General features: G+C 58.6%; 48 protein-coding genes (1 of these 48 running past the window's edge). 28 read left to right on the top strand and 20 right to left on the bottom strand.

Annotated elements, in window-relative coordinates; translation table 11 throughout:
* From TU84_RS24125 to tssB, 14 genes are all read right to left on the bottom strand, one after another.
* On the bottom strand, positions 1-392 hold the 5' portion of the coding sequence (locus TU84_RS24125; RefSeq protein WP_338152555.1) for a DUF6708 domain-containing protein. It extends 196 nt beyond the left edge of the window; 392 of the gene's 588 nt are visible here — the first part of the coding sequence; it begins with the start codon at positions 390-392; the stop codon falls past the left edge of the window.
* Positions 393-777: 385 nt separating this feature from the next.
* Positions 778-1,332: a hypothetical protein gene (locus TU84_RS24120; protein WP_053225308.1), complete on the bottom strand. Its 555-nt coding sequence runs from the start codon at positions 1,330-1,332 to the stop codon at positions 778-780.
* 139 nt (positions 1,333-1,471) lie between these two features.
* Complete coding sequence (locus tag TU84_RS24115) at positions 1,472-2,578, bottom strand: type VI immunity family protein (protein WP_053225307.1); 1,107 nt, start codon at positions 2,576-2,578, stop codon at positions 1,472-1,474.
* The gene (locus tag TU84_RS26170) at positions 2,571-3,902 is read right to left on the bottom strand and encodes a VRR-NUC domain-containing protein (protein ID WP_157403819.1); all 1,332 of its coding nucleotides are present in this window, start codon (positions 3,900-3,902) and stop codon (positions 2,571-2,573) included. Before TU84_RS26170 ends, TU84_RS24115 begins: the two co-directional genes overlap by 8 nt.
* Positions 3,903-3,905: 3 nt before the next feature.
* Positions 3,906-6,236: a type VI secretion system Vgr family protein gene (locus tag TU84_RS24105; RefSeq protein WP_082148808.1), complete on the bottom strand. Its 2,331-nt coding sequence runs from the start codon at positions 6,234-6,236 to the stop codon at positions 3,906-3,908.
* Between the two features lie 103 nt (positions 6,237-6,339).
* Positions 6,340-6,852 (bottom strand): Hcp family type VI secretion system effector, encoded by a 513-nt coding sequence (locus TU84_RS24100; protein WP_048373680.1) that lies wholly within the window; start codon positions 6,850-6,852, stop codon positions 6,340-6,342.
* 129 nt (positions 6,853-6,981) lie between these two features.
* Entirely contained in the window at positions 6,982-7,788 is an 807-nt protein-coding gene (icmH, locus tag TU84_RS24095) for a type IVB secretion system protein IcmH/DotU (RefSeq protein ID WP_082148807.1), read from the bottom strand.
* The gene (gene tssK, locus TU84_RS24090; protein WP_048373678.1) at positions 7,781-9,127 is read right to left on the bottom strand and encodes a type VI secretion system baseplate subunit TssK; all 1,347 of its coding nucleotides are present in this window, start codon (positions 9,125-9,127) and stop codon (positions 7,781-7,783) included. Before tssK ends, icmH begins: the two co-directional genes overlap by 8 nt.
* A gap of 37 nt (positions 9,128-9,164) precedes the next feature.
* Positions 9,165-10,592 (bottom strand): type VI secretion system lipoprotein TssJ, encoded by a 1,428-nt coding sequence (gene tssJ, locus TU84_RS25320; protein ID WP_053225306.1) that lies wholly within the window; start codon positions 10,590-10,592, stop codon positions 9,165-9,167.
* Positions 10,589-11,611, bottom strand: a complete 1,023-nt coding sequence (gene tssG / locus TU84_RS24080) for a type VI secretion system baseplate subunit TssG (RefSeq protein WP_048373674.1) — start codon at positions 11,609-11,611, stop codon at positions 10,589-10,591. Before tssG ends, tssJ begins: the two co-directional genes overlap by 4 nt.
* A complete protein-coding gene (tssF, locus tag TU84_RS24075; protein ID WP_048373672.1) occupies positions 11,575-13,341 on the bottom strand; it encodes a type VI secretion system baseplate subunit TssF in 1,767 nt (588 codons plus the stop codon). The genes tssG and tssF overlap by 37 nt, the downstream gene beginning before the upstream one ends.
* A gap of 10 nt (positions 13,342-13,351) precedes the next feature.
* Entirely contained in the window at positions 13,352-13,768 is a 417-nt protein-coding gene (gene tssE, locus TU84_RS24070) for a type VI secretion system baseplate subunit TssE (RefSeq protein ID WP_048373670.1), read from the bottom strand.
* Positions 13,769-15,241 carry a type VI secretion system contractile sheath large subunit gene (gene tssC / locus TU84_RS24065; RefSeq protein ID WP_088500278.1) on the bottom strand — a complete coding sequence of 491 codons (1,473 nt, stop codon included), beginning with the start codon at positions 15,239-15,241 and terminating at the stop codon, positions 13,769-13,771.
* An 84-nt stretch (positions 15,242-15,325) separates the two neighbouring features.
* A complete protein-coding gene (tssB, locus tag TU84_RS24060; protein ID WP_048373666.1) occupies positions 15,326-15,841 on the bottom strand; it encodes a type VI secretion system contractile sheath small subunit in 516 nt (171 codons plus the stop codon).
* A 332-nt stretch (positions 15,842-16,173) separates the two neighbouring features.
* Between tssB and vasI the strand changes: the two genes are divergently transcribed.
* From vasI to TU84_RS24035, 4 genes are all read left to right on the top strand, one after another.
* On the top strand, positions 16,174-16,848 hold the full coding sequence (gene vasI, locus TU84_RS24055; protein WP_228392726.1) for a type VI secretion system-associated protein VasI: 675 nt from the start codon (positions 16,174-16,176) through the stop codon (positions 16,846-16,848).
* Entirely contained in the window at positions 16,836-18,269 is a 1,434-nt protein-coding gene (tssA, locus tag TU84_RS24050; protein ID WP_048373664.1) for a type VI secretion system protein TssA, read from the top strand. The genes vasI and tssA overlap by 13 nt, the downstream gene beginning before the upstream one ends.
* Before the next feature lie 9 nt (positions 18,270-18,278).
* Complete coding sequence (gene tssM, locus TU84_RS24045) at positions 18,279-21,956, top strand: type VI secretion system membrane subunit TssM (protein WP_048373662.1); 3,678 nt, start codon at positions 18,279-18,281, stop codon at positions 21,954-21,956.
* A gap of 61 nt (positions 21,957-22,017) precedes the next feature.
* A complete protein-coding gene (locus TU84_RS24035) occupies positions 22,018-28,128 on the top strand; it encodes a M3 family metallopeptidase (protein ID WP_082148805.1) in 6,111 nt (2,036 codons plus the stop codon).
* Here the strand turns inward: TU84_RS24035 and TU84_RS24030 are convergent.
* The gene (locus TU84_RS24030) at positions 28,122-29,024 is read right to left on the bottom strand and encodes a LysR family transcriptional regulator (protein ID WP_048373660.1); all 903 of its coding nucleotides are present in this window, start codon (positions 29,022-29,024) and stop codon (positions 28,122-28,124) included. The genes TU84_RS24035 and TU84_RS24030 overlap by 7 nt on opposite strands.
* 125 nt (positions 29,025-29,149) lie before the next feature.
* Between TU84_RS24030 and TU84_RS24025 the strand changes: the two genes are divergently transcribed.
* The 7 genes from TU84_RS24025 (at position 29,150) to TU84_RS23995 (ending at position 35,294) form a co-directional block, all read left to right on the top strand.
* A complete protein-coding gene (locus TU84_RS24025) occupies positions 29,150-29,890 on the top strand; it encodes an SDR family NAD(P)-dependent oxidoreductase (protein WP_048373658.1) in 741 nt (246 codons plus the stop codon).
* Positions 29,891-29,907: 17 nt separating this feature from the next.
* Complete coding sequence (locus TU84_RS24020; protein ID WP_048373656.1) at positions 29,908-30,132, top strand: tautomerase family protein; 225 nt, start codon at positions 29,908-29,910, stop codon at positions 30,130-30,132.
* 607 nt (positions 30,133-30,739) lie between these two features.
* A complete protein-coding gene (locus tag TU84_RS24015) occupies positions 30,740-31,681 on the top strand; it encodes a fatty acid desaturase (RefSeq protein ID WP_048373654.1) in 942 nt (313 codons plus the stop codon).
* Between the two features lie 18 nt (positions 31,682-31,699).
* Positions 31,700-32,491 carry a phosphate/phosphite/phosphonate ABC transporter substrate-binding protein gene (locus tag TU84_RS24010; RefSeq protein WP_048373652.1) on the top strand — a complete coding sequence of 264 codons (792 nt, stop codon included), beginning with the start codon at positions 31,700-31,702 and terminating at the stop codon, positions 32,489-32,491.
* 78 nt (positions 32,492-32,569) lie between these two features.
* Positions 32,570-33,592, top strand: coding sequence for an ABC transporter substrate-binding protein (locus TU84_RS24005; protein ID WP_048373651.1), 1,023 nt, complete (start codon positions 32,570-32,572; stop codon positions 33,590-33,592).
* 21 nt (positions 33,593-33,613) lie between these two features.
* A complete protein-coding gene (locus TU84_RS24000) occupies positions 33,614-34,468 on the top strand; it encodes an ABC transporter permease (protein WP_048373649.1) in 855 nt (284 codons plus the stop codon).
* Positions 34,461-35,294, top strand: a complete 834-nt coding sequence (locus tag TU84_RS23995) for a quaternary amine ABC transporter ATP-binding protein (RefSeq protein WP_048373700.1) — start codon at positions 34,461-34,463, stop codon at positions 35,292-35,294. The genes TU84_RS24000 and TU84_RS23995 overlap by 8 nt, the downstream gene beginning before the upstream one ends.
* A gap of 130 nt (positions 35,295-35,424) precedes the next feature.
* On the opposite strand, the gene TU84_RS23990 is transcribed toward TU84_RS23995, so the two are convergent.
* A complete protein-coding gene (locus TU84_RS23990; protein WP_048373647.1) occupies positions 35,425-36,045 on the bottom strand; it encodes a serine-tRNA(Ala) deacylase AlaX in 621 nt (206 codons plus the stop codon).
* Between the two features lie 88 nt (positions 36,046-36,133).
* On the opposite strand from TU84_RS23990, the gene TU84_RS23985 reads away from it, so the two are divergent.
* Complete coding sequence (locus TU84_RS23985; RefSeq protein WP_048373698.1) at positions 36,134-37,081, top strand: LysR family transcriptional regulator; 948 nt, start codon at positions 36,134-36,136, stop codon at positions 37,079-37,081.
* Positions 37,082-37,112: 31 nt separating this feature from the next.
* Here TU84_RS23985 and TU84_RS23980 read toward each other — a convergent pair whose 3' ends face one another.
* Together TU84_RS23980 and TU84_RS23975 are read right to left on the bottom strand one after the other, a co-directional pair.
* Positions 37,113-37,529 carry a PA2817 family protein gene (locus tag TU84_RS23980; RefSeq protein ID WP_048373645.1) on the bottom strand — a complete coding sequence of 139 codons (417 nt, stop codon included), beginning with the start codon at positions 37,527-37,529 and terminating at the stop codon, positions 37,113-37,115.
* 62 nt (positions 37,530-37,591) lie between these two features.
* Positions 37,592-40,039 (bottom strand): acyl-CoA dehydrogenase, encoded by a 2,448-nt coding sequence (locus TU84_RS23975; protein WP_048373643.1) that lies wholly within the window; start codon positions 40,037-40,039, stop codon positions 37,592-37,594.
* A 150-nt stretch (positions 40,040-40,189) separates the two neighbouring features.
* Between TU84_RS23975 and TU84_RS23970 the strand changes: the two genes are divergently transcribed.
* The 3 genes from TU84_RS23970 (at position 40,190) to TU84_RS23960 (ending at position 42,668) form a co-directional block, all read left to right on the top strand.
* Positions 40,190-40,813, top strand: coding sequence for a glutathione S-transferase (locus TU84_RS23970; RefSeq protein WP_048373641.1), 624 nt, complete (start codon positions 40,190-40,192; stop codon positions 40,811-40,813).
* Between the two features lie 146 nt (positions 40,814-40,959).
* Positions 40,960-41,892: an ABC transporter ATP-binding protein gene (locus tag TU84_RS23965; RefSeq protein WP_048373640.1), complete on the top strand. Its 933-nt coding sequence runs from the start codon at positions 40,960-40,962 to the stop codon at positions 41,890-41,892.
* Positions 41,889-42,668: an ABC transporter permease gene (locus tag TU84_RS23960; RefSeq protein ID WP_048373638.1), complete on the top strand. Its 780-nt coding sequence runs from the start codon at positions 41,889-41,891 to the stop codon at positions 42,666-42,668. Before TU84_RS23965 ends, TU84_RS23960 begins: the two co-directional genes overlap by 4 nt.
* Positions 42,669-42,766: 98 nt before the next feature.
* On the opposite strand, the gene TU84_RS23955 is transcribed toward TU84_RS23960, so the two are convergent.
* The gene (locus TU84_RS23955; RefSeq protein ID WP_048373636.1) at positions 42,767-43,288 is read right to left on the bottom strand and encodes a DUF2062 domain-containing protein; all 522 of its coding nucleotides are present in this window, start codon (positions 43,286-43,288) and stop codon (positions 42,767-42,769) included.
* 134 nt (positions 43,289-43,422) lie between these two features.
* On the opposite strand from TU84_RS23955, the gene TU84_RS23950 reads away from it, so the two are divergent.
* From TU84_RS23950 to TU84_RS23910, 9 genes are all read left to right on the top strand, one after another.
* Positions 43,423-45,639, top strand: coding sequence for a DNA internalization-related competence protein ComEC/Rec2 (locus TU84_RS23950; RefSeq protein WP_048373634.1), 2,217 nt, complete (start codon positions 43,423-43,425; stop codon positions 45,637-45,639).
* 48 nt (positions 45,640-45,687) lie between these two features.
* A complete protein-coding gene (locus tag TU84_RS23945; RefSeq protein ID WP_048373695.1) occupies positions 45,688-46,323 on the top strand; it encodes a MotA/TolQ/ExbB proton channel family protein in 636 nt (211 codons plus the stop codon).
* A complete protein-coding gene (locus TU84_RS23940; protein ID WP_048373632.1) occupies positions 46,320-46,748 on the top strand; it encodes an ExbD/TolR family protein in 429 nt (142 codons plus the stop codon). The genes TU84_RS23945 and TU84_RS23940 overlap by 4 nt, the downstream gene beginning before the upstream one ends.
* Complete coding sequence (lpxK, locus tag TU84_RS23935; protein ID WP_048373629.1) at positions 46,748-47,743, top strand: tetraacyldisaccharide 4'-kinase; 996 nt, start codon at positions 46,748-46,750, stop codon at positions 47,741-47,743. The genes TU84_RS23940 and lpxK overlap by 1 nt, the downstream gene beginning before the upstream one ends.
* A gap of 26 nt (positions 47,744-47,769) precedes the next feature.
* A complete protein-coding gene (locus tag TU84_RS23930; protein WP_003442540.1) occupies positions 47,770-47,955 on the top strand; it encodes a Trm112 family protein in 186 nt (61 codons plus the stop codon).
* Entirely contained in the window at positions 47,952-48,716 is a 765-nt protein-coding gene (gene kdsB, locus TU84_RS23925) for a 3-deoxy-manno-octulosonate cytidylyltransferase (RefSeq protein WP_048373625.1), read from the top strand. The genes TU84_RS23930 and kdsB overlap by 4 nt, the downstream gene beginning before the upstream one ends.
* Positions 48,716-49,180 (top strand): low molecular weight protein-tyrosine-phosphatase, encoded by a 465-nt coding sequence (locus tag TU84_RS23920; protein WP_048373623.1) that lies wholly within the window; start codon positions 48,716-48,718, stop codon positions 49,178-49,180. The genes kdsB and TU84_RS23920 overlap by 1 nt, the downstream gene beginning before the upstream one ends.
* Entirely contained in the window at positions 49,177-50,196 is a 1,020-nt protein-coding gene (gene murB, locus TU84_RS23915) for a UDP-N-acetylmuramate dehydrogenase (RefSeq protein WP_048373621.1), read from the top strand. Before TU84_RS23920 ends, murB begins: the two co-directional genes overlap by 4 nt.
* Before the next feature lie 79 nt (positions 50,197-50,275).
* Entirely contained in the window at positions 50,276-50,887 is a 612-nt protein-coding gene (locus TU84_RS23910) for a transglycosylase SLT domain-containing protein (RefSeq protein WP_048389051.1), read from the top strand.
* Positions 50,888-50,954: 67 nt separating this feature from the next.
* On the opposite strand, the gene rne is transcribed toward TU84_RS23910, so the two are convergent.
* A complete protein-coding gene (rne, locus tag TU84_RS23905; protein ID WP_048373619.1) occupies positions 50,955-54,185 on the bottom strand; it encodes a ribonuclease E in 3,231 nt (1,076 codons plus the stop codon).
* A 373-nt stretch (positions 54,186-54,558) separates the two neighbouring features.
* Here rne and TU84_RS26165 point away from each other — a divergent pair, with 373 nt between their 5' ends.
* The 4 genes from TU84_RS26165 to sppA are packed head-to-tail and all read left to right on the top strand — an operon-like array spanning position 54,559 to position 57,515.
* Complete coding sequence (locus tag TU84_RS26165) at positions 54,559-54,858, top strand: hypothetical protein (RefSeq protein WP_148070699.1); 300 nt, start codon at positions 54,559-54,561, stop codon at positions 54,856-54,858.
* A 38-nt stretch (positions 54,859-54,896) separates the two neighbouring features.
* The gene (gene rluC / locus TU84_RS23900; RefSeq protein WP_048373618.1) at positions 54,897-55,853 is read left to right on the top strand and encodes a 23S rRNA pseudouridine(955/2504/2580) synthase RluC; all 957 of its coding nucleotides are present in this window, start codon (positions 54,897-54,899) and stop codon (positions 55,851-55,853) included.
* On the top strand, positions 55,843-56,505 hold the full coding sequence (locus tag TU84_RS23895) for an HAD-IA family hydrolase (protein ID WP_048373616.1): 663 nt from the start codon (positions 55,843-55,845) through the stop codon (positions 56,503-56,505). Before rluC ends, TU84_RS23895 begins: the two co-directional genes overlap by 11 nt.
* Before the next feature lie 20 nt (positions 56,506-56,525).
* Positions 56,526-57,515, top strand: coding sequence for a signal peptide peptidase SppA (gene sppA, locus TU84_RS23890; protein ID WP_048373614.1), 990 nt, complete (start codon positions 56,526-56,528; stop codon positions 57,513-57,515).
* The last annotated feature ends 156 nt before the right edge of the window (positions 57,516-57,671 follow it).

The raw sequence follows: 57,671 nt of genomic DNA, 5'->3' as shown, positions 1-57,671 counted from the left end.
TGTTGCAGCTCATGGGCGAAATGAAAGCGATCAATCACCTTGTAGGTGCCAGGCTCCAGAACGGCCAGAGTGACCGTCTCAATCAGACCGCCGCTGCCCATGGCGCCATAAATGCTGCAGGCCTCGGCGTGCAGATTGTCCCAGTCATACACTTCAGCGCGTGCCCCCCAGGCGCTGCGGCTGAAGGGCTTGAGGCCGTTGTGACGGAAGCGGTAGACATAGACCTTGCGTCGGGCGCGGTTGAAGCGGATGGGTTCGTCGCGTGTGGCTGAAGTGTCCATTCGCCAGATGTACACACCTCCCCATATAGGAGCTATAAACGCAAAGAGACCGAAGAAATGAAATACAAAAGAAGGGATATCTCCAGTTGTTCTAAAAATAGCAATCCACATGAAGGGGGTGATGATTGATAGCAATAGAAAAAAAACTGCTAACCAAACACCAACGCCCCGAGTTCTTACGGTGGCGCGCGACAACTCAAGGTATACATTATCAACATGATTGGGAGGATTAGTGAGTACTGGCGGGTAAGGCTCTATGGATGGAGGCTCGTTTGGCCCCGGTAAATCACGCTTCCAGCCCGGAGCTGGTTTATCGAGCAAAGGTGTTTTAAATAACATGTGTTCTTTCCGGTTCAGGTAAGTGCCATTTACCTCTTCGATCTTTCGAGGAGGCTGCCAGCAGTAAATGGTCAAGTTCAGTGTTAATGGCTTTCAGCAAGGTTTGCCGTAGGACAGATACGAAATAAGCGGACTAACAGCAGACAGGCCATGTGGTTTACTGGTGATCCATAAAGGTGAGTTCCGCATAGGCATCGAGAATGTCGCGATTTGGCCAGTAGGTCAGGGACAAAGTGGCCGCTTCGATGTTGTGTCGACGGCTATCGGGCAGCAGCTCAATCGCGCCTTTGATATCTTTTATTTGCAGCGTGCGGGCATCGGCGGACGTGACTGTCCGAATATTTAGGGTGGGTGTGGTGCTGCTGGCCTGGTAATCCGGTTTTTTTGGCAGTTTGGGAACGGCCAGTGCTGTTTGACGCTTGCTGGTTGGCGTCGCCAGTTCGGGCGGGTTCAAATTGCCTTGCGCCACGACTTCACCGCCCAAGTACTGATCGGCCGCACCATCGCCGTGGCGATGGACCGTAAGTGACCAGCGATATGCCGAACGCTTGGCATCGAAGAGCGGCAGGACCAGGCGATATTCCAGTTGTCGCCTGAGGATTGCCGAGCTTTTGCCCATGTTGCCGGGTGAGTCGGTTTCAACGAGTCGCAAGCTGAAGTTGACGCCCGCCTCAACCCCCATGGTCGCGGCGTTGAGTTCGGCAATGGCCATGGCGGCATGTTCAGGTTTGTTCCAATGAATGGGCGGTGTTTCATTGTGAAAACCGAAGTAGCAGCGGCGCGTTTGTCTTGGCAGCCCTACAATCGAGGCTCTTTAGTTTTCTAATCTTTAATTGGCCTGGTCTCTGCAGTTAAAATTTGAATGTGTCGTCGTAGGGGTGGTTTAAAAAGTCATCAAGAATTTTTTTATCAGCAGTTAAACGCTGCTGCTCTTCTTTAGATATGCGCCTGTACAGGGGAGAGGGAGCGTGCTTCGGACTATTTTTGGGCAGATCAAAGCGGCGCATCCAATGGTTGCTGGTGCGCTCGTTGAGCCTGGTTTCGCCGGCAATTGAACCGTAATGGAGTGATCCGATATTACTGACCCGTAGGGGCTTGAGTACTTCATTAACCATCACATAAAGCTCTGGTTGTGGATCGATATCCAATTTCCCCAAAGCAGGCCAATCACCGGCACGAAAAATCGTGCCCCATTGGTACGGCAAGATTCCAATACGAACATCATCAAGTTGTTTGAGTAACTCTTCAGTTGTGCCAAGTTTACTTATCCAATGGTGGGCCATGTAGGTGTACCAGTTTAGATTCGTGTAGCCAGTACGCCAGCTATCGTTTGCAATTAAAAGGGTTAGATCTATGCCTCTATAGTCATTAAGTAACTGGTATTCGATATGCTGATAGTTTTGTAGTTCATAACTGTTTTGGATGCCCAGGCCTGCTGCTCCATGTAAGGGGCGCAATATGTTACACATGTCCACTATCAAATTTTCGAAACGGTGCGTGCCGGTTTTTTTTATTTCTTCTATTGGAAGGTAAAATCTTACAGTTGAGAGAGCGTTATGAATTCGTTCGAACCATTCAACGGGGAGTAATGCTTCAAATATGTAGTCTCCCGGATGTTCGAACCCTTGCTGAGATGACCACATAAATGAAGCTGAATCAGTGAGCCCGTCAGATTGTATGTAGGAAAGGCAACTATGCATTGTTTGAGGGCAGAAATTTTGCGTTTTGATTTTTTCACTTCCCATATACCCCCACGAAAGTTTGTCACCAAAATGCTTGCAGTACAGCTCGAAAGCCTCTGCAACATGTTTTCGTCGAACAGGTAGATATGCATCTGCGAGGTAAAAAGTCGCTACTAATCCCACCTGCAAAACCGGTTGCTCTTCATCTTCCTCATCGACGATGGTGAGGTCCCAGCGATGGGCGTCAAAGTTTTTAAAAAACTGTTCTTCACTCATTGCTTATCTCCGGCAGATCTTCCCAAAACACATAGTTATGTAGGGTGGTCTGTAGGTGTTCTTGACGTTTATTCCATTCAGCCCAACGGGCCATATTTTCTTGATCTTCGGCGGCTAGGGCTGAATGCGAAGGTGCGGTCTCGGATTGGGCGAAGGCGGGCATGGCTGCCCCAGCCCCCACAGTACTTCCTGCAAAAGCTTTCTTGGCTGCAGAGATAAATGGCTTAAAACGAATAGAATGCCCGCCAGCATTGGCGACCATCACAGTACCATTGGCGGTCACAGTTGCAGGCGCCGCTGTAATGGCGAGCATGGCAGCACCAATAGCGACAAATGGCGCCGCTAGGGCTATTTCAATACCTGCCACCGCCTTTCGATTTTGTGCCTGGATATCTCGAGTATCTGGCGTCGCTATCATCCCTGGATTACCAGTTGCTACGATTTGAGTCTCTAACTTCAAGCGAGCCGATGCATGCTCTGCATCAATATGCCCAATTAACAGTTTATGTCTGGCTGCGGAAGCCCGGGACGCTAAACTCATGACTTGACCGACCGGTTTGTACACGGGTTCGCTTTCAGATGCTCGGACCCAGTCGCGTCTTTTTTGTTTGTCGCTTGAATCGCAGTTTTTTGTTTCTAATAGCCGTAGTTTTGTCGAGTTTCCAGCAATACGTTGATACGCCAGCCGTTGAATTGGTGTAAGACTATCTCCCGGGAATTTCATCTCTATAACTGACACCAAATTATCTTGGCTGTACTGCGATTTACCAGGATTAGTGAACGTTCTTAAGCGCAAAACATCAGGTATGCGCAGCAATCCCCGAGGATTTTTTATTCCGTCAATCCAAAGTAAGCCGCTTTTAGTTGATGGTGTCGGTGAAAGTATTTGTTCAAGGTCTGTTTTACTCAATAGATCGACCTCAACGCGCATGCTGGCCAGCTGCTCAAAGTGGCGGTTACGTAATTGCTGATATTGAGATAGCGGAAAGTTGCTGGGGCGATGCGGTTCACGTTTACTCATGATGGGTTGCGGTGGGTTTTTGCTCATGTCAAAACCCACTTCGCCACAATAAGGAAAGTGATACTTAAAAGCTTCATTGTCACAACGGACTAATCGCGAGACTGTACGTTGATACATCGGTTGTCCATCTTTTGCTCGCAAATAGGGGGTTGCTTTGGCAAACGAGGCTTTTTCGCATAGATACCATAAGTCGAGTGGATCCTCGACAGGTAACACCACGCCGCTGGCGCTGGGTTTAGTGACACTGTGTAATTTGCCATCTGGTGATTTACTTGCAGTCTTTCGTTTTGGTAGCTCGTTCATGGTTTAGTTCTCATCTGCATTTGGTGTTCGGGAGAAGTCAATGTCCATAACACTAAAGTCATCCCAGTACCCGGCACTAAGCTTTACGAGAGCTTTCTCATTCGTCAGGGCTTGAATTTTCAAAGGCTCTGTATCGCTTGAATTCACGATTTGAGTCTTACCTTCGTTGTCTGTTCTAGCGCGCAAGGTGTGGCCACTACCGCGAACAATTTCGTAAGGATGGTTAGCCAGTGGCTTACCCGTATTAGAATCGCGCAGAATAAAAAATTCTTTTAGAGCGCCTGTTGGCGGGCTGCCTTCTCCCCACCAACTTTCATTGGTATTTGCCTTTCGATGCATATCGACAGGGCCCTTGATCTTTATGGCTATCCCATCGAGAGTAATACCCGTTTCATCGAGGGTGATAGTTCCTCCTGGAGCCTTGAAGACAATGCGCTGCCCGGCCTTAACCTCATAGCTTGCAGTCTTTTGCTCAATCGTTTGCCCGGTTGCAAGCCGGTAGTTACTTTGCACTACGTGGTCAAAATTCCCGCCGTTTTGAATGTGATGATTTGCTCCGGTTTTGTCGTTACGATGGTTGCCAACATGTTCAATACGGTCGTTTTCAATGATGACTTCGTGGTTGTGACCGATATGCTGGAATCGATCACGAGCGACGGTAAGACGTTGATCCTGACCAATGCTTACTGATTCATCGTTGCTGACGTGTTCGGTCCGGTCACGACCAATCTCAAGGGTTTCATCCCGCGCTACCTCTTCCTTCCTGTCATTCCCCACAAACGTCGTGCTGTCATGCTTGATGTAAACGTTCTTGTCCCGCTCGGCATGGATGTAAACCTCTTGCTGGCCCACCTCATCCTCAAAGCGCAGTTCGTTAAACCCCGTGCCTTTGTGGGTGCGGCTTTTGATGGTCATGCGGGTTTTGTGTTTGGGCAGTTCGTAGGGCGGCAGGTTGGCCTGGCGGTAGGCTCTGCCGGTGGCGATGGGTTGGTCGGGGTCGCCGTCGAGGTAGCTGATGATCAGTTCCTGGCCGATGCGCGGCACGGCCATGGCACCCCATAAGGTGCCCGCCCAGCCTTGGGTGACGCGGATCCAGCAGGAGCTGTGGTCGTTTTCCTGGCTGTCGCGGTCCCACGGGAAGCTGACTTTGACCCGGCCCCATTCGTCGCAGTAGATCTCTTCGCCCGGCGGGCCGACCACGGTGGCGGTGTGCGGGCCGTCGATGCAGGGTTTGGGCTGCAACGGGGCTTTCCATTCGGCGTCCCAGCGGATGGCGCTGGCCTTTAAATGGTAGGTGGTGCTGTAGTCGCTGCCGCCGGCTTCTTCTTGCAGGCTGCTGTGTTGTTTGCCGGTGTGCTCAAGGGCGATGCTGCGCCAGCGATCGTTGAAATCGGGGCGTGGGTGTTCGCTCAGGTCGAAGGCCAGACCGGGTTGCAGGCGGGCGTCGTCACCTTCGAGTTCGGCCATGCGCGCGTCGCTGCGCAAGGCGTGGAGGCGGGTCTTGGTAAACGGTTTACCCGCCGCATCGCGTTTGTAGCGGCCGGGGTAGTCGTAGCGCTCGTAATCCTTGTGCTGGTTTTTCAGGGCCAGGCCGCCATCAGCGGTGTGCTGCTGGTTGTAGCGCGGGTGGGTGAAGGTGTAATCGCGCTGCACCTGGCGAGAAGTGCGCACCTGCTCGGTATAACTAAAGCGATGCAAGGCAGGCTCTGCCGAATCGCCACCGCCCATGGGCTGATAAAGCACCGGGCAGTCTTTGTGGGTGCCGATGGTGCCCAGACCGCCGACGCGATCGGTGAGGATCAAGGTGTGGCCATCAGTGCGGTGTTCGAAGATGTAGAGCAGGCCTTCTTCGGCGGCGAGGCGGGTAATAAAGTCGAGGTCGGTTTCACCCGCCTGCACGCAGTATTCGCGGGTCTGGTGATCGAAACAGATCTGTTTTTCGAGGTCGGTGATACGTTGGCCCTTGAGCACCAGGGCGATGATCTCGGGCACGGTTTTGTACTGAAACATCCGCCAGTTGGAGCGCAGGCCCGCGCGGGCCAAAGTCGGCTCGATCACCGCGTGGTAGCGGGTACGGCGAAAACCGGTGTCGCCCTGACAGAACAGACTGACCAGACCATGGACATAGCGCACCGGCGTGTCGCCGCGCCACACCGTGAACAGCGCGCCCAGATCAAGGACACGATTAAAGTCCACCGCCGGGTCGTGGCTGACCAGGTCCAGGTTTAATTTGAAGGGTTGCGACAAGCCTTCTTCGAGCTTGAACTCGACCACCTCAAAGGCATCGCCTTGCAGGGGCTCGAAGGTAAAACGCAGATCGCTTTGACGGGGCATGGGCGCTCCTGAGGCACGCTACCGCACGCCCCGTCATGGCAACGGGGCGTGCGCTGGCGAACACATAAAACTGCCTGCCAGAGCGGGCAGAAACAGCGGTGGGTTAAACCGGCTTGCGCCAGTCGTCTGAGGCTTCGGTCCCTGCAACCACGTGGCTCCAACTGACCTTGCGGTAGGCCAGGCTGGTCTTGATCAGTTGGGTGTAGTTGGCGTTATCGCTGTCCTGGGCGTGGGGCAGCAGGGTGTGGATTTCGACGACGGTGGCGTCTTCCAGCTTGGTGGTGAAGAAGTGCTCCTGTTTGCCATCGGTGGAGGTGCGGAACCACTTGACCTCAACGGTGGGCAGCATTTCGCCGGTGGCCAGCGCCTGGTAGAGCATGGGCGAGGCCTTGCTCAAGGCACTGGTGAAGATCAGCGGTTTGTGTACCCGTTGCCCCGAAGGCTGGCCGCTTTGCGGGTCGGTGGGGGTGCTGATCAGGTGGTCGACTTCCTGGGCCAGAATTTCGTCCTCATGGCCTTCCACATACACGTTGCCCACCGAGTCGCCGGTAAACGCGCCTTTGGTGATGTGGCCCTGGGTCTGGCCGTGGATGCTGATGTAGGCAGGTGTTGGCATGACAAACTCCTTGTAACGATCAATAGAACAACCCGATGGGGTTGCTACCGTCGGTGTGACGGCATGGGTTTATGGCCCGATAAGGACCAAGGGTTTACAGACGCCCGACACGGGGGCGCTGAAAATCGGCTACAGCGTGAGAATCCGGTCGAGGGAAACCAGCACTTGCTGGGTGATGCCGTGCAAACGCACGGCGTACACCGTGTACGCCACGACCAGCACCGCGCCCGCCATGGCCCAGGGTGTCCACAGCGGCCACGCGCGTTTGATGCGGTAGTTACGCGGGGCGACGTGGGTCAGGGGTTCGGTCAGGCGTTTGGGCGTCTCGCCACGCAGCGGGCGCAAGAGGCCGTGCAGGTGATTGATGATCCGTTGCAGTTCGTCATCGCCTCGGGGCACGTTGCCGTGTTTACCCTTGAGGCCCGTGCACAGGCACAGGTACATGAACTCCAGCACGTGCTGGTATTTGGCGGCGTCGGTGGCCATGCGGGCGAGCAGGGTGAAGAACTTCTCGCCGCCCCAGGATTCATGATGAAAAACACTGAGCAGCGAGCGCGTGCTCCAGTTTGAACACCTGCCCCATGGTGTGCTCATCACCACTTCGTCCACCAGCAGGCACAGGCTGTAGGAATACGCCTTGAGCGCGCCAGGGTCATAGTCCAGCGAATTGAGCTCTTCCATGATCGTGCTGATCTGGTTATGCAGGTCGCGGTACAGCGCGTTGATATCGGCATGCCGGTCCAGGTGGCGCAGGCGGATCAGCAGGCCGATCAGGGGCATGGCCGGGTCGCACAACGGATTCCAGGCCAGGCCGCGCAACTCGAATTCAGGGTCGGCCAGGTACGTTTGCGTTTGCTCTGTGATGACCGGCGGGGCGGGGGTAACCGCGTCCTCAAGCGCTTTGATGGAGGACTCAGGCGTGGTGTCTTCACTCATTTTTTTCACTCCTGATCGCCCAGAACTGCAGCTCCAGTTCCGGGAAGTCGCCGGCGACATGGAAGCCGAACCCGCTGCCTGTGCTCAGGCTCTGCCAGCCTGGGTGATGCCGGTCGAGTTCGAAGTAGCTGAAGCCGGCATGGAACGGCAGATGGCGCGGCGCCACGGGCAGCGGGATCAGGGCAATGCCCGGCAACTGCAAGCTGACCAGTTCGCCCAAGGCTTCGGTGGCGCTGATTTTTATCTGTTTGGGCAACTGCTCGCGCAGGGTTTCCAGCGGCAGATTGGCGCGTACCGCGAGGATGAACTCGGCAGTGTCCAGCAGGCGTTTGTCGCCCAGTAGCGCAGTGAGCACGCCGAATTCCTGGGCGACGATGGGCAGCGACACGGCGCGCGGCTGCAAGACGGTCCCCAGCGCCCGGCGCAAGGTGTGCTCCAGGGGTTTGAAGCAGGCCCGCAAGTTGTCGTGTTGGTAGGCCGGGTACTCCTGGGGCAGGTGGCCCTCGTCGGTAAAGGTCACCAGTTCGCCGCAGGCCTGGGCGAAGGTGATGTACAGCCGCTCGGGGTGGACATTGCGTTGCCGGGCCAGGTGCTGGAACAGCGGGTACATCCGGTTGAGGGTTTGCAGCAGGTTGAAATCGGTGACATCGGCTACCCCCGATTGCCCCGACGAGCCGATGCGTTCAGCCAGGTTTTTGGCCCGCTCGCGGATCTGCCCGGCCACTTCCCCGAGGTAGCGTTGCAGCACCGGTACGGCCTGCAAGGACACGCAGGTGGGGTAAAAATGCTCGTCCATCACCAGGCTGCCGTCGGGGCGTTTATCGAGGATCTTGCCCACGGCGATACAGGTAAAGGCACTGCGGTCTTCGTCCTCAAGCATCAGCTTGAGGTTGGGCACGGCCACGTTCATCGTGGTCACATCGCCGACTTCGCTGTGGGTGTCACGCACATCCACCTGCTGGGCCAGGTAACGGCTGTTGGCATAGCCTTCGGGCCAGCGTATTTCCAGGGCCTGAGCCGACTTGAGCGGCAGCGTCAGGAACACGGTCTGGTTGGCCGCACTGCTGTGGGTAATTTCCAGCGGGGTGGGCGGCGCCTGATCAGTGGGGATATCAAAGGCGCTGCCGTCGGGCATGATCCCGCGTGCCCGGGTCAGGGCGATCTTGCCAAAGCTCAGGTACTCGCTGTTGAGCGCCAGTTCGCTGAAACCATAGAGCGCGTCGTTGAGGCTGTTGAGGCGTTGCTGCACGGCCGCTTCGGCGGCGCGGGCCTGTTGCTGGAAATGCTGGGGTTTGACGAACAACCCCTCGTACCAAATGACCGGGTGACGTGAACTCATCAGTGGGCTCTCTGCGTGAAAGGGGGTGAAAAGGCATTCATCGGGTTTCCCCTTTGAGCTCAACGCTGGCGGCGTCCAGTTGCACCAGCAGCGCGTATTGATGGCCCTCGGGGTCTACGCGCAGGGTCTGCTTCCACTGGGCGTTGTCGGCGTCGTAGTAGTGGGCGATCACCGCGATAAATCGCGTGTCTTCGTCCAGGCTCTGCGGGTCGATAAATTTGAATTGGCCCGGCTGCAGCAGGTAGTCGTCGGCGCGGATCCAGGTGCTGCCCAAGGTCTTTTTCAGGTCATCCGTCAGCGTCTGGAGACTGGCGTTGCGCAGCAGGCTGTCATCGCTCAGTTGCAGCACCTTGAACGCAATGGGGCTGGCGATGGAGCGCGGCGCTTCAGCGTCTTGCGGGGTAGACAAACTGACACCGGGGGCGTCGTAGTCGCCAAAGGGCGAGGCTTCAACCACAGACATTTGTGTGTCCGCGTCGGGCTCTGGCAGGCCCGCTGACTGCGGCGTGACGGTCTCGTGAACGTGATCCAGCAGCGCCTGCAATTGCTCGGTCAGCGCCTGCGGGCTGGCGGCCTCCACGCTCACGGTATAGGGCGAACGAATCGGCGTTTCGGCGGGGCCGGCTCCGGGGATGATCAGGCGCTGATTGACGCTGTGGCTGGCATACAGGCTCAACGAGTAGCGGCTGGGTTGATCATCAGGTCCGCCCACCGGGATCGACGGCGTCCAGATCACCTGGCCGATCTTGCCGAGCAGGGTGCAACCGACCAACGCCAGGCAGCCGAGCAGCAACAGGGCGAAGCGGATATGGCCGCCCACGTGCGTGCTGTCGAGGTGCACGGCGCGGTGGGGTTTTGCGCGCTCGACGCGGGGTTTGTCAGCGCTGGCGTGGGCTGCATAATCCAGCACGTCGTGCAATGGCGGCGCTGCGGTGATCGCCTCCAGGGCCAGCAGCGGGTCGCTCTCCCGGGCGGGGTCCAGAGGGCGACTCAACTGCTCGAATTCGTGGCAGATGTGCGTGTTCGTGTCTGCCGGGGGCAGAAAAGGCAACGTGTGGGCGTTCCAGTCTTCGAGGCCATCCCGGCGACCGGTGAGCAGTTCATTGAGCGAGCGCTGACTCAGGTGGCGACGGTCGTCTGTCAGCTCATGGGCATCCAGGTGCACGGCGATTAGGTAGTCGCCGATGTGTAAAAAGTCCCCCTCGTTCAACTGCACGGTGGTGCCACGGCCCAAGGGCAGGGCATGGCCGTTGGCATAGGTGTGGCCGCAGTGATCGGTGACGCAGGCGCGATTGCCCAGCCAGTGGATCTGGCAATGGTGGGGGCGAACGCTGTGGCTGCGGTCGTTGAGCAGCCAGTCGCAGTCCGCACTGCCGATGCTGCCGCCGTGCAAGGCAAAACGGTGGGTGGGCTGGCAACCGTGGAGCAATTGCGCGGGGTTGCTGATGACCAGCGTGAGGTTCATGCGCGCCCCCTGATCCGTACCACGGCGGGGTGACGTTGTGCCTGGCACTCGATGAAACTGGTCCAGCCCAAGTGAGTCCCGCCTTCGCGGCGCAGGTTGAACGGCGGCACGTCTTCTTCGCGCAGGCCCAGTTCCACGTAATAAGCCGGTACGTCCCGCGCCAGAAAATCAAGCAACTGGCGCAGCCGTGCACACTGGCCGCCGCTGGGCAGGAACTCCCGGAAGCGCTTTTGCGACAGGTTGGGGATCACCAGGGTGAATTGGCTGGCGCGTGTACGGGCACGGTCGCCGATGGTGAAATTCTCCCCGAGTACACCGTTAAGTGAGCCCAGGGCCACGCGATGGCGCTTGAGCAAGGGCACCGAGCGCGGTTCAAACTCACGGATGTAAACGCCGTGCAGATCAAAACAATGCTCCACAATCCCGCTCACCACTGACGGCGCACGGCTGCGGCTGGCAATCAACCCGGCAAAGCTCAACAGACGCCCCCAGGGCAGCGGTGTCGCGCCGCGCAGGTCGTTGTCATTGAGGCCAATCAGGGAAAACACATAGCGCGAGAAGCGGTCGCGAGCGTTTGCCTGGAAGCGGATGTAGTAGCGATATTTTCGCCAGCTGTGGTGCAGCAAGGTCAGCAGGCGGTGATTGAAAAAATCGAGGAACTCGGGGCGAATACCACGGCCCTGCGCTTGCTCATAGGCCAGGCGGTCCAGGTAATAACCAGGCAGCGGCGAGTCGGCGCCCTGCAAGCCCAGAAACGTGGTTTGCACGCGGTAGCGCTCGTTGCCGAGCGTTTCATCGACACGCTCGGCAACGGTCAGGTCAGAGGCCGGAAAGCCCTTGCCCGCGTGGCTTTGCAAACGAATCCGGCGACGGCTGGCGCGGCTTGCAGGCTGGGCTTCCAGGTCATCGTCGTGCAGCGCGTGCAGGTGTTCCAGCAGACGATGGAACGAGTAGTTCCGCGCATCGGCCAGGAGCGTGTCGGCTAGATCACGGGTTGTCTGCCGGTCAACAGTGGCCATTCATAGCACTCGTTGTTAGTGGTATTGATCACTTCCAGCTTGTGGAAGGAGTTGATGCTTGCGTAGAGCGCGAAGAAGTGCGAAAGCACGCTGGCGAACAGGTACAGCTCGCCCTCGCAGAGGAACGCCTGCTGGTCCAGCTTCAAGCGGGTGTGCAGGCCGCGCACGGGCAGGCCCTTCATCAGCCAGTCAATGGGCGTGGTGACGGCTTCGCCAATCCCGTCCAGGCGCTTGCGGGTGGCGCGGGTCTGTTGCAGGTCGTGCAAGGCGGCAAAGTCATAGGCGCGGATCACCGCCTTGAGCGGCTCTGCCGAGAGCAGTGACAGGTAGTTCAGTGACAGGTTGGAAATCAGCGTCCAGTGCAGGCTGGCGTCCAGCACCGGGCGATACGAGCGGGTGGGCGCGATCAGGTTGGTGTAGGTGGCAAAGGACGGCGTGGTCTCGGTCGACAGCGACACGTCATCAATGCCCAGCGCCTGGGGTAAATCACGGTTGCTGCAGGTCAGTTCGATGGACGCGGTTTCATGCTCGCCGATGTAGTCGCGTTCATCGCCGCGCACAAAGGCAATGCGCTGCTGCAACCCCTCGCGGCCATGGGACTCTTCGATGTGGGTGCGAAAGTACAGCGCCGTGCGGCCCTGGGCGTGTTCGATCTCATGCTGAAAAGACTCAAAAGGCGTAAAGGTGCGCAGCGGGTCGCCCTTGTGTTCTTTGTCGCTGGCGCTCCAGCCGGCCACGCGGTCGACACTGAAAATCTCATAGGCGTCAGGGCGCTGCCCGGTGGGGATGACCCGCTGTTCCAGGCTGCGCCCGTCCAGGGCAATGGGTTCGGCGTCGTGGCTGAACAGGTTGACCGCCGGGGCGCAGAACAGGTGCAGGTCGTGGGTCTGTAAACGAATGTCGCCGGGCATGGGCCGGGAGAACTGGAACTCGAAGCGGATCTCATCGGTGCTGATGGCGGGCCAGGCTTTGCCCAGACGGGTCAGGCTAAAGAAGTGAAAGCGCTGCGGGAACACGAAGTATTCCTGCAAGATCCGATAGCCGTCGAAGACATTGCGCGGGTAGGGCAGCAACGCCTCTTGCGGGGTAAACCCCGGAAAGCCGATGTCTTGGGGGTTCAGCCCGTAGGCGGTGCCATTGACGTACAGGGTCACGCTTTTCAGGTAATGGGCGATCCACAGGTACAGGGTTTGCGCCGTGGCGTTGCCACCGCCCAGGTGAAAATCCAGTTGATCGCAGCCCAGGCTGTTCAGCGGTTGCCGGGTCAATACGCTGAGGTCGATGCGCACCACTGAGGCTTCGCGGCTGTGGGCATCGCTCACGCATTTGACCGCCAGCGGGTACAGGCTGACCTCGGTGCAGGTGCGAAACTCGCAACTGATGCCGTCCACCGGTTTGGCAAACAGCGGTGTGCCTTTGGGCAGCACCTGGCGCTGGCTGATGGCGTCGGGTAGCGGTTTGAAACGCACGATGGTGCAACTGGGCAATGGCCGCAAATAGTTGGGCCAGAGCATTTGCAGCAGCGGATGCGTCAACTCCGGCAGGTCATCGTCTATCTTCATGCCGAGCTTGGCGGTGAGAAACGCAAAGCCTTCCAGCAGCCGTTCCACATCCGGGTCGTTGGCCTTGTCACCCAAAAACTGCGCCAGTTGCGGGTTGTCCTCGGCAAACTCACGGCCCAGCTCACGCAAGTAACGCATCTCTTCGGCAAAGCGTTCTTTCAAGCCCATGGTGTCCCCTTTATTTCACGCGGGTGTAGCCGTCGCGACCGTGCATGGCCACGTCGATCAGCACCCTTTCGTCCTTGTGGTTGAGCTGCACCTGGCAATCGAGGCGAAAGTTCAGCTCCAGCGGTAAATCCGGGTCGGGCTGATAGCGCACGCCAACGACCTTGATCCTCGGTTCGAATGCCTCGATCGAGCGGCGTATGTCGGCGCTGATGGCGATCACCAAGTCAGAGCTGCCCTGGGCTGCGCCATTGAAGTCGCGCAGGCCCAGTTCAGGGCTGCTTTGCGAGCAGCCCTGGCGGGCATTGAGCACGTGCTCCAGATGGCGCTTGATCGCGTCGATACGCTGGCGGGCCTGTTCGTCCGCGGTGCCCGGGCGGTAACGTGGTGCGTCAGGCTCCAGACGTTCGAACAAGCTGGCGCGGCCCAATTACTGAGTGTCCAGCCGACCGACCAGTGAGATCTCGAAGTTGGCGCCCATGTACTTGAAGTGCGGGCGGATCGACAGCGACACCTGATACCAGCCCGGGTTGCCGGCCACGTCCTGCACATCAATCTGGGCCGCGCGCAACGGGCGACGGCTGCGCACATCGGCTGAAGGGTTGTCCTGATCGGCGATGTACTGCTTGAGCCAGGTATTGAGCTCGCGCTCCATGTCCTGGCGTTCTTTCCAGCTGCCGATCTGCTCGCGTTGCAGGACTTTGATGTAGTGGGCCAGGCGGTTGACGATAAACAGGTAGGGCAATTGCGTGCCGAGCTTGTAGTTGGTCTGGGCCTCCTGACCTTCGCGGGTCTTGGGGAAGGCTTTGGGTTTTTGAATGGAGTTGGCCGAGAAAAACGCCGCGTTGTCGCTGTCCTTGCGCATGGTCAGCGGGATAAAACCGGCTTCTGCCAGCTCATATTCCTTGCGGTCAGAAATAAGCACTTCGGTGGGGATCTTGGCTTGCAACTGGCCCAGTGATTCATACAAATGCACCGGCAGATCCTCTACCGCACCACCCGATTGCGGGCCGATGATGTTCGGGCACCAGCGGTAACGGGCGAAGCTGTCGGTGAGTCGGGTGGCCATCAGAAAGGCCGTGTTGCCCCACAGGTAGTTGTCATGCTGGCCGTCGATGGCTTCGTCGTAGCTGAAGCTGCGCACCGGGTTTTCCAGGCCGTCATAGGGCGTGCGCAACAAAAAGCTGGGCAGGGTGGCGGCGATGTATTTGGAGTCTTCCATCTCGCGCAAGCTGCGCCATTTGGTATGGCTGGGGCCTTCAAAGATGTCGTTGACCTCCTTGATCGACGGGAGGTCCTGGAAGCTTTTGAGATTGAAGAATTCGGGGCTGGCGGCCATGACGAACGGTGCGTGGGCCATGGCGCCTACAGAGGCCACATAGCTGAGCAAACGGATGTCCGGTGACGAAGGGCCGAAGGTGTAGTTACCGATCATGGCAGCGATGGGTTCACCACCAAACTGGCCGTAGCCTGCGGTGTACACGTGCTTGTAGAGGCCGCTGCGGGTGATGTCGCCGGCGTTGTCGAAATCGTCGAGCATTTCTTCTTTGGTGACATGCAGCACGTCGAGCTTGATGTTCTCGCGAAAGTCCGTGCGATCCACCAGCAGTTTCAGCCCGCGCCACGCCGATTCCAGTTGCTGGAACTGCGGCTGATGGAGGATTTCATCCATCTGCTTGCTCAAGGCAAGGTCGATTTCGCTGATCATCTGATCAACCCGGAACTTGTTCACGGGCTGTTCGTGATGGCCGCTTTGCAATATCTCGCTGATGAACGCGGCCACGCCTTGTCTGGCGACCGCATAGCCTTCCTGGGCCGGGGTCATCATGGTGTTGGCCAGCAGTTGATCGAGTAGCGAGGTGGGGGCATCGGTCACCCGGATTTGGGCGTTGGCACTTTCCATCGGCATGGGTGGTACTCCGTTTTATGAGCTCGGTTTCGGCAGTCGCAGGGCAGTGAACAGGCAGGTAACGCTTGGCGTTTGGGCCTAGGCGTCAGGCGAATCCTTGGGGGCAGGCAGGGTCAGGTTCAGTTCGCGAATAAGCCGTTGGCGCGAAGCATCGTCAGCCAGCAGGCTTTGCAACTGTTTGCGGAAGGCGGGGGTATTGCCCAGCGGGCCTTTTAACGCCACCAGCGCGTTGCGTAACTCCAGCAGTTTGTTCATTTCAGGCACTTGGCGGGCGATGGCATCAGGGCCGAAATCGTTAATCGACTTGAACTGCAAATTAATGCTCAAGTCGTTCTCGATATCGTTGGTCAAGACGCAAGGCACTGCCATTTCTAATGACACTTCGGCTTTGGTCAGTACATCATTGAAGTTGTCTTTGTCGATACGTACGGGTTGTCGGTCTTCAAGAGCGGACTCTTCGCCGTGGCCTTTAAAATCACCGGTTATCAGTAACTTTAACGGCAATTCAACTTCGGCCTGTTGATCGCCTGTGGCCGGAATGTATTTGATGTTAATGCGTTCTTTTGGAGCTACGGAACCGTGAGCTTTCGACATGGGAAAAGTCCTTTTCATTCGAAGGTAGCCCTATTAGGAACCGATTTCTCTAGGCCTGTCATGTCGGCCAAAGCCGTTAGTTGTGTGGCTTTTCTCTGTAGGAAATTACGATTATGAGTTTGGTAGTACTTGCCCTACATAGTTGCAGGAAGTCGCTGAGGGATATGTCTGTTAATTGCACTAATAACGTTAATTGTGGAGTGTTTTACTTGCTACTTAATTGCCGGTTAGTCCACGCTCCGGACAATTAAGGCGTTATACGTCGAACTTTTTATCAGCGAGAAAGGATCTTGCGCGTTATGTCATGCCCATCATTCATACAGGAGGTGCAAATGCGAATAAGCAGTGGGCGGGCATGGGCGTTAGGCGCCTCTCTATTAGTGCTGGCGGGGCAACAGGCATTGGCCATGCCGGCAGCGCGAGACTGTACGACCGTTGTGTCGTCGTTAAAGCGTCTGGAATGCTTTGATCAGGCGGCCGGAACGCCGATTCGCAGCATGGCGCCACAACCCATCACTTATGTGGGGCGAATGTTGCCCATCGTCGATCTGGTGCAGCGCAATGAGGCCAGACGCAGCCCCGGGGACTTCCGCTTTTTGATCTCCCACTGGCCAGAGCTGGATGACGAGCGAGCACAACGGGTGGTTATTTCTGCTCCGGCCCTGGGGGCGTTTGCCCCCCGGCCTACCTTGGCCATCAGTTGCGAATCCAAAATCACTCGCCTGCAACTGGTGCTCGATGAGCCAAGCAAGCGCAACAAGCACCGTATCCAGCTGTTTGCAGATGACAAGCCGGTCTCGAACGCGACATGGCAAGTGATGGATGAAGCAGGGCTGGTGGTCGAGTTCAGTCGGGGGTTACCGACCATTGCGCTGTTGCGCCAGATCATGGGCAGCCAGCGTCTGGAGCTGAAAAGCACGCAGGACGCAGCCCTGAATGGGCTGGTGTTTGACGCGCAAGGCCTGGACGCGTTGATTGCGCAGGAGCGTCAAGCATGCCGCTGGTGATCGAGGTACCGGCCGATATTGTCCCGCTGTTGCTGGCGCCGATTGAACCGGAACAACCCGCCGGGTATTTCGATATCGAGGACGAAACCTATCAGGCAATTGATCAGGAAATGATCAAGCTCGGGGGCTTGCGTGAAGCCAGCATCGACTGGCCGTATATCGATGAAGCGTCCCGCCAGTATTTGGCCAGACAGTGCAAGCACTTGCGCATCCTCGGGCATTTGCAGGGGGTGTGGCTGCGCACCCGGCAGTGGGCGCGCTGGGCCGATGCCGTGGGCTTGCTGGCGGGTATCGTCGAGTTGTATTGGGACAGCGCCCACCCCAAGCCCGGGCCGACCGGCTATCTGGCCAAGCGCAAACAGATCAAGCGCCTGCTTGAAGAGTTGGGACAAGCCCTGTCGAGCCTGGACCGCAGCAGTTTTGCCCCGGTGCATCAGGCCACGGCGGAGCAGGCGTTACTCGACCTTGCGCGCGGCGCAGTCGCGGCCAAGCTCGACTCGGCGCCGATTGAGGCACTGCAACGTCAGTTGGCCAAATACAGTGAGCCACTGGTGCCTGAGTCGACCAACCAGGCCCCATCTTCCGGCGTCCTGAACCCGACCTTGTTTACCCGCACCAGCGCGCCGCCCGTGGGCAGCGAACGTGAACAACGGCGTGCCTTGCTGGCAATGGCCGAGCAACTCAATCAACAAGACCTCTATGACCCGGTGGGCTATCAACTGCGCCGTTTTGGCTTGTGGGCGCACCTGCATGCCGCCCCGGCCATCACCCGCGACCGCCGCACTGAATTAAGCGCGGTGCCTCAAGACATTGTTGACGCGTATCAAGAAGCACTGGGCGCCAATGCCCTTGAGCCCGCCTTGCTGTTGCGCATTGAAAAAAGCGTCGCGGCCTCGCCGTACTGGCTGCGTGGCAGCTACCTCGCGGCCCAGGTGGCCTCGCGCCTGGCGATGGATGACGTGGCCTTGGCTGTGCGCCGCTGTTGTGAGCGACTGGTGTGTCGGCTCCCGGCTTTGCTGGAGCTTAATTTCAGCGACGGCACGCCCTTCGTCGACGCGTCAACCCAGGCCTGGATCAGCGGTGCCGACCAGCGCGAGGGCGCCAGCAGTGCGGTGCCTGAGTACGCGGGCCTGCGCGACGAATTGGTGACCCAGTTGAATACCGAAGGCGTTGAGGTAGTGCTGCTGCGTTTGCAGGCATTGCACGCAGCCCATGAAGCCCCGCGCCAGCGCAGCCACACCACGGTGATCGCCGCTGATTTGCTGGGGGCCCGTGGCCTGTCCTGGCTGGCCGATGACCTTTACGCCGGGGTGGCCCGGGTGATGCGCGAAACCAGCGCCCAGGCGTGGGAACCCGAGTTGTATCAGAAGTTGGCCCAGCACCTTGGCAACCCCGCGTTGATCAAGGCCGTTCAGGAGTAGGAGCAGTTTATGGAAAGGGTCTGGAGTTACATCAAGCGCTGGGGTTGGCCCGTGCTGCGGCATTTCAAGCAGGCGCTGGCGCTGATGGTTGTCCTCGGCGTGGTCTTTGCGCTGATCGGCATCTGGTGGCTGGGGCCGCACTGGACATGGCGCGAGCATCAACCCTTGGCTGCGCTGGCGATGCGCGTGTCGGCCAGTGTTGTGGTGGTGGTCGTGCCGTTGCTGTTCTGGGCCTGGCGGGTGCGTCAACGCTTGCTCAGGCTCAATGCCGAGCACGCGCGTGAAGCGGCGGTTGTGCTGGATCCCTGCCTGCCCTATGTCGAGGCGCAGGAGCGTTCACTTGATCAAAGCCTGAGCCATTTATTGAACAATATGGAGCGTCGCCGTTCGCTCTATCAATTGCCGTGGTACCTGGTGCTGGGCGAAGAAAACGCGGGCAAGACCAGCCTTGTCACCCGTTCAAATCAGAGCTTTTCCCTGTCCCATATCAACAGGACGGGGGCCCGCGCGCAGCCGGAAGAAAAACTGGCGTATGGCATCGACTGGTGGATCGGCGACGAAGCCGTCTTGATCGATCCGCCGGGTGAGTTGCTCACGCAACCGAAGCCCTTGACGCAAGAACAGCGCGCCGAGCAAGCGCAAGAACCGGTGGCGGCCAAAGGTAAATTCAGGCCGGTATTGCCTGGGGACACTCACCCGCGCCTGTGGCTGCACCTGCTGGACTGGCTGGGGCGCAATCGCAGCCGCCGCGCCCTTAACGGGGTGGTGCTGGTGATCGATGTACAAGCCTTGCTGATGCAGCGCCCCGAAGCGCGCAAGGCTCGCGCTAACGTGCTTCGCACGCGGGTGTATGAATTGACGCGGCATTTGGGCACACGCCTGCCGGTGTATGTGGTGCTGAGCAAATTTGATCTGCTGGAGGGTTTTGAAGAGTTCTTTTCTCAGCTGTCGCGCCGGGGCCGTGAAGACTTGCTCGGCTTTACCTTCAGCCTGGACGCGGTCGACGATTTTGATGCCTGGCTGGCGGAATTGGCGGAGCATTACAGCGCGTTTGTCGAGCGTCTCAACGAGCAGGTTTTTGACAGCCTCAGAGGCGCCCGCTCATTGGAGGACCGTGACCGGCTGATGGGTTTTCTGCGTCAGTTGGCAGGGCTGCGCCCGGCGCTGTTTGGCTTCTTGAATGAAATGCTCGGCACCGACCGTTTCACCACACCGGCGCTGGTCCGGGGCGTGTATTTTTCGTCGGTCTTCCAGCAGGGCACCCTGAGCAATGCGTTCGTCAAAGAGGCGGGCCAGCCGTACCACCTGCCGCCACCGCCTGCCGAGGTCAAACCTGCGCAGGGCAAGGCCATTTACTTTGCCCAGCAATTGTTCAAGCAAGTGATTTACCCCGAGGCGGGGCTGGCCGGTGACAACATCAAAGTCGCCCGCAACAAGCAACGACTGTTGATCGCAGGTTTTGGCGTGGCTTCGCTGGGCTGTTTGCTGGTGGTGGGCTTGTGGCAGCACTACTTCACCGTCAATCGTGACAAGGCCGCGAACGTTTTGGCCAGAAGTCAGGAGTTCAGCACCGGGGACATTGACGCCAATCTCGATGCCACCGGGCGCAATTTGCTGGCGCCGCTGGACCAGATCCGTGACGCCGTCTCGGTGTACGGCGATTACCGTGAAGCCTGGCCGTTGCTGTCCAATATGGGGCTGTATCAGGGCCGGGCGATTGGCCCGCGGGTTGACGAAGCCTATTTGAACTTGCTGTCCAGGCGCTTTTTGCCCGCCATCGCCAGCAGTGCTCTGGAGGCGATCAATATCGCGCCTGCGGGCAGCAATCAGCAACTGGTGGCGTTGCGGGTGTACCGCATGATCGAAGACCGCCAGAACCGCCGACCGGAGATCGTCGAAGACTGGGTTGCCAAACAGTGGCAGCGCGCGTATCCGGGCCAGGGGCAACTGCAGGCAGACCTCATGCGCCATCTCAATTACGCGTTGAAATATGCCGACACGGACTTGCCGCACTACCGCGAACGGATCGTCCAGGTGCAACAACAACTGCGCCAGCGACCCATGGCAGAGCGGGTGTACAGCACCTTGAAACAGGATGCCCAAGAGCGCTTGCAACGCCCGCTGGACTTGCGCAACGAAATCGGCCCGGCTTTCGATATTGTTTACCGCCCTTTAGTGGTCAACCCGGACACCGATGGCAGTGAGTTGCAGTTGGCGCCATTGCTCACCGCCAAGGGCTTCAAAGAGTACTTTGAGCCCGGCACGCAAGACATTATTGAACTGGCCATGATCGATCAGTGGGTGCTCGGTGAGCGCCAACGTCTGGACTACTCGCCAGAAGACCGCAAGGTCCTGACCCAGCGGGTTCGTGCCCTGTACAGCGCTGACTATGTAGACAGCTGGCGGCGGGCGCTTAACCAGTTTGTGGTCACTGATTTTCGTGATCTGAGTCATGGGGTTGCCGTGCTGGAGCAGGTCACCGGCCCGGCGGCGCCGTTACGGCGTTTGCTTGAAACGCTGCGCGACAACACCGTGATCTACCCGGCCGTGCCGTTGATCGAGGGCACTGCGGTGGTCAGCCTGGACAAAGTGCCCGAAGGCCAACAACAGGCGGCGGGTATTCGGCGTGCCTTTACCGGCTTGGCGCAATTGATCATCCCCCAGGGGGAGCGGCCTTCCTACTATGAAGAGACCCTGCGCGCCATTGGTGCCGTGCATGACTATGCCAAGGCCGTGCACGACAATCCGGACCCCGGCAAGGCCGCGTTGAAGACTGTGCTCAATCGCTTTTCGCTCAGCGGCAGCGACCCGATTGCCAACCTGCAACGGGTTGCTGTAGGCCTGCCGGAACCGATGAACCAGCAGGTCAAAAAACTCGCGGACCAGACCTCGCAAGTGCTGGTGGTAGCCGCCCTGCGCGAGCTGGAAAAGCGCTGGGACAGCGAGATCTACAGCTTCTATCGTGATCGGCTGGCCGATCGTTACCCGTTCAAAGCCACGGGCGAAGACGCTTCGCTGGACGACTTTGAAGCCTTTTTCGGGCCGCAAGGGCGGTTGCAACAGTTCCATGACCAGTACCTGGACATCTTCCTCAAAGACAACCTCGACGTGCTCTACTCCGAGAGCCTGGGCGGCTACCTGGTGCGCAGCGACGTGCTGGAACAATTGAAAAAAGCCGAGCGTATTCGCGACACCTTCTTCAACCATCGCGGGCATTTGGCGGTGCAACTCACCATCGAACCGCTGGCCCTGAGCACCACGCGCCTGAGCAGCCTGCTCAGCGTCGACGGCCAGTTGATCCCCTACCAGCACGGCGCGCCACAGCGCACAGGGTTGGTGTGGCCCAACGACCTGGGCAATGCCAATGGCAGCCAACTGACCCTGGTCAACAGCAGTGGCAATACCGCGAGCCTGAGCTATCGCGGCCCGTGGTCGTTATTTCGGCTGCTCAGTCGAGGCCATCTCAACGGCCGTACCGACACCAGCGTCGACCTGACCTTCGCCATTGCCGACGGATTGATGCGCTACCGCGTGGTGGCCGAAAAAGCCAACAACCCCATCACCCAGCGCACCTTTGAAGGCTTTGCCTTGCCCAGAACCTTGCTGGAGGAACGCCGCCAACCCAAGGACGGCGACAAACTCACGCAGTGGTCAGGACGGTCCAAGCGTCTTGCCCTATCTATGTAGCACCTGCCTTTGTTCTCCCTGAGTAGGTTGTTGGCTCCGCCCACCCACTCAGGAAGAGCATATGCTCGATACCAATCCTCTATTGAACACCTCAGTGCTGCCGTCGTTTTCAATGATTCGCGCTGAGCATTTGGTGCCCGCTGTTGAACACATCATCGCTAAGAGCCAGACAACTGTAGCTGGCATTATTGCCAGCCAGACTTCATTCCCCACCTGGGACGATCTGGTGCTGGCGATGGATGAGGTAAAGGCCCAACTCGAAGAAACGATTCAAATGATTGACGTGCTCAGCACTGTACACACCCATAAGGCGTGGGCTGATGCAGTCACCCTCTGCGGGGGGCTGATGACGCAATACAAAGGGCAACTCGCGCAAAACACCACGCTGTATGCGTTATACCAGGCCCTGGCCAACAGCCCGATTGCAGCGTTGTTCAACAGTGCGCGCAAGCGGGTACTGGAAAAAATACTGCTCGAATATCGCCAGGCCGGGCTTCACCTCGGTCCGGTGCACCAAGAGCGGCTGCGTGAATTAAAGGAGCAAACCCGTCTGCTGGAACAGACGTTCAGTGCCCATGTGCAGCAAGCCACTCAAGCCTGGGGCAAACACATTGAAAACGAGTTGCTGCTAGCGGGCCTTGCGGCACCGTTAAAGCAGCGCCTGGCGAGCGCAGCGCAGCATAAAAACCTGACCGGCTGGTGGTTAACACTGGATGACGAAGTGTTTCACGACGTAATGCTGTACGCGCAGAACCGGCCCTTGCGCGAGGAGGTATGGATCGCCCGTTACACCCTGGCCACAGCGCTAGGCCCGCAACCTGAACAATTGAACAACGATGATGTGTTAACGCGGCTGCTCAGCAACCGCCATCAAATTGCACAGTTGCTGGGCCATGAGCACTTTGCCCAATTGGCTTTGCAAGGGCAGATGGCGTCGTCGACCGACGAGGTCATGAATTTTTTGCGTCATGAACTCGAATCACAACGCGCCACGTTTACCCTCGAGAGAGCGCAACTCGAGGCCCTGATGGTGGAATACGACATTCCTCAGCTCGAACCCTGGGATTATGAATACCTTGCCCAAATACTGCGCCAGGCCGACGGCGTGTCCCAGGATGCGCTGAATGTCTATTTCCCGTTGCCGACGGTTATTGAGCGTCTGGTGCAATTTACCCGGCGGTTGTTTGGCGTTGAACTGGTTGAACAGACGCAGTTCGACCGTTGGCACCCGGACGTGCGCCTTTACGAGGTCATGGAACATCAACAAATCCTCGGCTACTTGTTTATTGACCCTTATGGCCGCCAAGAGACTGATGGGGCCGTTGAAGTGCTGACGCTGCGCAACCGCCGAATGACGGCCGAAGGGCGACCCCGTTTACCGGTTGCTGTGCTGTCCGGCCGGTTTGCAAAAGGTGACGGTGAGCAGCCCTGTTTACTGAGCCACACGCAATTGCGCAGGCTGGTGCATGAATTTGGCCATTGTCTGCAGCACCTCTTGACGGGGCAAGGGTACCGGGACATTTCCGGGATCGGAGGCATGAGCCCTGACGCGATTGAATTTGCCAGTCAGATCATGGAGCAGTGGTGCTTTAGCGACGAGTTTCTGGTCTGGATGTCGGCGCATTATCAGACTCAAGAGGCGATGCCTGCTGATGCGGCTCAGCGCTTAACGCGCGTGGTACACACTCAAACCAGTTGGGCCACGGCCAATGTTTTGCTGCTCATGCTGTTTGATATCGAGGTCCATCGCACCCAAGGCGATGGGCGCAGCCCTCACGAGGTGTTTGATGCCCTGAATACGGAAGTCGGGCACTTGAAGTGGCCACATGACGTGAGCCCCTACAACAGCAACGGATTGATGACATCACCCCATGTGGCTCGAGGCTATTCCTATAAATGGTCCGGTGTGTTGGCCAGCCAGGCGTTTGAGCAATTCAGCCGTCGAGGCTTGTTTGACGCAGAGACAGGGCTGGCCTTTCGCGATGCCTTTTTTACCTATGGCGATGCGCGTTCCTTGAGGGACTCCATGGAGGCCTTTATGGGCGCCGACAAGGTAGACCGTTTTTTTCCGCCATCCGCCGCGTTGCTGCGCGTCGATAACACCCGGGACGTTGCGACCTTGATGGGTCAATTGACGACTTCGCAGCAGCAGATGATTGAGTTGAATGACGCTTTGCCACGGCCTGCCGGTGTTGCTGCGCAGCACTTGAAGAACTGGTTTAAAACCACGTTCCCCGCGCTGGCGGACAGTGTGGCGGTGCAGGATGTGTCTGTGCGCACGGTGCATGAAACACTCATCCCTCTAGCAGAACGGGTGCCTGATGGACCGCTGTTTAGCCGCACGATCATTTCCAGCGTCCCCTTGGATGTGCTGTTCTGGCAGGCGGCTGCTGGCCGCTTGAGTACCGGCGAGCTCTTTCTCAACCTGCAAAATATTGAAATTGTTCATCAAACCGGCGGTACCACGCAGGCACCGGCTGCCCTGAACAGCAACGATGCCAAGAGTGCATTCGAGCGATTGTTGGTAGAAACCCGGCCGTTGTCATTCGAACGCCAATGGGAACATGCCCTTGAACACTTCTGGAGCAAAGCCGCGAGTTTCACTCAGAACCGCCCTGTCAATGAATGGCTGGCAGATCAGTTAAGCCATCAGTTAATGACGCAGGCCAATCTTCATGCGCTGGACGGAGCGCTGCAAGAGCCGCTGCACCATGCCGTGACCGACTACGCGCTCTCTGCACCCGAGGCAGAGGCACGCGCAGGCTTGCTCGAAACCGTTCGGCCTGGTGTGTACACACTGGCCTACACACCACAAAGGTGGCGGGTCAGTTTGCCGGTCCGCAACTGTGTGGTGTTTACCGCGCGAGATAACGACGTTGAGCAGGGCGCAGCGCTGCTCTGGCGTCTGGGTGAGCCACTGGAAGTGTTCTACAGCCTGGCGCAACTGAAGGCGAGTTTGAAGGAAGGCGGCGATGCCATCGGCGAGATTAAGCATCGACCGTTTCCGGGTAACTTTTTGGTCCAGCAAGTCATGGCGCTGCGCCAGGCGCAAAAAACTGATGTGCTGCAAGCGCTGCTCGACGGACCAAATGAAGGGGAGCAGGTTAACGACTGGATACAGCGTGTGGACGAGGCCGCAGACCTTGGCGACCGGCTGGATATTGCCGTCCCGATGAATGCTCGGCAACTCAAGCAATCACTGAGTCAGTTGAATACCTGGCTACACAGCAGCCGCCACGCTACCGGGAAGGATCGCGTGGCTTGGTGGAAGGCTTGCAGGGCTTGGCAACAAGCCGTAAAGGATGCGCAGTCTCTGCCAGCAGACCCGATAACGCTGGCAACACCTGAGGCCATCCAGGCGTGGACGCGCACTGAGCTTGAGCGATTGATCAAGGAAAAATACCCGCCAGCCGACCCGGATCGGGTTTTCCTGACGATCGAGAAACGCATCGTAGATCCCCATGCGCCTACGGGGTCATCTGCGTATGGGTCAGGAGTGGCACTTTCAGAACATAAGGGGATTATTTTTGACCGGCGTTCACTGACGGAATGGGCCATCTCCAATATGACGCCGGATGAGAGCAATGCGCGTGATTACCTTGAGGAGGGCCCACTGAACTTTGACGCCATACGCGATCTGGTGAAATCAGCCAATGTCGGGGTAATGCTTGACTCATGGATTATTGGCGCAGCCCGCCGTACGCAGACGTTATGGATGTCGCTCAAAGCCAAGCAGATGCGGGTTGAGGTACTTGCCGCCCACTTGTCAGGTGATCTCATGCATGACGCCAGCAATACCCGGTTGAACCTGGTGCTTGCCGCTCTTGATGGGCGCCAACCTCAGGAACGTAGCAAGGTCAATGGCCAAGAGGTGGTGGTTTATCAGATTAAATGGGGGAGCAGCACTCTAAGGGATATCGTGGCGTTTGGCGTCAAGAACCTTAAAGGCCGGCCCTCACTCACGTTGTACACGCCTGGGGCACCGGATGCCCGGGTGTTTCGCGATGCCGATGGCGAAGCATTCGAAGATCTGATGAGTGCTGTGGTGACGGCCCTCACCACAACACCAGAAATGACACTGTGGCTGATCTCGAAATTACCGCTTTCAGCGCAAGCTGACCAGATTGCCAGCCTGGAGTCGAAGGCGCCCGACCGTCCTTTGGGTGAAAAGATTAAACAGTTTGTGCTGGATATTTTTTCGCCCATCAAGTTTCGGGCTAACCTCGGTTTTCCTGCTCAGGGTGCGATTGCCGCCGTGGACATCGACCTGTTCGAAGCCTTGTATGAAACACACATTGTTCATGCGCGAGATGCTGCCAACGTGTTGACGGTTTCCCATGCCGAGCGTGATAGCGAAGCGGCCCAAGTCGGGCGCAGCAAAGGGTTAGTGCTGGTGCTGGGCATGATCTCGATACCTCAGGTAAACCGGCTCGGCGGGCTTCTGGGGCGGGCTATTATTCCGACCATGATCGGCGGTGCTGCGGTGGTGTCCATCAAGGATGAAGGCGGCAGTGGCAGTCAATGGCTGAGTGATTTTATCAGTGCCATGGGGGAGGTGGTCGCAGAGGCTGGCGAAGACCTCATCATGAGTCGAGCATCGGGCAGGCGTGGCAAAAAATACGCAGGCAAGCGTTATATGACGCTGACGACTTTGCCTCGCATGGTGGATGCCTCATTGCGGCCTTTTCTTCTGGAGGGGGTTGATGGAAGCGGCCTTCTACCGGAGGGTCGGAATCTGTATCGCGGTCGAGACGGGCAAGGCTATTTAAAGCTTGACGGGGGCTTTTGCAAAACCACGGTGCAGAACGGTGAGCGGTTTGTTTATAGCCCCAGGAATATTTCTAACAGGCGCAAAGTGGTTTGGGAAAATGGCCGTTGGCAAGCCGAGGCTCCAAATCGTTTATTGGGCGGCGGCCCGGTGATGAGTCTGTTCAGAGCCCCGGAAACGCCTCAACAGAAAAAATACAATGCACTGCTTGAGGGCTACCTGGTAGACCATTACAACCCGCCCGGTGACATGGTGCGAGAGGCTGCAAACGTGATCGGAGCCATGCCGGAGGTGCTGGCTCAGCGGGTGCTGGATGAGAGCATCATTGATGCACGGGTGAGCGGTATTGAGGCTTACCGGTCGTTAATGAAGCTGCTGAACCGCCAGCGTCGGCTGCCACCTGAATACAAGGCCTCGAGCGATACGCTGGTGTACAAGCTGGACGTGTGGAGTGCGGTCCACTCGGCAACGCGGGACTTTGAAACCAGTGTGCCGGGCTTGAAATTTTCCGATGTGCAAAAAATTAAAATATTCGATATGGCATTGCCCTACAGAAATGCTTATTACGAAACGACCGGTATGAACATAGCCGTGATGCCGGACAACGCGACAGGTGCTGTGTTTATTGGCATTACACCTCTGCGCGGGAAAAAAAGGCGCGAACTGGACAAAATCAACAAGGATTACAACGACCTTAGCCTTTCATTGAGACAGAAGATTGTCAGTGCGCTGCAAGCACAGTTCCCGGGGCAAGGGCCAGAAACAGTGGCTGCACTGGAGCGTTATCTCGCAGTACCAGAAAATGTTGAGCATCATCGAAAAATCGCTCGCACGTTATTGAGAGAGGAAATGCAAGCGCGGAACATGCCAGGTTTGCTGACTGAGGTCAGAAACAAACGCATCCCTTACTTTGTTGTGATCAAGGGCAAAACGCAGCAAAAAATCATGGTGGCCACTGCCGAGGACATTGATCACTTCTCACAAAGCCTGATCAAATACACAGAACCCTTTGATATCCAGGCCGTTACACAGACGGCGACGCATAAAGTCACAGGCAAGTTACCCGCTACATCAACAACATCCACGACACCTGCGGTGTCCGAAGGGCCTGCTACAGACAGGTTTTCGATCAACGTAAGCGCGCTGGCTGAAGCGCAAATGACTTACGACAGCTTCCCGGAAGCGGCCCGGATCAAAATGACCAGCATCATGGATGACATTCGTGCGGGTCGTGTGACCAGCAAGCGAATCAATGGTTATTACTGGTATGACATGTCCCAGTTGGATCCAGGCAGTGGCAGGGGGGCCTGGCGCGCTGCATTTGAACGCAAGGGCGATACGTGGGAGTTGCAGGGGTTTTATGACTATCACACCCATCGGGCTGCCACGGTGTGGAGTTACTGACGCGTAATAAAGTCGATAAATGCCCGCACGCGTTGCGGCACGTGGCGCGCGTGCGGGTACAAGAGGATAAACGGGCGCCGGGCACCGCCGAAGGCGCTCAACACTTCACACAGCTCGCCGCGCTCCAGTGCCTGCTGCACCGTGAAACGGTAGGTCTGCATCAGGCCTGCGCCGTGTTTGACCAGTGTCACTGCGCCCAGGTAATCATCCAGACAGGCGCAGTTACCTGAGGTTTCCAGCTCAATCCACTGACCGTCCCGCTGAAACGCCCACGGCAAATTGCGCCCGCTGCTGGGGAGCTGGTACTGAATGCAGTCATGTTTGGCCAGTGCTTCCAGCGAGGTGGGCGTGCCCGCTTCGCGCAAGTACTCAGGGGTTGCCACCACCACCAGTTCGGCCTCTTCGAGAGTACGGGCGATCAGCCCGGAATCGGTCGGCGCCTTGCCTCTGATCGCCAGATCAAAACCATCGTCGGCAAAGTCGATGTTGCGGTTGCTGATGTGCACATCGATTTGAACGTCAGGGAACTGCCGACGAAACGCAGGCAACTTCGGCAGCAACCGGTAGTGAGCATAGGGCGTGGGCACACTGATGCGTAACAAGCCGGAAGGCTGGCTTTGCTGGCCGGTGACTTCTCGCTCGGCATCGACCAGTTGTGTCAGCGCCTGACGGCATTGCTGGTAGTAAAGCCGCCCGCTATCGGTGAGGCGCATCTGGCGTGTGGTGCGCACAAACAAACGCACCCCCAAGCGCTCCTCCAGGCGGGCCACCGAACGACTCACCGCCGCTGGTGTAACCCCGGCCAGATTGGCCGCGGCCGTGAAGCTGCCGGTCTCGGCTGCCAGGCAAAACAGTTCAATACTGCCCAGTTGAACATCATCGAAGTGACGGGTCATGGCACGGCCAATTGATTACATGAGGTATCTATTCAAATGCCATGGGCCTCATTTTTCAAGTGTAAAACCTGGCCTAGAGTGCCTCCACCTGTAAGGCATACGCCTTGAACCTGCGGAGAAGCATCATGAGTTCAGCTAAAACAGTCATCGTTACCGGCGCCTCCAGCGGGCTTGGCCTGGCCATCGCCAAGGCTTATCTGGACCTGGGTTTTAATGTGGTGGGCAATGCGCGGACCCTGGCCCGCTTGCAGGAGGCTGCTGACTCGCTCGGCAACCCGGCCAACTTTTTGTTGGTAGAAGGCGATATCGCCTTGGCGAACACTGCCACCCGTTTGTTTGAACGCGCCATCGAAGCGTTTGGCAAGGTCGATATCTTGATCAGCAACGCCGGGATCTTCGTGCCAAGCCCCGTGGCGGATTACACCGAGGCGCAACTGGAGTCGATTGTCGACACCAACCTCAAAGGCTTTTTCTACCCGGCTCAGGCGGCAGCCCGGCACATGACGGCCAACGGTGGCGGTCAAATCGTTGCGATTACCGCATCCATTGCTCTGCAACCGAACGTCAAAGTTCCGGCCTTGTTGCCGGTGTTGATCAAGGGCGGCCTGAACAGCGCCGTGCGTGGTTTGGCGCTGGAATTGGCGGCCTCCCAGGTGCAGGTCAACGGCGTGGCGCCCGGCATTATCGCTACCCCGATGCACGGTACAGACCAACCGACCCGCGACTTCCTGAAAACCCTGTCGCCGAGCGGGCGCATCGGTACGCCGCAAGACATCGTTGACGCGGTGCTTTACCTCACCTCATCGACCTTTGTCAGCGGCGCCATCATCCCGGTCGACGGTGGCAGCACCGGCGGCACCTGGTAATCAACGAGGAAACCGACATGCCATACGTCAATATCAAAGTGACCGATGAAGGGGTAAGCGCCGAACAAAAGCGCTTGCTCATTAAAGGGGTGACCGAGTTGCTGGAGCGCGTGCTGAACAAGGCGCCGTCGACCACCTACGTGGTGATCGACGAAGTCTCAACGGATAACTGGGGCGTAGGCGGCGAAACCACCACCCAGTTGCGCGCACGGCAGAAGCACAACGCTCAGAAATTGAATTAAACAGTCGGCGTCTGCCCGACTGAACACTTCAACCCGTAGGAGCGAGCTTGTCTCGCGATCTTTTGATCTGCTGTGGCTTTTGAGCGGGGCAACCTGAGGTTTGCCACCAGATCGAAAGCGCCAGGATCAAAAGATCGCGAGGCAAGCTCGCTCCTACCAAATATAAAATAAGTGATTGATTCTAAAGGCTCTGTAGGAGCGAGCTTGCTCGCGAGCTGTTGATCTGGTTTTTGATCTTGATCTAAGAGGCCCCGTTAAACCACGCTGGCCGAACGCAGGTTTTGCGCAGAGGGTAACCCGGCAGGACGCCGGGTAAGTGGCACGGCGTAAGGCCGGAACCCTAAGTGGCCGTTGCCGCAGAAATGCATATGTACTCAAATCAAGAGCAACCCTCACCCTAGCCCTCTCCCGAAGGAGAGGGAACCGATTGGGGGATGCTGACGATTATCGGCGGCCTGTTTGCTGCGCGACAGTGCGGCGTCGAAGACGGGGCGGCAGCCCAGTGTGAGGTGAGGCACCACGGTTCTATGCTCATAACCAAATGATCTGCAAGATATTTGCGCCTCACGCCACACAAGGATTCAAACCTATTTTTTGAGTCCTTCAGATGTCGCATTATTTTGACAGCGCTCAGCAACAAGACATTCAGGCCCTGGCTCACACCTTTACCGGTCGTACGCAATGGCCCACCTGGTTGTTGTTGATTGCGGTGCCCAGCGCCTGGTTTGCTTTGATGCTGGCCAGCCCGGTGCTTGGCGCGGGGTGGACGATTGTGCTGTTGATCCCGGTGGTGGTGCTGTGGATGTCAGTTCAGCACGAGCTGTTGCATGGCCATCCCACCCGTTTCAATTGGCTGAATAAGGTGCTGGGCTATGCGCCCTTTGCTCTGTGGTACCCGTACACCTTGTACCGCGACAGCCACTTGCAGCATCACCACGATCATGACCTGACCATCCCCGGCGTCGATCCCGAAAGCCGTTATCTCAGCCAGTCAGGCTGGGAGCGCAGTTCCAGGTTGTTTCGCGCTGTGCTCTGGCTGAACAAAACCGTGCCGGGCCGCTTGCTGGTTGGCCCGCCTTTGGCGTTGTACGGGATGGCCAAAGAAGAACTTCAGCGACTGCGCCAAGGCGAGCGCAAAGCCTGGCTGATGTGGCTGACCCACGGCTTTTTCACGCTGCTGATGTTTGCCTTTATCGCCCGCTACAGCGCCGTGACGGTCTGGCAATACGTGTTTTTGGTCACCGTCCCGGTGCTGTCTGTCGGCATGGTCCGCTCTTTTTACGAGCACCGCCCCGCAGCCCGTCCCGAACAGCGTACGGTGCTCAATGAAGCTGGCTGGCCGTGGACCTGGTTGTTCCTGAATCTGAACTTGCACTTGGTGCACCACGATCTGCCGCGTTTGCCCTGGTTCTACATGCCCAGGGTGTACCGGGCGCGGCGTGAGCAATGGCAACAGCGCAGCGGCCATTATGTGGTGCACGGCTATGGCGAGTTGATTCGTCGGCACGCGGTGCACGCCATTGATAGCCCCAAACACCCGTTTGTTTAACGTCACCAGGAGCGCTGTATGTCAGGCGGTTATGCAGAGTTATTGATGTACGTGGCCCCCGAGCAGGTGCGTGAGGCCAATGAACAATGGCTGACACGTATCCTTGAGCTGTTGCAGGCCACGCGCCGCGACGCCTCGGGCATTGAGTTGCTGGAGCTGTTTCGCTCGCCCGATTTGTTGCTGACCCAAACCTGCGGCTACCCGCTGCTGACTCAGTTGCAAGGCCAGGTGCAAGTGGTCGGCCGCCCGCGTTATGAATGGCCCGACAGCAGCGCCGGGCGCCATTGCAGCGTGATTGTCGGCCGCGAAACCGACCCGCGTGTCGAACTGGCGGATTTCAGGGGCAGCCGCGGGGTGATCAATGACCGGCACTCCAACAGTGGCATGAACCTGTTCCGTCATCGGCTGACGCCCGTGCAGCAAGACGGGCGTTTTTTTGCCTCGGTGGCGACCAGCGGCGCGCATCAACAAAGCCTGCGCTGGGTGCGCGAAGGCTGGGCAGACCTGGCCTCTATCGACAGCGTCACGTTTGCCTGCCTGGCGCGTTATGCCCCGGCCGAAGTCGCCGGGTTGCGCATTGTTGCGCGCACTGCCATTAGCCCCAATTTGCCTTACATCACCGCACTCAGTGCCGGCAGCGCGGGCGCTGAGCGTATTCGTGAGGCAATGAACCTTGCCTTGCAGCAGTTGCCACAGGTAAGTGCCACCTTGGGTTTACAGGAAGTATTACCGGCCAGCGAAACCGACTACCACGTCGTTATTGGCTACCAGCGTGAAGCGAGCGCGGCAGGTTATGAGGTGTTGCTTTAACCGCCCTGCGATGCCAACGGCTACGCTGAAGTCAGTGCGGCCGATAGTTTTGCCCCTATCCATGACAAGAGAATCCGTATGAACAACCTTAAAAAATGGCTCGGTGGCTCGCTGCTGGCACTTGGATTGTTGAGCCAGCCGGTCCTGGCTGACAGCAAAAACACCCCGATTCACTTTGGTGACATCACTTGGGAAAGCGGCAGCTTTATCACCGAAGTGCTGCGCATTTTGACCGAGAAGGGCTATGGCGAGGCGACCGATACCTTGCCGGGCAGTACGGTAAGCCTTGAGGCGGCGCTGGCTAAAAACGACATTCAGGTGATCGGCGAGGAGTGGGCCGGGCGCAGCCCCGCGTGGATCAAAGCTGAAGCCGAGGGCAAAGTCTCGGGGCTGGGTGACATCGTCAAAAACGCCAGTGAAGGCTGGTGGGTGCCTGAATACGTGATCAAGGGCGACGCGGAAAAAGGCATCAAGCCGTTGGCCCCGGATTTGAAGTCGGTGGACGACTTGAAGCGCTACAAAGACGTGTTCCGTGACCCCGAAGACCCAAGCCGTGGGCGCTTCCTTAACAGCCCGACGGGCTGGACCTCCGAGATCGTCAACAGCCAGAAACTCAAGGCCTATGGCCTGGACAAAGACTTCGTGAACTTCCGCACCGGCTCCAGCGCTGCACTGGACGCTGAAGTCGCTTCGTTGATCCGTCGTGGCAAACCGGTGCTGTTCTACTACTGGTCGCCGACCCCGCTGATCGGTCGCTACAAACTGATCAAACTGGACGAACCGGCCTTCGATGCCGAGGCCTGGAAAACCCTGTCTGACGTCAATAACCCTAACCCGAAGGGCACGCGCTCATTGCCGGCAAAACTGGCGATTGGTGTATCAACCCCGTTCAAAACCCAGTACCCGCAGTTGGTCGAGTTCTATGAAAAGGTCGATTTTCCGATCGATTTGCTGAACAAAACCCTGGCTGACATGAGTGAAAAACGCACCGAACCGCGCCAGGCTGCCGAAGCGTTTTTGCGCGACCAGCCGCAGATCTGGCACAGCTGGGTGACTGGCGAGGCGGCGCAAAAAGTTGATGCGGCGCTTATCGCCAAATAATTCACTGAGTACGAGCCATGCATGTTTCCTGAAAATCTGACGTTTTCCATCGCCGGCTGGGTCAATACCTGGGTCGATGCGCTGGTCAGCAACTACGGGGATGTGTTCCGACACATCTCCGACACCTTGCTGTGGGCCATCGTTAGCCTTGAAAACCTGCTGCGCCTGACCCCGTGGTGGCTGATGCTGCTGATCGTCGGGGTGATTGCCTGGCACGCCACGCGCAAAGTGGTCAGCAGCGTGCTGATCGTGGGGCTGTTGTTTCTGGTCGGCGCGGTGGGGCTGTGGGACAAGCTGATGCAAACCCTGGCGCTGGTGATGGTGGCCACGGTGATCTCCGTGCTGCTGGGCATCCCGCTGGGTATTTTGGCGGCGCGCAGCAACCGCTTGCGCACGCTGTTGATGCCGCTGCTGGACATCATGCAAACCATGCCCAGCTTCGTGTACCTGATCCCGGTGTTGATGCTGTTTGGTCTGGGCAAGGTCCCGGCCATTTTCGCCACGGTGATCTACGCGGTGCCGCCATTGATTCGTCTCACCGATCTGGGTTTGCGCCAGGTTGACCACGAAGTGATGGAAGCCATCAATGCCTTCGGGGCCAACCCCTGGCAACAACTGTTCGGGGTGCAATTGCCGTTGGCCATGCCGAGCATCATGGCAGGGATCAACCAGACCACCATGATGGCGCTGTCGATGGTGGTCATCGCGTCGATGATTGGCGCCCGTGGCTTGGGCGAGAACGTGCTGGTGGGGATTCAGACACTCAACGTCGGCAAGGGCCTGGAAGCCGGGCTGGCGATTGTGATTCTGGCTGTGGTCATCGACCGCATAACCCAGGCCTATGGCCGACCACGGCATGGGGCAAATGATGAGTGAGGCTGTGATCAACAAGATCGAAGTGCGCAATGTCTTCAAGGTGTTTGGCAAGCGCGAGAAAGAAGCCCTGGCCATGATCAAGGAGGGCCAGAGCAAAGCCGACGTGCTGGCCAAAACCGGCAGCGTGGTGGGCATCAACGACTTGTCGCTGTCGATTCAAGCGGGCGAAGTGTTCGTCATCATGGGTTTGTCCGGGTCGGGCAAGTCGACGCTGGTGCGTCACTTCAACCGCCTGATCGACCCGACCAGCGGGCAGATTCTGGTGGAGGGTGAAAACATCCTTGAATACGACATGCCGACTTTGCGCCAGTTTCGGCGGCAAAAAATCAGCATGGTGTTCCAGAATTTTGGCCTGTTGCCGCACCGCAACGTGTTGGAAAACGTGGCGTACGGCCTCAAAGTGCGCGGGGAGAGCACGGCGCAGTGCAACGAGCGCGCCCGGCACTGGATCACGGTGGTGGGTTTGCAAGGTTATGAGCAGGCGTTTATCCACCAGCTCTCGGGTGGCATGCGCCAGCGCGTGGGGTTGGCCCGTGCATTGGCCACCGACACCGACATCATTTTGATGGACGAAGCCTTCAGTGCCCTCGACCCGCTGATCCGCGCCGAGATGCAGGACCAACTGCTGGAGCTGCAACGCACGTTGCAAAAAACCATCGTTTTTATCACCCATGATCTGGACGAAGCGCTGCGTATTGGCAACCGCATTGCCATCCTCAAGGACGGGCAGTTGGTGCAGGTGGGCACACCACAAGAGATTCTGCACACGCCTGCGGACGATTACGTGAACCGCTTTGTTCAGCGTCAGCGGGCGAAAATCGAGTGATGCCTCTTATGAGCGACACGACCCAAGTGGGAGCGGGCTTGCTCGCGATGGCCTTCAGAGCGCCTCATTTACCAGGCAAATATGCGTGATTGTTAACGATCATCGCGAGCAAGCCCGCTCCCACAGAGTGCTATTGATAGCGAACAGCAAGCACACCTTTCTTTTCACTGATCGACAAGGTCGGCGCGGCGTGTAATTGCTTCAGCGAGCTGACATGGGTGCCGCCGCACGGGTAGCTCGGCAGTTCGCCAAAGCCGATAAAGCGCTGGTCGGCGTTGACCTGAATGACCCGTGGCAGGTCAGCGCTGATCCACTGCTCAAGCTGTTCTTTGATCTGTTCGATGTGCATCGGTTGAGCGTTCTCACCCGGCATAAAACTGACCCGGCATTCCCCCGGCCAGTGGTGTGCCTTGATCGGCTTCCAGCCTGCGCGTTCGCCGCACACACCAATCAAATGCCCCATCGAATGCAGCCGGCTGTTTAACTCACGGCGGGCCTCATCCACGTGGGCCTGCGCCGTACCCAGCGGCACTGCCTGCTGGACGATATGCACAATCCGGTCGTGCTCCTGGAACACCTTGAGCACTTCACTGGCGCCAATCCAGCCAGTGTCGCTGGGCTGTCCGCCGCCCTGCGGATGAAAAGGTGTGGCCTTGAGAATGACGGCAAAGCCGTCGTCGTGCGCGGTGCAACTGAGTACGTCGACGTCGGCGGTGAGGGTGTCGTCGGTATAAAACAGGCGTGAGGTCATGTGGCGAGTCCTGAAACAATTAGGTTTAAAGTATAGGGACGCCCCTTGGGTGTGATAATCCCTCCAATTTTCAATGGACCTGTGCGCTGTGAGCATAAATCTACCGCTGTCATTACTGGCTGAAATGGTGGTCTTCGTGAGGGTGGTCGAGGTCGGCAATTTTTCCGAGGCTGCGCGACAGTTGGACACCTCGCCGTCTGCCATCAGCCGCAGTGTCGCCCGACTGGAAAAGGCCCTGGCGATCCGCCTGCTGCAGCGCACCACCCGCAAGCTGCGCCTGAGTGATGTGGGCGAGGAGGTGTTCAAGCGTTGCCAGGAGGTGGTGGGGGCAGCGCAATCGGTCATGGACCTCAGTGGTCGCTACAGCCAGGAGGCTGAAGGGCTGATTCGCGTCAGCGTGCCCAAGGCGGTGGGGCGCTATGTGGTGCATCCGCACATGCCCGAGTTTTTACGGCGTTACCCCAAGGTCGATGTGCAATTGATTCTGGAGGACCGCCATGTCGACCTGATCGACGACAACGTGGATTTGAGCATGCGTATCACCGACCAGCCGCCACCGGGCCTGGTGGGCCGCCAGTTGTTTTTGATCGAGCATTTGCTCTGCGCTACGCCAGCCTACCTGGCGGAACATGGCACGCCCCGCCAGCCGGAGGATTTGCGCCATCACAGTTGTATCTATCTGGGCGAAACCCCGGCGGATGCCCGCTGGAAATTCAAGCAAGGCAGCAAGACGGTGACGGTCGGGGTCACCGGGCGTTACGCGGCCAACCACACAGGGGTGCGGCTGGATGCGGTGTTGCAGCACATCGGCATTGGCAGCTTGCCTTACTTCACGGCGCGTCAGGCGCTGGAGTTGGGCGAGGTTGTGCAGGTGCTACCGGCCTGGAATTTTATTGCCTCGTACCACGGCGGTGTGTGGCTGCTGCATACCCCGACGCGCTATCTGCCACCCAAGCTGCGGGTGTTTATCGATTTTCTGGTTGAGCGGCTGGCGCAAGAACCGACGTTGGGGGCAAAAAAAGACCCGCGCGGTTAACCGGGCGGGTCTTGGGCATTCAGTGTGCCAATCAGTGCTGCGGGCTGTCTGCGTCGGTCGGCAGCGCCATGAACTGCTTTTCCTGATTCCAGTCGAACGGCTCGCCGTTTTCTTCGGCTTCAAAGCGGCGTTCTTCCAGCGCCTCATACATGTCCAACTCTTCATCGGCGAGGAAGTTGAAGCAGGAACCGCCGAAGAACCACAACAGGTCACGCGGTACCACGTGGGCGATTTGCGGGTAGCGTTCGATCACCTGGCAGAGAATGTCCTGGCCCAGGTATTGGCTTTCATCAAAATCGGTCAACAGACCGGCTTTCATCTCGTCGAAGCGTTCAATAAACAGCGCATGGCTTTCTTCCGGGATTTGCTCGGCGTCACCGACGGCAACCAGGATGCTGCGCAGCATATCGAGCAGGGCGAGATTGTGGTTGAGGTCATTAGTGGCCATGGTGGAGTCCTCTAGAGCAAAACGGGCGCGAGAGTATAAAGCTCTGCGCGCCCGCTGTCCTGCTAGCGAATCTTTCCTTCGCTGTGGGTGAGTTCGTCTTTGGCGAAGTCATCCACATCAATCACCTTGCGCCGTGCGGCTTCAGCGGCGCGCAGGGTTTCGGCTTCGGCCGGTTGCAAGATGCCCGCGTGCAACGCTGAATCGATGGACGGCTCGCCGGGTACCGGTTTGAACTGGCCACTTTTCAGCGCGTCGTGGAGCTTTTTGTGCAGCGGGTGAGCGGCTTTGAGCAAATCCGCGGCATGTTGCAACGCGCCCACCGCGTCATCGGCAGATTGCGGGCGGTAGCAGCCGGCAAGCACCGCTTCGAGTGTCGGATCGCCTTTGGCCCGGCCCAGTACTGCCGCGACTTCAGCATCCAGCGCATCAGAAGGCCCGGTATGGCGACGACCAAACGGGAACACCACGCCGCGCAACAGAAAGCCCAATGGTCGGCTCGGGAAGTTTTTCAGGATCTCGTCCAGCGCCCGTTCCGAATGCCCGAGGCTTTCTTCCATGGCCCACTTGAACAACGGGTTGAGGTGCTCGGGGGAGTCCAGGTCGTGGTAACGCTTGAGTGCTGCCGAGGCCAGGTACATATGGCTCAGCACGTCACCCAGGCGCGCAGACAAACGCTCGCGGCGCTTAAGCTCGCCGCCCAGCAGCATCATGCTCAGGTCAGCGAGCATCGCAAAAGCCGCTGCCTGACGGTTCAAAGCGCGGAAGTAACCTTGGCTGAGGGTGTTGCCGGGCGCGTGCTCGAAGCGCCCCAGGCCCAGGTTCAACACCAGGGTGCTGGCGAAGTTGCTGACGGCAAAACCGATGTGCTTGAGCAGCAGGCCATCAAACTCGATCAGGGCCTGTTCGCGGTCTTCACGCCCGGCCAGGGCCATTTCCTTGAGCACAAACGGATGGCAGCGAATGGCGCCCTGGCCAAAGATCATCAGGTTGCGCGACAGGATATTGGCCCCTTCAACAGTGATGAAAATCGGCGCGCCCTGCCAGTTACGGCCCAGATAGTTATTGGGCCCCATGATGATGCCCTTGCCGCCGTGCACGTCCATGGCATGGCTGATGCACTCGCGGCCGCGCTCGGTCAGGTGGTACTTGAGAATCGCTGACAGCACCGATGGTTTTTCACCCAGGTCCACCGCATTGGCGGTGAGCATGCGGGCGCTGTCCATCAGCCAGGCATTGCCGCCGATACGCGCGAGGGCTTCTTGAATGCCTTCAAAGGCCGCCAGTGGCACGTTGAACTGCTCGCGCACCTGGGCGTATTGCCCGGTCACCAGGCTGGTGAACTTGGCGGCGCCGGTGCCGACCGCTGGCAGCGAAATCGAACGCCCGACCGACAGGCAGTTCATCAACATCATCCAGCCTTTGCCGAGCATTTCCTGGCCACCAATCAGGTAGCTCAGGGGGATAAACACATCCTTGCCTGAGTTGGGGCCGTTCATGAACGCGGCGCCCAGCGGCAAATGCCGACGACCGATTTCAACGCCGGGGGTGTCGGTGGGGATCAACGCCAAACTGATGCCCAGATCTTCCTTGTCGCCCAGCAAGTGCTCCGGGTCATGGGCCTTGAACGCCAGGCCGAGCAGGGTGGCGACAGGGCCGAGGGTGATGTAGCGTTTTTCCCAGTTCAGGCGCAGGCCGATGACTTCTTCACCTTGCCATTGGCCTTTGCAAATGATCCCAGTGTCGGGCATCGCCCCGGCGTCGGAGCCCGCCAGCGGGCCGGTGAGGGCAAAACACGGGATGTCATCGCCACGCGCCAGACGCGGCAGGTAATGGTTTTGCTGTTCTTCGGTGCCGTAGTGCAGCAACAGTTCGGCCGGGCCGAGGGAGTTGGGCACCATCACCGTCGAGGCCAGATCGCCGCTGCGAGTGGCGAGTTTCATGGCGACTTGCGAGTGGGCGTAGGCCGAGAAGCCCTTGCCGCCGAACGATTTGGGGATGATCAGGGCGAAAAAGCCGTGCTCCTTAATGTGCGCCCAGGCTTCTGGCGGCAAGTCCATGGCCTGACCGATCTGCCAGTCGGTGACCATCGCACAGAGTTCTTCGGTGGGGCCGTCGATAAACGCCTGCTCTTCTTCGGTCAGTTGGGCTTTGGGGTAGGCCAGCAACTGGTTCCAGTCGGGGCGTCCGCTGAACAACTGGCCGTCCCACCACACGGTGCCAGCGTCGATGGCATCACGCTCGGTTTGCGACATGGGCGGCAGGACTTTCTGGAACCAGCTGAACAGCGGCGCCGTAAAGCGTTTGCGGCGCAGGTCAGGCAGTAGCAGCAAGGCCGCTGGCGCTGCCAGCAACACCCACAAGAGCACCAGCACCCAGATCGGCGCATGGCTGAAGAAGTCCATGATCAGCAGGTAAATCGCTACCACGGCAATCGCCGTGAGCGGGGAGACGCGCCGGTGGGCCAGCCAGGCAACGCCTACGATCAAAACCACTATCCACAACAACAGCATATCCAATCCTCCATGGAGCCAGGGGGGCGCACCCTTGTGAGCTTAGTCGCAACTCTTGAGCAAGGTCGTCCAATAGTGACCTTGTGCGGGAGGCACAGTTCAGCTTCACGGCGTAGACTGCCCCGGCGTCTATCAATCAGGAGTTTCATCATGCTGAAAGTGTGGGGTCGCAAGAATTCGTCGAATGTCAGGAAAGTGTTGTGGTGTATTGAAGAGTTGGCGCTTGAGTATGAGCGTGCAGAGGCGGGCGGTGCGTTTGGTGTGGTCGACAGCCCGGAATACCGGGCGCTGAACCCCAATGGCCGTGTGCCAATGCTGGAAGACGGTGGGTTTGTGTTGTGGGAATCCAACGTGATTGTGCGCTATCTGTCCGCCGAATACGGCTCGGACACGTCCTGGTATCAGGATGACAATCGCGTTCGCGCCCAGGCAGACAAGTGGATGGACTGGACCACCTCGTCGTTTGCCGGTGCTTTTCGCGATGTGTTCTGGGGGATTTTGCGCACCCCGGCCGAGCAGCAGGACTGGGTGAAAATCAACGCCTCGATCAAGACCTGCGCCGAGCTGCTGGTCATTCCCGACCAGGCGCTGGCCGAAAAGCCTTACCTCTCGGGTGATGAAATCGGCATGGGTGACATCCCGCTGGGGTCGTTTATTTACGCCTGGTTTGAAATGCCCATCGAACGCCCGTCAATGCCGCACCTGGAGGCCTGGTATGAGCGCCTCAAACTGCGCCCTGCCTACCGGAATGCGGTGATGACTGCGTTGACTTAATAGCCACTATTAATACGGGCGACTGTACTTGTGCGACAAGGCCAAGCACCATGGCACCTGTTCATTGGCTTTGTCGGACTTGTCTTACAGACAGTTCGCCCTTATTGAGTCATCCCTCTTATTCCCATCTTGGTGCGTAATCCGATATGAGTTCCGCTCTGTCCATACGGCAGCTAACCAAAACCTACGGCAACGGTTTCCAGGCCCTGAGTGGTATCGATCTGGACGTTGCTGAAGGTGACTTTTTCGCTTTGCTGGGCCCTAACGGTGCCGGCAAATCCACGACCATCGGCATTCTTTCCACGTTGGTGAACAAAACCAGCGGCACGGTGAATGTCTTCGGCCATGACCTGGACCGCAACCCCGCCGCGCTCAAGCGCAGCATCGGGGTGGTGCCGCAAGAGTTCAACTTCAACCAGTTTGAAAAGACCTTCGACATCGTCGTGACTCAGGCGGGGTACTACGGTATTCCGGCCAAAATCGCCAAGGAACGTGCCGAAAAGTACCTGACGCAGTTGGGGCTTTGGGACAAGCGCGACACCCCTTCGCGTTCGTTGTCGGGCGGTATGAAGCGTCGACTGATGATCGCCCGGGCGCTGGTGCATGAGCCGCGCCTGTTGATCCTCGACGAACCGACTGCCGGTGTGGACATTGAACTGCGCCGCTCGATGTGGACCTTCCTCACTGAGCTGAACGAGCAGGGCACCACCATCATCCTCACCACCCATTACCTGGAAGAGGCTGAGCAGTTGTGCCGCAACATCGGCATCATCGACCACGGCACCATCGTCGAAAACACCAGCATGCGCCAGTTGCTCGGGCAACTGCACGTCGAGACCTTTGTCCTCGATCTGAAGCATCCGCTGGCGTCTACCCCGCACCTCATCGGCTACCCGAGCCTGTTGCTCGATGGCAGCACCCTGGAAGTACAAGTCGACAAAGCCGTGGGCATTACCGGTTTGTTCACCCAACTGGCCGCGCAAAACATCGAAGTGGTGAGCCTGCGCAATAAAACCAACCGCCTTGAGGAGTTGTTTGTGTCGCTGGTCGAGAAAAACCTGGCAAAGGTGGCCGTATGAGTTCAGAACTGCGTCCCAACCTGGTGGCGTTGAACACCATCATTTACCGTGAAGTGCGCCGTTTCATGCGCATCTGGCCGCAAACCCTGCTGCCGCCAGCGATCACCATGGTCTTGTACTTTGTGATCTTCGGTAACCTGATTGGTCGGCAAATCGGTGATATGGGTGGTTTCACCTATATGGAGTACATCGTGCCGGGCCTGATCATGATGTCGGTGATCACCAACTCCTACGGCAACGTGGTATCGAGCTTCTTTGGTGCCAAGTTCCAGCGTTCGATTGAAGAACTGATGGTGTCTCCGGTGTCGCCCCACACCATTCTGATCGGCTTCACCGTGGGCGGTATCTTGCGCGGCTTGATGGTGGGCTTGATCGTGACCTTGCTGTCACTGTTCTTCACCCACTTGCAGGTGCATCACCTGCTCCTGACCATTGTGGTGGTGGTGCTGACCGCGACGATCTTCTCGTTGTCGGGCTTTATCAACGCCGTATTTGCGCGCAACTTCGACGATATCTCGATCATCCCGACGTTTGTGCTGACGCCGCTGACCTACCTGGGCGGGGTGTTCTACTCGATTACCCTGTTGCCACCGTTTTGGCAGAGCGTGTCCTTGGCCAACCCGGTGCTGCACATGGTCAACGCCTTCCGCTACGGGATCCTCGGCGTATCGGACATCAAAATCAGCGTGGCGCTGACCTTTATGGTCGTCGCAACCGTGGTGTTGTACTTCGCCTGCGCCAAACTGCTGGTCAGCGGCCGCGGCATGCGCCAGTAGCTTTCACACCCCTGTAGGAGCGAGCTTGTCTCGCGATCTTTTCAAGATCAAAAGATCGCGAGGCAAGCCCGCTCCTACACAAAGGTGCAAGGCACGTTTTACAAAGCCTTGCGCTGTTGCTTGCGCCGCTTCCACTGCCGGCTGACCCACCAGCGCCAATACACCATGGTCAAGCAGTAACCCATCCCGCCCAGTACCACTCCACACACCACCGAACCCAATAAAAACGGCTGCCACACGGTCGAGAGCTGGCTGCTGATCCACGCCCACGTGAGTTCATCAGGCATGCTGCGGGCCGGAACGTCCATCAGCCATGCGCCCAGCACATAGGTGCAGTAAAAAATCGGCGGCATGGTGATCGGGTTGGTCAGCCAGACCAGGCTGACCGAAATCGGCATATTGCTGCGCACCATGATCGCCAGGCAGGCGGCCAGGAGCATTTGAAAGGGCATGGGGATAAAAGCAGCAAACAGACCCACCGCCATCGCCCGGGCGACAGAGTGACGATTGAGGTGCCAGAGGTTGGGGTCATGCAGCAGTGAGCCCAAGAACCGTAAGGATTTGTGTTCCTTGATGCGCGCCGGATCTGGCATGAAACGTTTGATTGAACGCCGTGGCATGGGCTTCTCGCTTGGAACAGGGAGGCAGTATGCCCACATTTTGCAGGTCGACTCTTCAGACTTTGTGACAATTTTTTAGGATGCGACGATAAAACCCGGCTAATCCGAGGGCAGGAATTACTGCGGATCAGGTTATGTACTCGGGATTGTTAGCGCTGGCTTCGGGCTTGATCGTGCTGCGCTTTTTACCGGCAATACCCGCCCTTGAGTGGGTGCTGTTGATGCTGGGTGCGGGGCTGCTGCTGTTGGTGGTGCGGGTTTATCCGGCGGGGCTTTTTCTGCTTGGGTTGAGCTGGGCCTGTGTGCAAGGGCAATCGGCGCTTGATGATCGGCTGTCGCCTGCACTGGATGGCCGCACGTTATGGGTCGAGGGGCGGGTGGTCGGTTTGCCTCAGCAGTCCGACGCGGTGGTGCGTTTTGAAGTGCGTGATGCTTATTCGCGACACGCCACATTGCCCTCTACCTTGCGCTTGAGCTGGTACGGCGGGCCGCCGGTCAATAGCGGCGAGCGTTGGCGACTGGCGGTCACTCTCAAACGGCCCAAAGGGCTGCTTAACCCCCGTGGCTTTGATTATCAGGCCTGGCTGTTGGCCCAGCGTATTGGCGCCACGGGCACGATCAAGGATGGCCAGTTATTAGCCCCCGCCCGGCATGCCTGGCGCGATGGCTTGCGCCAGCAGTTATTGCAAGTCGAGGCTAATGGCCGGGCGCCATGGCTGGCTGCATTGGTGATGGGCGACGGTTCAGGGTTAAGCGCTGATGACTGGAAGCTGCTGCAAGCGACCGGCACGGTGCATTTACTGGTGATCTCGGGGCAGCACATTGGCCTGTTTGCCGGGCTGATTTATGGTCTGGTGGCCTTGTTGGCGCGTTACGGTCTGTGGCCACGACGGCTGCCGTGGTTGCCTTGGGCGTGCGGCCTGGCTTTTGCCGGAGCGCTGGGTTACGGCTTGCTGGCCGGTTTTGAGGTGCCGGTACAGCGGGCCTGCGCCATGCTCGGGCTGGTGTTGATATGGCGCCTGCGGTTTCGCCACTTGGGTGTGTGGCTGCCCTTTTTGCTGGCGCTCAACGCGGTGCTGATCATTGAACCGCTGGCCAGCTTGATGGCGGGGTTTTGGCTCTCGTTCGCCGCCGTTGCGGTGCTGATTTTTACCTTTAGTTCACGCTTGGGCCCGTGGAGCTGGCGAGCGGCATGGCTGCGCCCGCAAGGCTTGATCGCGATTGGTTTGTTCCCGATGCTGTGGATTCTCGGGTTGCCCATCAGCCTGTCTGGCCCGCTGGCCAATCTGGTGGCGGTGCCGTGGATTAGCCTGTTGGTGTTGCCTGCGGCGTTGCTGGGCACTGTGTTGCTGCCGGTGCCCTGGGTCGGTGAAGGGTTGCTGTGGGTGGCGGGCGGCTTGCTCAATGGCTTGATTTGGGGGCTGACAGGGCTGGTCGGGACGCTGTCGCCCTGGTTGCCTGCCAGCGTGCCGATCAGTGTCTGGCTGCTGGCGGCGCTCGGTGCCTTGCTGCTGTTGCTGCCTGCCGGGATGGTGCTGAGGCCACTGGGCTGGCCGCTGGTGCTGCTGGCGGTGTTTGCCCCGCAAACGTTTGTCCCGCCGGGCCAGGCAGAGGTGTTGCAACTGGATGTCGGTCAAGGCCTGGCAATCATCGTGCGAACCCGCCATCACACGCTGCTATATGACGCTGGGCCAAAAGTGCGCAACCTTGACCAGGGCGAGCGCGTGGTGGTCCCGGCACTGCAAGCGATGGGCATCGGTACGCTGGACATGATGCTGATCAGCCACGCCGATTCGGATCACGCGGGCGGTGCGCTGGCGGTACAGCGGGCCATGAAGGTTAAACGGGTGGTCAGCGGTGATGTGCCGCTATTGGCCGAACAGCTTCAGGCCAAGCCTTGTAACAGCGGCGAGCGCTGGGAATGGGACGGGGTGAAGTTTGCATTGTGGCAATGGGACGGCGCGACCGACGGTAATCAGCGTTCGTGCGTGTTGCAGATCGAAGCCAGCGACGAACGGTTGCTGTTGACCGGTGATATCAATATCGACGCCGAGCGAGCTTTTCTCAACAGCCCTCTGGCGGTGCCCACGCACTGGTTGCAGGCGCCGCACCACGGTAGCCGCACCTCGTCCTCGATGGTCTTTCTAAAAAACCTGTCACCTTCGGCGGTGTTGATCTCCAGAGGGCATGGCAATACCTTTGGGCATCCGCACCCGCAGGTGATGGCGCGCTACAAGGCGCTGGGCATGGGGATCTGGGACAGCGCCGAACACGGTGCCGTACGCTTTCGGCTGGGCACCTTCGGGGTGGCTGAAAGCCTGCGCGAGCAGCGGCGGTTCTGGCGGGATTAACGTCGACCTTGTGGTAAAGTGGCGCACTTTTTCGAGGGGATTGTCACTGTGTGGGAACTGGTCAAATCCGGCGGCTGGATGATGCTGCCGATCATTCTGAGTTCTGTTGCCGCGCTGGGCATTATTGTCGAGCGCCTGTGGACCCTGCGCGCCAGCCGCGTGACCCCGCCGCACTTGCTTGGGCAGGTGTGGGTCTGGATCAAGGACAAACAGCTGGACAAAGAAAAACTCAAGCAACTGCGCGCTGACTCCCCGCTCGGTGAAATTTTGGCGGCTGGCCTGGCCAACTCTAAGCATGGTCGCGAGATCATGAAAGAGTGCATTGAAGAAGCCGCTGCCCGGGTTATCCACGAGCTGGAACGCTACCTCAACGCCTTGGGCACGATTGCTGCGATGGCGCCCTTACTGGGCCTGTTGGGCACGGTGTTGGGCATGATCGATATTTTCAGCGCTTTTATGGGCACCGGCATGACCACCAACGCGGCGGTGCTCGCGGGCGGGATTTCCAAGGCCTTGATCACCACTGCGGCGGGCCTGATGGTGGGGATTCCTTCGGTGTTCTTCCACCGGTTCCTGCAGCGCCGGGTCGACGAGTTGGTGGTTGGCATGGAGCAGGAAGCGATCAAGCTGGTTGAAGTGGTGCAGGGCGACCGCGAAGTCGACATGGTCGGGAGCAAAGCGTGAAATTTCGCCGCAAGCCACGGGAAACGGTCGACATCAACCTCGCGTCGCTGATCGACGTGGTGTTTATCCTGCTGCTGTTTTTTGTGGTCACCACCACGTTCACCCGCGAGACCCAACTGCGCGTCGACCTGCCCGAGTCGGTCAGCGGCGCCCCCACCGAAGATCAGAACACCAAGCTGCTGGACATCGCCATCAGCGCCGACGGGGTGTTTTCGGTCAACAACCAGTTGCTGCCGAAAAACGATCTGGCAAGCCTGATGGACGCACTGCGTACAGCCTCGGGCGGCGACACCAACCTGCCGGTGTCGATCAGTGCTGACGGCAAGGCCCAGCACCAGTTCGTGATTACGGCAATGGATGCCGCCGGCAAGCTCGGCTTCAGCCATTTGCGCATGACCACCGTTGAGTCGCAGGCGACCCCCTGATGGCCCTGTCTGATCGTTTGTTGCGTGCCTGGTACACCGGGCACCCGCTGCTCAAATTGCTGAGCCCGCTGGAATGCCTGTATCGCCGTGTGGTTGAGCGCAAGCGCGCGCGTTTTGTGGCGGGCGAGGGCGAGATCTATCGCGCCCCGGTGCCGCTGGTGGTGGTTGGCAATATCACCGTGGGCGGCACCGGCAAAACGCCGTTGATCCTGTGGTTGATCGAGCATTGCCAGCGCAATGGCCTGCGGGTGGGCGTGGTCAGCCGTGGCTATGGCGCCAAGCCGCCACAGTTGCCTTGGCGTGTGACCGCGGAGCAACCTGCGGCGCAGGCCGGTGATGAGCCGCTATTGATCGTGCAGCGTACCGGCGTGCCGCTGATGATCGACCCTGACCGCAGCCGTGCAGTCAAAGCCTTGCTCGACAGCGAACCGCTGGATCTGATCCTCTCGGATGACGGCTTGCAGCATTACCGGCTGGCCCGTGATCTGGAATTGGTGCTGATCGACAATGCCAGAGGCTTGGGCAACGGCCATTGCCTGCCCGCCGGGCCATTGCGCGAACCCGCCGAGCGCTTACAGAGCGTAGACGCGGTGCTGTATAACGGCGCCGAACACGATCCGCAGCCGGGTTTTGCCTTTAAATTGCAGCCCACGGCGTTGATCAATCTGCGCAGCGGCGAGCGTCAGGCGCTGGACTTTTTCCCGTCTGGCCAAGCGCTGCACGCGGTGGCCGGGATCGGTAACCCGCAGCGTTTCTTCACCACCCTTGAAGCGCTACACTGGCGGCCAATCACCCATGCTTTCGCTGACCATGCGCCGTACAGTGCCGAGGTCTTGAATTTTACGCCGCCGCTGCCCGTGGTCATGACTGAAAAGGACGCTGTGAAATGCCGCGACTTTGCGTCACCCGACTGGTGGTATCTGGCGGTCGACGCGGTTCCATCAGAGGCCTTTGTCCTTTGGTTTGACCAACAGCTAAAGCGTCTTTTGCCCTAACTCATTTTTACTTTTCGGGAATTCCTATGGACACCAAACTGCTCGATATCCTCGCTTGCCCAGTGTGCAAAGGCCCGCTCAAACTCAGCGCCGACAAAACTGAACTGATCAGCAAGGGCGCAGGCCTTGCCTACCCGATTCGCGATGGCATTCCGGTCATGCTGGAAACCGAAGCCCGTACCCTGAGCACCGACGAGCGCCTGGATAAATGACCCCGACCTTTACCGTGGTAATTCCGTCGCGGTTTGCCTCGACGCGTTTGCCAGGCAAGCCGCTGCAAATGATCGCGGGCAAGCCGATGGTCCAGCACGTCTGGGAGCAAGCCCGTAAAAGCAGCGCCCAGCGTGTGGTAGTCGCCACCGACGATGCGCGCATTGTTGAGGTCTGCCAGGCGTTTGGCGCCGAGGTGGTCTTGACCCGCGCAGACCACGAGTCCGGCACTGACCGTCTGGCCGAAGTTGCCGCACAGTTGGGCCTGGCCAGCGATGCCATCGTGGTCAACGTCCAGGGTGACGAGCCGTTGATCCCGCCTGCATTGATTGATCAAGTGGCCGCGAACCTGGCCGCCCACGCCGAGGCGGGCATCTCCACACTGGCTGAGCCGATTGCAGACGTGGAGCAGTTGTTCAACCCAAACGTGGTCAAGGTGGTCAGCGATATCAATGGCCTGGCCCTGACGTTCAGCCGTGCCACCTTGCCGTGGGCACGGGATGAATTCGCCCAACAGCCCAACGCATTGCCTGCCGGTGTGCCGTACCGTCGCCACATTGGCATCTACGCCTACCGTGCCGGTTTCCTCCAGGACTTCGTTAACTGGGGCCCATGCTGGCTCGAGAATACCGAGCGTCTTGAGCAGTTGCGTGCCCTGTGGCACGGCGTGCGAATCCACGTCGGTGATGTGCTTGAGGCGCCGCCAGCCGGTGTCGATACTCCTGAAGACCTTGAGCGCGTTCGGCGTTTGCTGGAGGGTTAATGCGCGTCCTGTTTGTGTGCCTGGGCAATATTTGTCGCTCACCCACCGCAGAAGGCGTGTTGCGCCAAAAGCTGCGTGACGCCGGCTTGGCTAAGCGCATCGAGGTAGCCTCTGCCGGGACGGGGGGCTGGCACGCGGGCGAAGCGCCGGACGTGCGCAGCCAGCGGGCGGCCAAGCGCCGCGGCTATGACTTGTCGGCGCAACGTGCGCAGCAAGTCAGTGCTGCCGACTTCAATCGCTATGACCTGATTCTGGCGATGGACAAGAGCAATTTGCGTGACCTCAGCGCCTTGCAGCCAGCAGGCGCCAAGGCTGAGCTGGATTTGTTCTTGCGTCGTTATGCAGCGGTCAAGGATGAAGTCCCGGACCCTTATTACGATGGCGAACAGGGCTTTGAGGAAGTGCTCGACCTGGTTGAGCGTGCGTGCGATTTGCTGGTGATTGAATTGAAGGGCCGTTTATGAGTTTGCAGTTGCAGGTTGATGCGTCACTGAAGTCATTCAACAGTTTCGGCGTGGAGGCGCGTGCCAGCCTGTTGGCCGAAGCGCATACCGACAGTGATGTGCGTGAAGCCCTGCACTATTCGGCCGAGCAACAACTGCCGTTGCTGGTGATTGGCGGCGGCAGCAATCTGTTGCTCACCGGCGATGTTCACGCCCTGGTGCTGCGCATGGCCAGTCGCGGTATTCGGGTGCTTGCCGACGATGGCCAGCGCACCGTCGTCGAGGCCGAGGCGGGGGAGGTCTGGCACGCTTTTGTGCTGTGGACATTGGAGCAAGGGTTATCCGGCCTGGAAAACCTCAGTTTGATCCCCGGCACCGTGGGCGCCGCACCGATGCAAAACATTGGCGCGTATGGCGTCGAGATCAAGGACGTGTTCGAGGGTCTGACAGCCCTGGACCGCCATACCGGCGAGTTGCGCGAGTTCAGCCTGGCCGAGTGCGAGTTTGGCTACCGCGACAGCGTGTTCAAGCAGCAGCCGGGCCGCTGGTTGATTTTACGCGTGCGTTTTGCTCTTAACCGCGCTGAGCGTCTGCATTTGGAATACGGCCCGGTGCGCCAGCGTTTAAGCGAGCAGGGCGTTGAGCAGCCCACGGCCAGAGATGTAAGCCGGGCCATCAGCAGCATTCGCAGCGAAAAACTGCCAGACCCTGCGGTGCTGGGCAATGCTGGCAGCTTCTTTAAAAACCCGCTGGTGTCGGCACAGCAGGCGGACGAGTTGAAGCTCGCCCACCCGGGACTGATCGGTTATCCACAGGCCGATGGCCAGGTCAAACTGGCGGCAGGCTGGTTGATTGAAGCCGCAGGCTGGAAAGGCTTTCGCGAGGCGGATGCCGGTGTGCATCGCTTGCAGTCCCTGGTGCTGGTGAACTATGGCGCGGCCACCGGCTTGCAGTTGCTGGCCCTGGCGCAACGCATTCAGGCCGATATCCAGGAGCGTTTTGCGGTGCAACTTGAGATGGAACCCAACGTGTATTAAGGGCGGCAGTCTCGCTGGCTGATTTCACGCCCACGCAGGCTTGGTGTGTATCCCACTGTTTTTCAGGTCTGGACGAGTCATGAAGCAACTACCCGCGTGTGCGTTAGCGATAACCTTGGTGACGTTGACCGGCTGCATGACGGCCCCGCCAAGGGACCAAAACAACCTGTGCAACATCTATCGCCAATACCCGGCCTGGTACAAGGATTCGGTGGCGATGCAGACACAATGGGGCACGCCGCCCAACGTGGCCATGGCGATCATGAAGCAGGAAAGCAGCTTTGTGGCCGACGCACTTCCGCCGCGCGCCTACCTGCTGTGGGTAATCCCGTGGGGTAGGGTCAGCCCGTCCTATGGTTATGCACAGGCCCAGCCGCCCGCCTGGAAAGACTTTGAGCGGGCGATGGGTCGCTCAGGTTCGCGGGACAACTATGCTGACGCCATCATGTTTATCGGCTGGTATACCGCAGGTACTCAGCGTCAGCTGGGGATTTCCAAGTGGGATGCCTATAACCAGTACTTGGCGTATCACGAGGGGCGCGGCGGTTTTACCCGTAACACCTACCGTGGCAAACCCTGGTTGATGCAGGTGGCGCGCAAGGTTCAGCAGCAATCGCAAACCTATGGCGCGCAACTTGCGCAGTGCCGCGACGAACTGGAGAAAGAGCGCCGCTCGTTCTGGTTTTTTTGATTGCACAACAGAATAAAAAAAGCCCCGCCAGTTCAGAACTGGCGGGGCTTTTTAGTGGCCGGCAGAATTAGGCGAGGGGTTTAGACTCGTGTTCCTGTTCCGTGGCTGCTGCTTTCGCGGCGGCTGCTTCAGCTTCACGCTTGCGGCGGCGTACTTCACGCGGGTCGTTAGGTGCACGACCGTTGCTCGGTGCGCTGACAACCGGCGCTGCAGCTACCACTTCAACCACTTCAGTGGTTTCGACCACTTCAACCGGAGCCGGTTGTGCCACAACGGCTGTCTCGACGACGGCTGCTTCAGCCACAACCACTTCAGCCACTGGCTCAGCGACTGGCGCTGGAGCGGCCTCGACAATGGCAGGCTCGGCAACTGGCTCGCGGACAACACGGGCTTCCTTGACGTGCTCAGGCGCTTTCTCGACAACTGGTGTCTCGATTACCGGCGCTTCTTCGCGTGGCGCTTCTACTGCCGGGGCTTCGACAACGGCTTCAACCACAGGCTCTGGCGCGGCAATGACCGGTGTTTCGACAACCGGAGCAGGCTCGGCAGCTGCCTTGACTTCAGGTTCAGCCTGCACTGCTGGCACTTCAACTTCTGGTGCCTTGATCGCTTCAACCGGTGCAGTTGCTTCAACAACAGGCGTTTCAACAACCGGGGCTTCAACCACTGGCTTCTCAACAACCGGCGCTTCAACCGCTGGGGTTGGCACGATGGCCACTTCAGTGGTTTGCGCTTCTACCGCTGCCACGGTTTCGGCGGGTGCCGATTCCTGAACGGCTTGGGTGGCACGTTCAGCTTGCTCGTTGGCCTGGGCTTCAGCAGGAGCGCTGATGGCCTGGGTGTGAGCGGCTTGTTGTTCTGCGACTTGCTCGGCAGCGACTTGAGGTGCGGCAGCAGCGTTTTCGGCGGTGGCTTCTTCGCTGTTTTCTTCCGAGCCTTCAATCACGTTGCCGTTGGCATCGCGTTGACGTTCACGGCGGTTGCTGCGACGACGCTGACCACGGGAGCGACGACGTGGGCGATCACCCTCGTTGTTGTCCTGGTTGTCGTCCTGCGCCTGCTCTTCGTTGGTCGCGACTTCTTCGTCTTCAGCAGCCGGTGCTGGAGCCTGGGTTTCGCGTGGTGCACGTTCTTCACGTGGTGCGCGAGGCTGACGCTCTTCGCGCGGCGCACGGGCCGGACGTTCTTCTTCGGTCGCGACAACGGCAGCAGCTGCAGCCACTGCCGGGGCAGCGTCCAGAGGCTCGCGCAGTTCGCGAACACGCTCTTCACGCTCGCCGCGTGGCTTGCGTTCTTCACGTGGTGGGCGAGGTGCGCGCTCTTCACGTGGCGGACGCGGTGCACGTTCTTCGCGAGCGGTGGTTACGGTTGGGGCTTCTTCACGCGGCTCACGCAGTTCGCGCGGGGCGCGTTCTTCACGAGGTGCGCGTTCTTCGCGCGGAGCACGCTCTTCACGTGGCTTGCGCTCTTCGTCACGGCGACCGTTGCGGTTACGGTTTTGCTGGCGGCCATTGCGACGCTCTTCGTTGCGCGCAGGGCGCTCGGTAGCCGCCGGTTTTTCTACCACGGCAGGCGCAGCAGGCTCTTCCTTGGCAGCGAACAGGTTAACCAGCGACTTCACCAGGCCTTTGAACAGGCTTGGCTCGGCGGCTTTTGCTGCCGGTGCGGCAACCGGTGCGGCTGCTTCGGTCGGTACTGGAGCCGAGGCGCGGGCCGGTGCAGTTTTAACGGCAGCTTCCTGACGAACCAGGGTGCGGGTCGCAGCGGCTGGCTGGACTTCTTCCACTTCGGCAGCAGCGGCAGCAATTTCGTAGCTGGACTGGTTGTTGTTGGCTTCCGGGCTGTCATCACGCAGGCGCTGAACTTCGAAGTGCGGCGTTTCGAGGTGATCGTTCGGCAGGATGATGATGCGTGCGCGGGTGCGCAGTTCGATCTTGGTGATCGAGTTGCGTTTTTCGTTGAGCAGGAACGCTGCAACCGGGATCGGCACCTGGGCGCGAACTTCGGCAGTGCGGTCTTTCAGGGCTTCTTCTTCGATCAGGCGCAGGATCGCCAGCGACAGCGACTCAACATCACGGATGATGCCGGTGCCGTTGCAACGCGGGCATACGATGCCGCTGCTTTCGCCCAGGGATGGACGCAGGCGCTGACGGGACATTTCCAGCAAGCCAAAGCGCGAGATGCGGCCTACTTGTACGCGGGCGCGGTCGGCTTCCAGGCACTCGCGGACTTTTTCTTCCACGGCGCGCTGGTTTTTGGCTGGGGTCATGTCGATGAAGTCGATGACGATCAGACCGCCGATGTCGCGCAGGCGCAACTGACGGGCGATTTCTTCAGCCGCTTCAAGGTTGGTTTGCAGGGCGGTTTCTTCGATATCGCTGCCTTTGGTGGCGCGCGCCGAGTTGATGTCGATGGACACCAGGGCTTCGGTCGGGTCGATAACGATGGAGCCGCCGGAAGGCAGTTCGACGACGCGCTGGAAAGCGGTCTCGATCTGGCTTTCGATCTGGAAACGATTGAACAGCGGAACGCTGTCTTCGTAGAGTTTGATTTTGCTGGCGTACTGCGGCATCACCTGGCGAATGAAGGTCAGGGCTTCGTCCTGGGCTTCAACGCTGTCGATCAGCACTTCGCCGATGTCCTGGCGCAGGTAGTCGCGGATGGCGCGGATGATGACGTTGCTTTCCTGGTAGATCAGGAACGGCGCGGAGCGATCCAGCGAGGCTTCTTTGATGGCGGTCCACAGTTGCAGCAGGTAATCGAGGTCCCACTGCATTTCTTCGCTGCTGCGGCCCAGGCCTGCAGTGCGCACGATCAAGCCCATGTCGGCAGGGGCGATCAGGCCGTTCAGGGCCTCGCGCAGTTCGTTGCGCTCTTCGCCTTCGATGCGACGGGAAATGCCGCCAGCACGCGGGTTGTTCGGCATCAGGACCAGGTAACGGCCAGCGAGGCTGATGAACGTGGTCAGGGCTGCGCCCTTGTTGCCGCGTTCTTCTTTTTCGACTTGCACGATAACTTCCTGGCCTTCGCTCAGGACGTCCTTGATGTTTACGCGGCCTTCAGGGGCTTTCTTGAAGTACTCGCGGGAGATTTCTTTAAGGGGCAGGAAGCCGTGGCGCTCAGAGCCGAAATCGACAAAGGCAGCCTCAAGGCTGGGTTCGATGCGAGTAATACGGCCTTTATAAATGTTGGCTTTCTTTTGCTCGCGGGCACCGGACTCAATGTCCAGGTCGTAGAGGCGTTGGCCATCTACCAGTGCAACGCGCAACTCTTCGGGTTGAGTTGCGTTAATCAGCATTCTTTTCATGTTGTACCGTCGGTTTCCGGGCTACCGGAAACGGCGTTCGGCACACACGACTTCTCATGGTCGGTGTCAGGTGCGTCAGGAGTAGTTGGCCACTCCAGTGTCCAGCGAGGTTCGACCAATGGGGGCGAAGTCGCGACTTACGCTTCCTGCTTGCTGTGGTGACTTAATAAGCACTCAGTCAGGAGGAGGAATCAACCAGCGGCTGTGGACGAGATGAAGCGTCTTGATAAAGCCTATTGCTACACAGTCCGGCGGTTGTGCATCTCCACCCTACACGTATCCTTGATAATTCGGGTGCTGCCGCGCGCAGAATCCGCAGCGGGTTGGCATTTACCGTGTTCTCCAAAAGGGGAGTTCACGCATCATGGCTAATAAAGGCGATGGTTTCCGAAACAATCGCTCGAAAAACCCGAAGCTGACTGCACTTTGTGAACTGGCCGTGAATATCGGCGTAAAAGGCGAGTTTGCACTCTGCTTTCCAGGCTCGCTTCAGGCCTCATGTCACCTGCGCTTGTTACAACTCCAAGTGTTCCGTATGCAGCAAAAGCCCCGTAGGACGGCCTTCCGTCCTCGTGAAGAGCGTTGGTCAGGGTCGGTTATTCACCGTTATACCGCTGTCCAGGCCGCTTTTGGCGGCGTTCGCGACTATAGCAGTAATGATTAAGTGCTTCAATTCCATAAAAAATTGTTATCATCCGCGCCATGACGACGACTACCCCCCCGACCCCCAGCGTTCAGCTGCTTGAGGTCACGCCGGAATATGCCGGCCAACGCATCGATAATTTCCTCCTCACACGGCTCAAGGGTGTTCCCAAGACCTTGATTTACCGCATTTTGCGTAAAGGCGAAGTGCGCGTGAACAAGGGTCGGATCAAGCCTGAGTACAAGCTGCAGGCGGGCGATATTGTGCGCGTGCCACCCGTTCGGGTGCCTGAGCGCGATGAGCCTGTGCCAGTGGCGCAAGGTTTGTTACAGCGCCTTGAAGCGGCCATTGTCTACGAAGACAAGGCGCTGATTGTGCTCAATAAACCCGCTGGTATTGCGGTGCACGGCGGCAGCGGCTTGAATTTTGGCGTGATTGAAGCCTTTCGTCAGTTGCGTCCGGAAATCAAAGAGCTTGAGCTTGTGCATCGCCTGGACCGTGATACTTCCGGCCTGCTGATGATTGCGAAAAAGCGCAGCATGTTGCGCCATTTGCACGAAGCCTTGCGCGGCGACGGTATCGACAAGCGCTACATGGCGCTGGTGCGTGGGCGCTGGGAAACCTCGATCAAGCAGGTGCGTGCGCCGCTGATGAAGAGCAATCTGCGTTCGGGCGAGCGCATGGTCGAGGTGAACGAGGAGGGCAAGGAATCTGTGACCGTGTTCAAGGTGCTGCGCCGTTTCGGCGACTTTGCCACCATGGTCGAGGCCAAGCCGATCACCGGGCGTACCCACCAGATTCGCGTGCACACGCTGCATGCGGGGCATTGCATTGCCGGTGACACCAAGTATGGCGATGAAGACTTCTCTAAAGAAATTCGTGATCTGGGCGGCAAGCGTTTGTTCTTGCATGCCTACATGCTGACCGTGCCGCTACCGGACGGTGGCGAATTGAAGTTACAGGCTCCGGTTGATGACATGTGGGCCAAAACAGTGGAGCGTCTGAGTGCTGAGTGAGTACAAGCTGCTGATCTTCGATTGGGATGGCACGCTGGCTGATTCCGTGGGGCGGATTGTCATGGCGATGCGAGTCGCCGCGCAGCGCACAGGTCGTCCTGAACGCGATGAAGCGTCCATTCGCGGGATCATCGGCTTGGGTTTGCCCGAGGCCATCCTGACGCTTTATCCGGACATGGCTGAGCCAGAAATGGTTGTTTTTCGTCAGCATTACGCTGACGTCTATATCGCCATGGATGAGCAGCCTTCACCGTTGTTTGCAGGGGTGGCTGACACCCTTGAGGCGTTCCGGGCTGACGGCTACCGTTTGGCCGTTGCGACGGGCAAGGCCCGTCGCGGTCTTGATCGTGTGCTGAAGGTGCATGGTTGGGAGCGCTTTTTCGACGTTACCCGGGCGGCAGACGAAACCGCCAGCAAGCCGAACCCTTTGATGCTCAATCAGATCCTCGCCCATTGCGATGTGCCGCCGAGCCAGGCGTTGATGGTCGGGGATGCGTCCTTTGACCTGCTGATGGCGCGCAATGCCGGTATCGACTCGGTTGCGGTGAGCTATGGTGCTCAACCAGTGGAACGTTTGCTGACGTTTGAACCGCGCCTGGCAATTGATAAGTTTCCCGAATTGCGTACCTGGCTAGGTCGGCAGGTTAAATAAAGTCTTTGCAGGGGTAGAGCATGGTTGATCAATGGAAGGCGCCTGCTGAAGGCGAGCCGACAGTCGGTGATGATAAAAGCTGGAAGCTGCTGGAAAAGACTTTGTTGGCGGGTGTGCAGGAGCAGCGTCGCGCGCGCCGCTGGGGCATCTTTTTCAAGTCGCTGACTTTCTTGTATCTGATTGCGATGCTGTTTTTGTTTACGCCGCTGATGGACATGGAGCGCAGTGCAACCAAGGGCGCCGGTTATACCGCGCTGATTGATGTGCAGGGCGTGATTGCAGATAAAGAAGCTGCCAGCGCCGATAACCTGATCACCAGCTTGCGCGCTGCATTTGATGATCCCAAGGTCAAAGGTGTGGTGTTGCGTATTAACAGCCCTGGCGGCAGCCCGGTGCAATCGGGTTATGTGTACGACGAGATACGTCGTTTGCGTGGCCTGCATCCGGACACCAAGGTGTATGCGGTGATCTCTGATCTGGGTGCTTCGGGTGCGTATTACATTGCCAGTGCGGCCGATGAAATCTATGCCGACAAGGCGAGCCTGGTGGGTTCGATCGGTGTGACGGCGGCAGGTTTTGGCTTTGTTGGGGCGATGGAAAAGCTGGGGGTTCAGCGTCGCGCCTACACTTCGGGTGAGCACAAGGCTTTTCTTGATCCGTTCGAGCCTGAAAAGCCGGATGAAACCAAGTTTTGGCAGGGTGTGCTGAACGTTACCCATGAGCAGTTCATTGCCAGCGTCAAGCAAGGGCGTGGCGATCGCTTGAAGGACAAAGATCACCCTGAGTTGTTCTCTGGTCTGGTCTGGACCGGGCAGCAAGCCTTGCCGCTGGGGCTGATCGACGGCTTGGGCAGTGCCAGTTCGGTGGCGCGTGATGTGATCGGTGAAAAAGAGCTGGTCGACTTCACTGTGCAAGAATCGGCACTTGATCGCTTCTCGAAAAAGCTGGGTGCCGGCGTGGCTGAGAAACTGGCCATGTGGATGGGCTTTCAAGGCCCGACACTGCGCTGATCGTTAAGCACCAAAAAACCGGCCTGAATGGCTAATGCCAGTCAGTTAAGCTGACTGGCATCTTTATTTTCGGGTCGGATATTTTGCTGGGCGCTGCTTCACTGCTCGCGGGAACCACCGATCAGGTCGCCGATGGGGCAAAACATACTGCGGCGC

This window comes from Pseudomonas helleri (assembly GCF_001043025.1).
Taxonomy (GTDB): Bacteria; Pseudomonadota; Gammaproteobacteria; order Pseudomonadales; family Pseudomonadaceae; genus Aquipseudomonas; species Aquipseudomonas helleri.
Note: the sequence above shows the minus strand (reverse complement) of the source record. Positions and strands in the feature narration are given on the sequence as shown.

Coding starts and splice junctions, on each gene's coding strand:
- TU84_RS24120 (WP_053225308.1), bottom strand. CDS start 1,332: ATGGCCATTGCCGAACTCAACGCCGCGACCATGGGGGTTGAGGCGGGC.
- TU84_RS24115 (WP_053225307.1), bottom strand. CDS start 2,578: ATGAGTGAAGAACAGTTTTTTAAAAACTTTGACGCCCATCGCTGGGAC.
- TU84_RS26170 (WP_157403819.1), bottom strand. CDS start 3,902: ATGAACGAGCTACCAAAACGAAAGACTGCAAGTAAATCACCAGATGGC.
- TU84_RS24105 (WP_082148808.1), bottom strand. CDS start 6,236: ATGCCCCGTCAAAGCGATCTGCGTTTTACCTTCGAGCCCCTGCAAGGC.
- TU84_RS24100 (WP_048373680.1), bottom strand. CDS start 6,852: ATGCCAACACCTGCCTACATCAGCATCCACGGCCAGACCCAGGGCCAC.
- icmH (WP_082148807.1), bottom strand. CDS start 7,788: ATGAGTGAAGACACCACGCCTGAGTCCTCCATCAAAGCGCTTGAGGAC.
- tssK (WP_048373678.1), bottom strand. CDS start 9,127: ATGAGTTCACGTCACCCGGTCATTTGGTACGAGGGGTTGTTCGTCAAA.
- tssJ (WP_053225306.1), bottom strand. CDS start 10,592: ATGAACCTCACGCTGGTCATCAGCAACCCCGCGCAATTGCTCCACGGT.
- tssG (WP_048373674.1), bottom strand. CDS start 11,611: ATGGCCACTGTTGACCGGCAGACAACCCGTGATCTAGCCGACACGCTC.
- tssF (WP_048373672.1), bottom strand. CDS start 13,341: ATGGGCTTGAAAGAACGCTTTGCCGAAGAGATGCGTTACTTGCGTGAG.
- tssC (WP_088500278.1), bottom strand. CDS start 15,241: ATGGAAAGTGCCAACGCCCAAATCCGGGTGACCGATGCCCCCACCTCG.
- tssB (WP_048373666.1), bottom strand. CDS start 15,841: ATGTCGAAAGCTCACGGTTCCGTAGCTCCAAAAGAACGCATTAACATC.
- vasI (WP_228392726.1), top strand. CDS start 16,174: ATGCGAATAAGCAGTGGGCGGGCATGGGCGTTAGGCGCCTCTCTATTA.
- tssA (WP_048373664.1), top strand. CDS start 16,836: ATGCCGCTGGTGATCGAGGTACCGGCCGATATTGTCCCGCTGTTGCTG.
- tssM (WP_048373662.1), top strand. CDS start 18,279: ATGGAAAGGGTCTGGAGTTACATCAAGCGCTGGGGTTGGCCCGTGCTG.
- TU84_RS24035 (WP_082148805.1), top strand. CDS start 22,018: ATGCTCGATACCAATCCTCTATTGAACACCTCAGTGCTGCCGTCGTTT.
- TU84_RS24030 (WP_048373660.1), bottom strand. CDS start 29,024: ATGACCCGTCACTTCGATGATGTTCAACTGGGCAGTATTGAACTGTTT.
- TU84_RS24025 (WP_048373658.1), top strand. CDS start 29,150: ATGAGTTCAGCTAAAACAGTCATCGTTACCGGCGCCTCCAGCGGGCTT.
- TU84_RS24020 (WP_048373656.1), top strand. CDS start 29,908: ATGCCATACGTCAATATCAAAGTGACCGATGAAGGGGTAAGCGCCGAA.
- TU84_RS24015 (WP_048373654.1), top strand. CDS start 30,740: ATGTCGCATTATTTTGACAGCGCTCAGCAACAAGACATTCAGGCCCTG.
- TU84_RS24010 (WP_048373652.1), top strand. CDS start 31,700: ATGTCAGGCGGTTATGCAGAGTTATTGATGTACGTGGCCCCCGAGCAG.
- TU84_RS24005 (WP_048373651.1), top strand. CDS start 32,570: ATGAACAACCTTAAAAAATGGCTCGGTGGCTCGCTGCTGGCACTTGGA.
- TU84_RS24000 (WP_048373649.1), top strand. CDS start 33,614: ATGTTTCCTGAAAATCTGACGTTTTCCATCGCCGGCTGGGTCAATACC.
- TU84_RS23995 (WP_048373700.1), top strand. CDS start 34,461: ATGAGTGAGGCTGTGATCAACAAGATCGAAGTGCGCAATGTCTTCAAG.
- TU84_RS23990 (WP_048373647.1), bottom strand. CDS start 36,045: ATGACCTCACGCCTGTTTTATACCGACGACACCCTCACCGCCGACGTC.
- TU84_RS23980 (WP_048373645.1), bottom strand. CDS start 37,529: ATGGCCACTAATGACCTCAACCACAATCTCGCCCTGCTCGATATGCTG.
- TU84_RS23975 (WP_048373643.1), bottom strand. CDS start 40,039: ATGCTGTTGTTGTGGATAGTGGTTTTGATCGTAGGCGTTGCCTGGCTG.
- TU84_RS23970 (WP_048373641.1), top strand. CDS start 40,190: ATGCTGAAAGTGTGGGGTCGCAAGAATTCGTCGAATGTCAGGAAAGTG.
- TU84_RS23965 (WP_048373640.1), top strand. CDS start 40,960: ATGAGTTCCGCTCTGTCCATACGGCAGCTAACCAAAACCTACGGCAAC.
- TU84_RS23960 (WP_048373638.1), top strand. CDS start 41,889: ATGAGTTCAGAACTGCGTCCCAACCTGGTGGCGTTGAACACCATCATT.
- TU84_RS23955 (WP_048373636.1), bottom strand. CDS start 43,288: ATGCCACGGCGTTCAATCAAACGTTTCATGCCAGATCCGGCGCGCATC.
- TU84_RS23950 (WP_048373634.1), top strand. CDS start 43,423: ATGTACTCGGGATTGTTAGCGCTGGCTTCGGGCTTGATCGTGCTGCGC.
- lpxK (WP_048373629.1), top strand. CDS start 46,748: ATGGCCCTGTCTGATCGTTTGTTGCGTGCCTGGTACACCGGGCACCCG.
- TU84_RS23930 (WP_003442540.1), top strand. CDS start 47,770: ATGGACACCAAACTGCTCGATATCCTCGCTTGCCCAGTGTGCAAAGGC.
- kdsB (WP_048373625.1), top strand. CDS start 47,952: ATGACCCCGACCTTTACCGTGGTAATTCCGTCGCGGTTTGCCTCGACG.
- TU84_RS23920 (WP_048373623.1), top strand. CDS start 48,716: ATGCGCGTCCTGTTTGTGTGCCTGGGCAATATTTGTCGCTCACCCACC.
- murB (WP_048373621.1), top strand. CDS start 49,177: ATGAGTTTGCAGTTGCAGGTTGATGCGTCACTGAAGTCATTCAACAGT.
- TU84_RS23910 (WP_048389051.1), top strand. CDS start 50,276: ATGAAGCAACTACCCGCGTGTGCGTTAGCGATAACCTTGGTGACGTTG.
- rne (WP_048373619.1), bottom strand. CDS start 54,185: ATGCTGATTAACGCAACTCAACCCGAAGAGTTGCGCGTTGCACTGGTA.
- TU84_RS26165 (WP_148070699.1), top strand. CDS start 54,559: ATGGCTAATAAAGGCGATGGTTTCCGAAACAATCGCTCGAAAAACCCG.
- rluC (WP_048373618.1), top strand. CDS start 54,897: ATGACGACGACTACCCCCCCGACCCCCAGCGTTCAGCTGCTTGAGGTC.
- sppA (WP_048373614.1), top strand. CDS start 56,526: ATGGTTGATCAATGGAAGGCGCCTGCTGAAGGCGAGCCGACAGTCGGT.